This is a genomic window from Bacteroides sp. 519 (assembly GCF_010500955.1).
In the GTDB taxonomy this organism is placed as follows: domain Bacteria; phylum Bacteroidota; class Bacteroidia; order Bacteroidales; family Bacteroidaceae; genus Bacteroides.
The window spans coordinates 1-53,202 of the sequence record NZ_QVMJ01000020.1 but is presented as its reverse complement, the minus strand read 5'-3'; the positions used below and the strand labels follow the sequence as shown (position 1 = coordinate 53,202).

General features: G+C 38.1%; 39 protein-coding genes. 21 read left to right on the top strand and 18 right to left on the bottom strand.

The annotated features are described in order from the left end of the window. Positions 1–211 precede the first annotated feature (211 nt). On the bottom strand, positions 212–1,486 hold the full coding sequence (locus D0T85_RS15700) for a PAS domain-containing sensor histidine kinase (RefSeq protein WP_163214477.1): 1,275 nt from the start codon (positions 1,484–1,486) through the stop codon (positions 212–214). Then, positions 1,483–2,847, bottom strand: coding sequence for a sigma-54 dependent transcriptional regulator (locus D0T85_RS15695; RefSeq protein ID WP_163214476.1), 1,365 nt, complete (start codon positions 2,845–2,847; stop codon positions 1,483–1,485). The genes D0T85_RS15700 and D0T85_RS15695 overlap by 4 nt, the downstream gene beginning before the upstream one ends. Positions 2,848–3,039: 192 nt before the next feature. On the opposite strand from D0T85_RS15695, the gene D0T85_RS15690 reads away from it, so the two are divergent. The 15 genes from D0T85_RS15690 (at position 3,040) to D0T85_RS15620 (ending at position 28,388) form a co-directional block, all read left to right on the top strand. Further along, positions 3,040–4,509 carry a TolC family protein gene (locus tag D0T85_RS15690; RefSeq protein WP_163214475.1) on the top strand — a complete coding sequence of 490 codons (1,470 nt, stop codon included), beginning with the start codon at positions 3,040–3,042 and terminating at the stop codon, positions 4,507–4,509. 127 nt (positions 4,510–4,636) lie between these two features. Beyond that, positions 4,637–5,887 (top strand): efflux RND transporter periplasmic adaptor subunit, encoded by a 1,251-nt coding sequence (locus D0T85_RS15685; protein ID WP_163214474.1) that lies wholly within the window; start codon positions 4,637–4,639, stop codon positions 5,885–5,887. Between the two features lie 30 nt (positions 5,888–5,917). Next, positions 5,918–8,311, top strand: a complete 2,394-nt coding sequence (locus D0T85_RS15680) for an ABC transporter permease (protein WP_163214473.1) — start codon at positions 5,918–5,920, stop codon at positions 8,309–8,311. Between the two features lie 215 nt (positions 8,312–8,526). After that, positions 8,527–10,782 (top strand): ABC transporter permease, encoded by a 2,256-nt coding sequence (locus tag D0T85_RS15675; protein WP_163214472.1) that lies wholly within the window; start codon positions 8,527–8,529, stop codon positions 10,780–10,782. Between the two features lie 21 nt (positions 10,783–10,803). Further along, a complete protein-coding gene (locus tag D0T85_RS15670) occupies positions 10,804–11,478 on the top strand; it encodes an ABC transporter ATP-binding protein (RefSeq protein WP_163214471.1) in 675 nt (224 codons plus the stop codon). A gap of 1,041 nt (positions 11,479–12,519) precedes the next feature. Then, a complete protein-coding gene (locus tag D0T85_RS15665; RefSeq protein WP_163214470.1) occupies positions 12,520–12,852 on the top strand; it encodes a hypothetical protein in 333 nt (110 codons plus the stop codon). 21 nt (positions 12,853–12,873) lie between these two features. Continuing rightward, on the top strand, positions 12,874–13,470 hold the full coding sequence (locus tag D0T85_RS15660) for a DUF3575 domain-containing protein (RefSeq protein WP_163214469.1): 597 nt from the start codon (positions 12,874–12,876) through the stop codon (positions 13,468–13,470). A 129-nt stretch (positions 13,471–13,599) separates the two neighbouring features. Beyond that, complete coding sequence (locus D0T85_RS15655) at positions 13,600–15,111, top strand: DUF3868 domain-containing protein (RefSeq protein WP_163214468.1); 1,512 nt, start codon at positions 13,600–13,602, stop codon at positions 15,109–15,111. 146 nt (positions 15,112–15,257) lie between these two features. Then, the gene (locus D0T85_RS15650) at positions 15,258–16,910 is read left to right on the top strand and encodes a hypothetical protein (RefSeq protein ID WP_163214467.1); all 1,653 of its coding nucleotides are present in this window, start codon (positions 15,258–15,260) and stop codon (positions 16,908–16,910) included. Positions 16,911–17,014: 104 nt separating this feature from the next. Next, a complete protein-coding gene (locus D0T85_RS15645) occupies positions 17,015–18,721 on the top strand; it encodes an Mfa1 family fimbria major subunit (protein WP_163214466.1) in 1,707 nt (568 codons plus the stop codon). 146 nt (positions 18,722–18,867) lie between these two features. Further along, complete coding sequence (locus tag D0T85_RS15640; RefSeq protein ID WP_163214465.1) at positions 18,868–19,929, top strand: FimB/Mfa2 family fimbrial subunit; 1,062 nt, start codon at positions 18,868–18,870, stop codon at positions 19,927–19,929. 24 nt (positions 19,930–19,953) lie between these two features. Continuing rightward, positions 19,954–21,378: a hypothetical protein gene (locus D0T85_RS15635; protein ID WP_163214464.1), complete on the top strand. Its 1,425-nt coding sequence runs from the start codon at positions 19,954–19,956 to the stop codon at positions 21,376–21,378. 29 nt (positions 21,379–21,407) lie between these two features. After that, positions 21,408–22,604: a hypothetical protein gene (locus D0T85_RS15630; protein WP_163214463.1), complete on the top strand. Its 1,197-nt coding sequence runs from the start codon at positions 21,408–21,410 to the stop codon at positions 22,602–22,604. A gap of 28 nt (positions 22,605–22,632) precedes the next feature. Then, positions 22,633–25,605, top strand: coding sequence for a hypothetical protein (locus D0T85_RS15625; protein WP_163214462.1), 2,973 nt, complete (start codon positions 22,633–22,635; stop codon positions 25,603–25,605). Between the two features lie 26 nt (positions 25,606–25,631). Beyond that, on the top strand, positions 25,632–28,388 hold the full coding sequence (locus D0T85_RS15620; protein WP_163214461.1) for a BACON domain-containing protein: 2,757 nt from the start codon (positions 25,632–25,634) through the stop codon (positions 28,386–28,388). 105 nt (positions 28,389–28,493) lie between these two features. On the opposite strand, the gene trpA is transcribed toward D0T85_RS15620, so the two are convergent. From trpA to trmD, 8 genes are all read right to left on the bottom strand, one after another. Further along, the gene (gene trpA / locus D0T85_RS15615) at positions 28,494–29,285 is read right to left on the bottom strand and encodes a tryptophan synthase subunit alpha (RefSeq protein ID WP_163214460.1); all 792 of its coding nucleotides are present in this window, start codon (positions 29,283–29,285) and stop codon (positions 28,494–28,496) included. A gap of 24 nt (positions 29,286–29,309) precedes the next feature. Continuing rightward, positions 29,310–29,936: a phosphoribosylanthranilate isomerase gene (locus tag D0T85_RS15610; protein ID WP_163214459.1), complete on the bottom strand. Its 627-nt coding sequence runs from the start codon at positions 29,934–29,936 to the stop codon at positions 29,310–29,312. A gap of 18 nt (positions 29,937–29,954) precedes the next feature. After that, positions 29,955–30,746 carry an indole-3-glycerol phosphate synthase TrpC gene (trpC, locus tag D0T85_RS15605; RefSeq protein ID WP_163214458.1) on the bottom strand — a complete coding sequence of 264 codons (792 nt, stop codon included), beginning with the start codon at positions 30,744–30,746 and terminating at the stop codon, positions 29,955–29,957. A gap of 2 nt (positions 30,747–30,748) precedes the next feature. Further along, a complete protein-coding gene (gene trpD / locus D0T85_RS15600; RefSeq protein ID WP_163214457.1) occupies positions 30,749–31,744 on the bottom strand; it encodes an anthranilate phosphoribosyltransferase in 996 nt (331 codons plus the stop codon). A 92-nt stretch (positions 31,745–31,836) separates the two neighbouring features. Then, complete coding sequence (locus D0T85_RS15595) at positions 31,837–32,457, bottom strand: aminodeoxychorismate/anthranilate synthase component II (RefSeq protein ID WP_163214456.1); 621 nt, start codon at positions 32,455–32,457, stop codon at positions 31,837–31,839. Positions 32,458–32,463: 6 nt separating this feature from the next. Then, a complete protein-coding gene (locus tag D0T85_RS15590; protein WP_163214455.1) occupies positions 32,464–33,873 on the bottom strand; it encodes an anthranilate synthase component I family protein in 1,410 nt (469 codons plus the stop codon). Further along, the gene (gene trpB / locus D0T85_RS15585) at positions 33,870–35,066 is read right to left on the bottom strand and encodes a tryptophan synthase subunit beta (RefSeq protein ID WP_163214454.1); all 1,197 of its coding nucleotides are present in this window, start codon (positions 35,064–35,066) and stop codon (positions 33,870–33,872) included. Before trpB ends, D0T85_RS15590 begins: the two co-directional genes overlap by 4 nt. Before the next feature lie 538 nt (positions 35,067–35,604). Then, positions 35,605–36,285 carry a tRNA (guanosine(37)-N1)-methyltransferase TrmD gene (gene trmD, locus D0T85_RS15580; RefSeq protein ID WP_163214453.1) on the bottom strand — a complete coding sequence of 227 codons (681 nt, stop codon included), beginning with the start codon at positions 36,283–36,285 and terminating at the stop codon, positions 35,605–35,607. A gap of 73 nt (positions 36,286–36,358) precedes the next feature. Between trmD and ligA the strand changes: the two genes are divergently transcribed. Then, the gene (gene ligA, locus D0T85_RS15575) at positions 36,359–38,359 is read left to right on the top strand and encodes an NAD-dependent DNA ligase LigA (protein ID WP_163214452.1); all 2,001 of its coding nucleotides are present in this window, start codon (positions 36,359–36,361) and stop codon (positions 38,357–38,359) included. Between the two features lie 101 nt (positions 38,360–38,460). Continuing rightward, entirely contained in the window at positions 38,461–39,357 is an 897-nt protein-coding gene (dapA, locus tag D0T85_RS15570) for a 4-hydroxy-tetrahydrodipicolinate synthase (RefSeq protein WP_163214451.1), read from the top strand. Between the two features lie 106 nt (positions 39,358–39,463). Here the strand turns inward: dapA and D0T85_RS15565 are convergent, their stop codons facing one another. Genes D0T85_RS15565 through D0T85_RS15550 form a run of 4 tightly spaced genes read right to left on the bottom strand, consistent with a single transcriptional unit; the run spans position 39,464 to position 42,497 of the window. Further along, positions 39,464–40,348 (bottom strand): carbon-nitrogen hydrolase, encoded by an 885-nt coding sequence (locus tag D0T85_RS15565; protein WP_163214450.1) that lies wholly within the window; start codon positions 40,346–40,348, stop codon positions 39,464–39,466. 3 nt (positions 40,349–40,351) lie between these two features. Further along, positions 40,352–41,401, bottom strand: coding sequence for an agmatine deiminase family protein (locus tag D0T85_RS15560; RefSeq protein WP_163214449.1), 1,050 nt, complete (start codon positions 41,399–41,401; stop codon positions 40,352–40,354). Next, on the bottom strand, positions 41,391–41,936 hold the full coding sequence (locus tag D0T85_RS15555; RefSeq protein WP_163214448.1) for a ferredoxin domain-containing protein: 546 nt from the start codon (positions 41,934–41,936) through the stop codon (positions 41,391–41,393). The genes D0T85_RS15560 and D0T85_RS15555 overlap by 11 nt, the downstream gene beginning before the upstream one ends. 33 nt (positions 41,937–41,969) lie before the next feature. After that, positions 41,970–42,497, bottom strand: coding sequence for a DUF4269 domain-containing protein (locus D0T85_RS15550; protein WP_163214447.1), 528 nt, complete (start codon positions 42,495–42,497; stop codon positions 41,970–41,972). A 116-nt stretch (positions 42,498–42,613) separates the two neighbouring features. On the opposite strand from D0T85_RS15550, the gene D0T85_RS15545 reads away from it, so the two are divergent. The 3 genes from D0T85_RS15545 (at position 42,614) to D0T85_RS15535 (ending at position 46,755) form a co-directional block, all read left to right on the top strand. Then, entirely contained in the window at positions 42,614–44,128 is a 1,515-nt protein-coding gene (locus D0T85_RS15545) for a sulfatase-like hydrolase/transferase (protein WP_163214446.1), read from the top strand. After that, the gene (locus D0T85_RS15540) at positions 44,125–46,386 is read left to right on the top strand and encodes a family 20 glycosylhydrolase (RefSeq protein ID WP_163214445.1); all 2,262 of its coding nucleotides are present in this window, start codon (positions 44,125–44,127) and stop codon (positions 46,384–46,386) included. Before D0T85_RS15545 ends, D0T85_RS15540 begins: the two co-directional genes overlap by 4 nt. A 102-nt stretch (positions 46,387–46,488) precedes the next feature. Then, positions 46,489–46,755, top strand: a complete 267-nt coding sequence (locus D0T85_RS15535; protein ID WP_163214444.1) for a hypothetical protein — start codon at positions 46,489–46,491, stop codon at positions 46,753–46,755. A 4-nt stretch (positions 46,756–46,759) separates the two neighbouring features. Here D0T85_RS15535 and D0T85_RS15530 read toward each other — a convergent pair whose 3' ends face one another. From D0T85_RS15530 to wecB, 3 genes are all read right to left on the bottom strand, one after another. Continuing rightward, on the bottom strand, positions 46,760–48,037 hold the full coding sequence (locus tag D0T85_RS15530) for a replication-associated recombination protein A (RefSeq protein ID WP_163214443.1): 1,278 nt from the start codon (positions 48,035–48,037) through the stop codon (positions 46,760–46,762). Positions 48,038–48,045: 8 nt separating this feature from the next. Next, positions 48,046–50,607 (bottom strand): DUF5686 and carboxypeptidase-like regulatory domain-containing protein, encoded by a 2,562-nt coding sequence (locus D0T85_RS15525; RefSeq protein ID WP_163214442.1) that lies wholly within the window; start codon positions 50,605–50,607, stop codon positions 48,046–48,048. 97 nt (positions 50,608–50,704) lie between these two features. Next, entirely contained in the window at positions 50,705–51,790 is a 1,086-nt protein-coding gene (gene wecB / locus D0T85_RS15520; protein ID WP_163214441.1) for a non-hydrolyzing UDP-N-acetylglucosamine 2-epimerase, read from the bottom strand. A gap of 84 nt (positions 51,791–51,874) precedes the next feature. On the opposite strand from wecB, the gene D0T85_RS15515 reads away from it, so the two are divergent. Next, entirely contained in the window at positions 51,875–52,483 is a 609-nt protein-coding gene (locus tag D0T85_RS15515; RefSeq protein WP_163214440.1) for a trimeric intracellular cation channel family protein, read from the top strand. 11 nt (positions 52,484–52,494) lie between these two features. Here the strand turns inward: D0T85_RS15515 and D0T85_RS15510 are convergent, their stop codons facing one another. Further along, positions 52,495–52,983, bottom strand: coding sequence for a DUF4251 domain-containing protein (locus tag D0T85_RS15510; RefSeq protein ID WP_163214439.1), 489 nt, complete (start codon positions 52,981–52,983; stop codon positions 52,495–52,497). Positions 52,984–53,202: the final 219 nt, after the last annotated feature.

The following is a 53,202-nucleotide window of genomic DNA, read 5'->3' as shown; positions in this document are numbered from 1 at the left end:
ATAGTTCTGAGGCTTGCATAAAATATTATATAAAAATTAAATGCAAAGATACAGAACAAGGAAAAGACAATATAGGCGACAAAGCGGAGACGCTTACACAAAAGTGCCACAGGTAAGATACAAAAGTGCCACAGGGAAGATACAAAAGTATCACAGGGAAGATACAAAAGTATCTTAGGGAAGAGTAAATAGTAAATAATGCAACTGCATGTTAGAGCGGTAGCCCCAGTATAAAACAACTCCCTTCCCCAGATTTTGAAATAACAGAAATCGTTCCTTTATGTAAATTCATTATCTGTTTACATAAACTTAACCCAATCCCCGATCCTGTTTTCTTGGTGGTGAAGAAAGGAACAAATACCTTATCCAGTACATCAGGAAGAATTCCCTCGCCATTATCCTTAATAGAAATAACTGTTTTATTTTCTACCGTTTTGGTTTCGCTTTCAATAATAATAGAGGCTGTTTGTTTTCCCTCGACAGCTTCCCGGGCATTCTTTATTAAATTAATAAGCACCTGCTCTATCTGCGAACGATCAACAACCAATGTTGTTTCCGGATTCTTAATATTAAACACAATAGCATGATCTGGGAATAATTTCCGGATATCCGAAAATAACTCTTTTACTACAACCTTTTTTAAAACAGGAGCCGGCAAACGGGTTAACCTGCGGTAGTTTTCTACAAAATCCAAGAGTCCTCTACTGCGGCGATGTATGGTTTGCATTGCCTGGTGCATTATTTTATAATCCTTCTCCTGAACAGGAAACTGTATATCGCGTTCGCTCAATGTTTCAGCCAGAGAAATAATGGGAGTAATTGAATTCATAATCTCGTGCGTTAAAACCCGGATTAGCTTTTGCCATGCTTCCATTTCGTTTTTTTCTAATACAGCATGAATATCTTTCAGACTGATAAGCATCTGTTCCTTTCCCTGTGCCAAAAATACAGTAGAAGAAACTGCCATCTCTTGTACCTGTCCATTCTTTTCCAGGTTAATGGTTTGCGTGTCCGATAAATTATTCAGAATAGTTTCCGGAACATTCAAACGGTTTGGTAAGAGCATACTTGCAGACTTATTCATCCATTCAATTCGTCCGGAAGCATCGGCCACTAACACTGCTGTATCTACTTTATTGAGCAGGTTTTCATAATATTGATGCTTAATTTCTTCTTCCAGAACCCGCTGTTTAAGATTTCGCATGGCTCCTGATAATTCAGTAGCAAGTTCGCGCATCATCTTATTCTTTATTGAAACAGGAAACGACTGGGTTAAGTCATTGAAACGTATACTTTCAATAAGCCGCTGCATCATATAAATATGTCTTCTTTGCATTACATACAGATTGATTCCCGTAACTATTAAAAGTAAAATAAGAACAAGGGTACTAAACCATAATTCCTTTTCTATCAGTATGTAAATACCTATAGATAAGATTGAAATCAATAGGATATGTATAAATATGCTGATTGAATAATATTTCATAAGCCTAGTTTTTCTAGTTTCCTATATAAAGCAAAGCGGGTAATACCCAGGTAACTGGCAGCCTTCGAAACATTCCCTTCGCTCAATCGCATAGCACGTTCAATAGCCTGCTTCTCCAATTGTTCAAGGTTCAGAACCTCATCTTTCGACTTTTGTTGTTGGGTAGTTTGGAAAACAAAGTTTTCCGGACGTATCGTCAGGTTGTCACTCAATATCACAGTACGTTCAATGGTGTGTTGAAGTTCGCGTACATTACCCGGCCATCCATACTTTAATAATTTGTTCTTAGCTTCCCGGGTAAAGCCATGTATTTCCTTTTTATACTTATTGGTAAATCGTTTCAGGAAGTATTCTGCCAGCAATATAATATCGTTTCCTCTTTCGCGAAGCGGAGGGATATGTATTTCAATCGTATTTATACGATACAATAAATCCTGCCTGAACATCCCTGTATCTACCATCTGATGAATATTACCATTCGTAGCACTAATTAAGCGTACATCAATTGGTTGCATATACGTACTACCCAATCTGCTGATTTGTTGTTTCTCGATGGCAGTAAGAAGTTTAGCCTGCATTGGCAATGAAAGATTTCCTATTTCGTCCAGAAAGAGGGTTCCTCCTGTGGCTATTTCCATTCTTCCCGGCTTGGGCTTTTTTGCATCTGTAAATGCGCCCTTTTCATATCCAAAAAGTTCACTTTCAAATAGTTGCTCAGGAATACTTCCCAAATCAATTGTAATAAAAGGTTTGTTATTACGAGGCGAATATTGGCAGAGCAATCGTGCAATAACATCCTTTCCCGTTCCATTCTCACCTAAAATAAGGATATTAGCATCTGTGTCACTTAATTTTTCAACAGTATTGAAAACCTCGCGCATAGCAGATGATTCGCCGATAATCTCCGTATCAAGACTACCCGTTCCGGCTAATATCTCTACTTTTTCCTTTAAAGTTGAAACTTCCCGGCGAGACAAACGCAATTTTAAGCCGGAAGATAAGGTAGCAAGTAATTTCTCCTTTTCCCACGGTTTTGAAATAAAATCTGTAGCTCCTGCCTTGATAGCTTTGACTGCTTTTTCTGTATCGGCATAAGCTGTCATAAATATCACAACAGCATGAGGGTCAATTTCCAAAATCTTTTCCAGACTTTGTAATCCTTCCTGCCCACTGATGGCATCTCTACCGAAGTTCATGTCAAGGAGTATTATATCCGGATCGAAAGTAGACATGAAATGGGGGATCTTATCAGGAGTTACTGCAACCTTAATCTTTTCAAAATAGGGTTCCAGTAACAAGTTTAGAGCAAAAAGAACATCTTCATTATCATCAACAATTAATATTTTACCTTCTTTATTCATAACCTTTTTATATATGTATCGGAATGCTACAAAGATAAGTATTATAACAACGTGTTGTATGTGCGTATACGCACGCAATTCGTGCATAATCGCACGCGGTACACTGTCTTATCTTTATGTTAAGTTGTTGATATTTAATTTATTATGTGTTTGGTATGGCGTTTGATACAATAGTTGTATAAAATTAATTATATGACAATCAAACAGCTGATATATTTTATTTTGTTTCCTGTTGTGGTTAATCCTCTTTGGGCTCAGTCTTCGGTTATGAACCTTTCATTAAAAGAAACGATAGAGCGCGCACAACAGCACTCGCCCGATGCACAAACGGCACGGCATGGTTTTCGTTCCGAATATTGGAACTACAAATCATATAAGGCAAACTATCTGCCGTTTCTTACCTTAACTTCAAATCCATATCTTAACCGGGCCATAAATAAAATTACTATGGCAGATGGAACTATAAAGTTTGTGGAACAGAATGTACTTTCGGCGGATTTATCTCTAACACTCACACAAAACGTAGCATGGACAGGTGGGAGTTTTTTCGTTGAAACAAATGCCCAACGGCTGGATATGCGTTCGGATAAAACAACCTCATGGCAAACTTCTCCTTTTATATTCGGTTATAGTCAAACTTTATTTGGTTATAATGCACTAAAGTGGGATAAGAAAATAGAGCCGGTTCGCTATGTGGAAGCACAAAAAACATATCTGGAAACTTTAGAACTGGTAGCAGTACGGGCTACCGACCGTTTTTTTGCTTTGGCAACAGCTCAAAGTAATTTTGAAACAGCTTCTACAAATTACGCCAATGCAGATACTCTTTATCAATATGCACAAGGCAGATACAGCATAGGTACCATTACCGAGAACGAAATGTTACAACTTGAATTAAACAGACTTACCGAAGAGACAAACCGGATGAATGCCCAGATTGAAGTGGAGAATGCCATGCAAAGTTTACGTTCATATTTAGGGATGCAGGAAGATGTGGAATTACAGGTAGCAATAGATCAGCATGTTCCGCAGTTTTGGATTCCTTTGGACGAAGCCATTATGAAGGCACAGACAAACAGCCCTGAAATTCAGAATATGATACGGCGAAAGTTTGAAAGCGAGAGTGCTGTGGCACAGGCAAAAGCATCGGCAGGGTTCAAAGCTGATATTTATATTCGTTTTGGCCTTACCCAAACAGGAGATAAACTGCGGGATGCATATAAGGACCCATTAGATCAGCAATTGATAAGTCTTGGTCTTACATTGCCCATACTTGACTGGGGACGGGGAAAAGGCAAAGTGAGAGTCGCCAAATCACGCCGTGACCTGGTATATACGCAAGTAGACCAGGACAGGATGGACTTTGATTTAAATGTCCGGAAACTGGTGAAACAATTCAATCTACAGGCACAAAGGGTACAAATTGCAGAAAGAACAAACCAAACAGCTCAACGCAGGCATGATGTGGCACGCAGGCTCTATATTCTGGGAAAATCAACCATTCTTGATTTGAATGCATCTATAACCGAAAAAGATTCAGCCCGAAGGAATTATGTTACTTCCCTGTATAAGTACTGGAGTTTGTATTATACACTTCGTAGCATTACGCTTTACGATTTTGAGCATAACCATGAATTAAAAGCTGATTTGGAGAATTTATAAATTAAAAATAGCCGCAGATAACGCAGATTGCACGGATTTATAAACACGGATTATTTTAATCTGAATTTATCCGTGCATTTAAAATCCGTGCAATCCTACGTTATCTGTGGCTAAATTAAAAATGAATATGGATATAAAGATTGAAAAGAAGCCGTGGTACATACGATATAAATATTATCTCGCCGGCGGCATTATATTTATTGCTTTCCTTATCTATGTAATATCCCTTTCGGTAGGACCACGTAAACTGCGTATTGATTCAGATAAAATACAAATAGTCGAAGTTGCTAATAACAAATTTATGGAATATGTAGATGTAGAAGGTATTGTACAGCCTATACTCACCATAAAAATAAACAGCAGGGAGGCCGGAAGTGTTGATCGGATTGTAGGAGAGGAGGGAAGCCTGCTAAAGAAAGGAGATACTATACTGGTACTCTCTAATCCGGATTTACTGCGAACCATTGAGGACCAGCGCGACGATTGGGAAAAGCAACTCATTTCGTACCGTGAAAAAGAAATTGAGATGGAACAAAAAAGCCTGAACCTCAAGCAACAAGCCATGCAAACCGATTATGAACTGGCACGCTTAAAAAAAAGCTTTGAACTTGATAAAGAAGAGTTTCAAATGGGTATTAAAAGCAAGGCTCAACTGGCTGTATCCGAAGATGAATATAACTTTAAACTAAAAAATGCGGAGCTTCAACGCGAAAGTTTGCAACACGATTCTGTAATGACCATAATCCGTAAAGATCTTCTGTTAAACGACAGAGAACGAGAAAGAAAAAAATATGAACGGATTAAAGATCGTTTGGACGACTTGATAATTAAAGCCCCCATAAACGGTCAGCTTAGCTTTGTTAAGGTTACTCCTGGTCAATTAGTTGGTACCAATGAGAGTATTGCCGAAATAAAAGTACTCGATCAATTTAAAATTAGTACTTCGTTAAGCGAATACTACATAGACCGTATTATTACTGGTTTGCCTGCAACTGTAAGCTATCAGGGAAAAAGATTTCCTTTAAAAATAACCAAAGTAGTGCCCGAGATTAAAGATCGCACTTTTGCTGTAGATTTGGTTTTTACAGATGAAATGCCCGAGAATGTACGCGTAGGCAAAAGTTTCCGTGTACAAATAGAATTAGGGCAGCCGGAAGATGCATTAGTTATGCCCCGTGGAAATTTTTATCAGTCAACCGGAGGGCAATGGATATATAAAGTGGATAAAACCCGTACGAAGGCAGTGCGCGTACCGATTTCAATTGGTCGGCAAAATCCGCAGCAATACGAAATTGCTGATGGTTTACAACCAGGCGATTTGGTCATTGTTTCGGGATATGATAACTTTGGAGAAGCACAGGAGTTGATATTGAAATAAAATACGATAAACTTATACAACTGAAATATTATGTTACTACATTACATCAAAAATGCGTTTCGCAATATAGTAAAGTATAAACTTCAAAGTATAATCAATATTATAGGAATTTCTATTGGATTGATTAGTTTTATATTTGGTTATCAGTGGTTTAAATATGAAACATCTTACGATAGTTTTTTTCCACGGTCGACCGATATATACGAAATAATTGGTATTGAAACTCAAACCGGAAAAAAAACTGATAGGTTACCTTTTGTACTAATTGAGGCACTTAAAAGAGATTTTCCTGAGGTAGAACAAATTATTCCACTTTATGAAAGATTTGGAAGCAATTTCAAGGTAGATGAGAGGTTATTGAGCGAAGCTGAAGAGGAATTTATCGATGAATCTTTTTTTGAATATTTTCCACCCAATGTAATTTGTGGACAACAAACTGGATTGGGGGCGAAGGATGAAGATCTTATCATAACCAGATCATATGCAATAAAGAACTTCGGTTCGCCCGAAGAAGCTTTAAATGTAAAAATAACAGGTGGATATACTGATTATTTAGAGGTAGTTAGTGTAATAGATGATTACCCGGAAAACTCAATGTTTCATCATGTAGAAGCTTTCCATACAGATGTAATGACCCGCAAACATGCTCATCATATTCCCGAAAATCTAAGGTGGAAGCAAAATGAGGTAAAGCTATATGTATGTTTGAATACCAAAAGTGATAAGACCAAATTTAAAGATAAATTAGTGAATTATCTTGTGGACAATAATTACAATACAGGTCTTCAATTGGAAGCAGTTACGCTAACTGCTGTACGACACACATTAGGTACTGACCACTCCTTTAATATCAACTACATCCGTATTTTTGTTGTTGCTACATTTATTTTATTGGTTTGCGTCCTATTTAATTTCATTAATTTATGGGTCAATAACATTTATAACAGAATAAAAGAAATGAGGCTTCGACACTCGATAGGTGCAGGAAGAATTTCTCTGGTATTTCAACTACTCATGGAAGTTGTAATTCAGTTCGTTTTCATATTAATTCTGTCTTGTTGCCTTATCGAACTCTTGCTACCACTCTTTATTAAAGTGTTTGATATAAAAGTAGAAACGAACTATTTATGGAGTAATTTTCTTATCACATATTTCATAAGTTTATTAATAATTATTCTTATCTCGCTTCCTTCGTTGTTAGCTTTTATTCGGAGATCAGCCTTGCAACTGTCTGGTGGTGTACAAGCTCATCAAATTGGTTTTGTTCGCAATGTAGGAATGATTTTTCAGATGGGTATTTGTGTGGCATTTATGTTCTGTGCACTTTGTATCAGTCATCAAGTATATTACATGATGAATAAAGATCTAGGATTTAAGAAAAATGGACTAATCTATTTTATCATGACAAATAGAGATCGTGAGGCCACTGTTCGCGAGTTTGAATCCATTCCATTAATCACAAATTTTACCGGAGCCGGAATACTTAGATACAGTCATGAACCTTATGTTACCAATTTGGTAAATTGGGAGGGGAAACCAGAAGATTATAAACCTAATTTTCAAATAATAGATGCCGACAGTGAGTTTGTTCGCACATTTGAACTGGATATTGTAGAGGGAGAGATGTTTGGAACTTTGGAACTATCAAAAGACAGGTATGCCAATGGTAAACAGGTTTTGATTAATGAGGAAGCTGCCCGCATAATAGGGATTGATAATATTGTAGGAGGCACCATACAGCGTTGGAACGGAATGATGCAAAACGGAACGTTTTTAATGAAGGACATTACAGTGGTAGGTATTATAAAAAACTTCCAGTCGGCAAGTTTTCGTAATCCCATACTTCCTCAAATAATAGAACAAGTGTCTAACCGTTATGGTAGTTATACCTACTTTGTTAGAGTTCCTGAGGATAAAGAAAATGAAGGTATTAAACAAATTCGTGCTGCATTTAAAAAGCAAGCTTTGGATGTTGATCCTGAACCTGAGATATATACCATGAATGAAATTTTCAGTCAATTACATAAATCAGAAGAAGGTAGCCTGCGGCTGTTTGTATTATTAGCCATACTTTCTGTAATAATTTCACTTTTCGGGATATATTCCATATCCTATTCAACCATGCAACGCCGCCGTAAAGAAGTTGCTGTACGTAAGGTAATGGGTGGAAGTACCAGAAATATCATCCGGATGTTTATCTGTGAATATCTGCGTATTGTAGTGGTGGCTAATATACTCTTTATCCCTTTCTCATGGTATTTTATACATAAGTGGATTCAGCAATTTTCTTATCGGGCACCAATAGGCTGGGGCGAGTTGATAATAGTAATTGCATTGTCTACATTATTTGTACTGCTCACGATATTGGGGCATATTTTAAAAGTATCTTCAGAGAATCCGGCAGAGGTAGTTAAATCTGAATAATAATAACCATGATAAAACACTACCTGAAAATAACAATCCGAAACCTGGTTAGAAACCTATGTGCGCCAAACAGATATTAATGTATGGTTATACCTGTTTATTTTTATAGGAATTTCGTTAGTTGTTTTCTTAAGTGTACTTCATCCTGTTTTGAAAGCAGTGCAACAAAATCCAGCCAAAGTTTTAAAAGGAGAATAAATTAAAATCAATATATTATGATTCTACATTATGTTAAAATAGCTCTTCGCAATTTGCTAAAACATAAATCGCAAACAATAGTAAGTGTTTTAGGTATTACTGCTGGTATTCTTTGTTTCTCTATCTGTACATATTTTATGCGTGCATTATATAGAAGCGATAGCGACTTCCCTCGCTATAAAGAGATGGCAGTTCTGCGTATGCAATATCCGGATACAGAAGAGTACAGTTACCCGCGACAGAATGTTGTTAAAATGTTTGCAGAACAGTTTCACAGTGATATGGAACTCATTATTGGAATGGAATATTCAACAAAACCATATAATGTAACCATAGATGATACAGACTCCAAAAGAACTGTCCGGATTATATCACAAGCAGTAAATGCCGATTTTGTGCAAGCATATCCACCTGAATTAATTGCAGGTTCACTTAATGAATTCAGTGCACAACCGGATAGAGTATTTATAACAGAACAGTTGGCAAATAAACTTTTTGGAAAAGAATCGCCCATTGGTAAAACGTTCTCTTCCGAATCTGTTTCTTATAAAAAACTAGATACTCCTATTATTTTTACAGTAGTAGGAGTAATGAAACCTTATCCGAGCTATGCATTTGACAATCCTTTATCATTTGAGATGTTGCATCATGCAGAGATTGAAAAGCATGCAGGTTACTTCTATACTTATATTCTTAAACCCGAAATCAATATAAATGATTTGAATGAGAGATTAGGAAAGATAGAATTTAATGGTGCTAAGGCTAAATTAGTGTATAAACATGAGCTGCGCGAAATGAATCCTGCTGCTTTATTTGTTGCAATTATTGGACTTTTGGTGCTGTTGGCAGGCTTGTTGAACTTCTTAAATATAGCCATTAGTGCATTTGCAAATCGCATAAAGGAGTTAAGTATCCGAAAAACATTGGGGGCTTTACTTCGCCATCAGTTCTTTATCTTGTTTACAGAATTATTATTTATTCTGATTCTCTCGTTTCTTTTTTGTATGATGCTTACAGAAACGCTAATACCCTATTTGCTTAATCAACTACCACACATGATAGCTCGTGAACTTGAGATAGATTTACATGAATTGGTTAGGCAACAAGTTTTCTATTTTGTTTATATCCTATTGTTTTGTTCGTTAATAGCATGGGTTGGTGTGTTTCGTATAAAAGTAAAGCAAAAATACTCCAAACATTATGTAAGAAACGTTTTACTGGGTGTTCAATTCTTTATTTGTATAGTGTTTGTTTTGGCTACAGGTGCAACCTACTTGGTATCTAAAAATACATTGAAAATAAAAACTCCTTATCTTACTGAAAACGAAACAACTAATATAGCATGTATTCGTTTGGGGAATGAAAGAGTTATTTTGAAGAAACATATCCCGGAGATAGTAGATTATATTCACTCATCACCTTTATTTGAAGGATATACTTTTGTTAATGAATCATCCTATAACATTAGTAATTCGGACGAACAGCACGATATTTTAGTACGACATATTTCTCCTGAATATATGAATATAATGGGAGTACCTATTGAACGAAAACCAAAAGAAGGAGAACCTTGCTGCTATGTGAATGAAGCATTGTTTGAAAAATTAAACAAAGATTCAGTCGATTATATCCGAATTAATAATAAAACATATCCTGTAGCACAAACAATAGAAGCTGTTGAATTAGGATGGTATCTAAAAGAGGTAGCGTTTATTCCGGATGCAGATATTTCAAATCCAGACTATATTTATGTTCAAATGAAAAAAGGAAAATCTCAAGAAGGTTTATTTGCTTTACAGGAAAAAATTCAAGCTTTTTTGCCTGAATATAACACATTTGAGATCTATACTTTAAAAACTGACCATTTATCAGGTGGACAAAGTTTATTACAGGGACTGTTTACAGCTTGTAGCATAATTTCGATACTGATTACAATCCTGGGATTATATGGAGCTATAACAACAGATACACAACGAAGACAAAAAGAGATTGCAATACGGAAAATAAATGGCGCCGAGATGAGAAATATATATTATATTTTTGGCAAACTGTATGTTTGTTTATTTATTATTGCTGGTATTGCAGTTTGCAGCATAGGTTTCTTTATCTTTAATTTGCTGTCTTCCAATTTCAATGTCTTTTTCGACTACAAAGATCCACTATACTGGATAGCTTCTTTCCTATTTGTTATATTGATAATTTTTTGTACAATATCCTATCGTATATATAAAATATCAAGAATAAATCCGGCCGATATTATAAGAAATGATTAGTAATATAAAACTAGAATAGTTATGATTAAAACAATTAGTTTACAGAAAATCTTCCGTACAGAGGAAGTAGAGACATGGGCTTTAAACAATGTAAGCATCCATATTCAGGCAGGTGAGTTTGTGGCTGTTATGGGGCCTTCGGGTTGTGGTAAATCTACTCTTTTAAATATTCTTGGTTTACTTGATAACCCTACAGGGGGCGAATACTACCTTAATGGCATCGAAGTCTCTAAGTATTCAGAAAGTCAGCGAACAAACTTAAGAAAAGGAGTAATCGGTTTTGTTTTCCAGAGTTTTAACCTCATTGACGAATTGAATGTTTACGAAAACATTGAGCTCCCACTGTTGTATATGGGTATATCGGCAACCGAACGTAAGAAACGGGTTAACATAGCTATGGAACGGATGGGAATAACCCACCGTAGCAAACATTTTCCCCAGCAGCTATCAGGCGGACAGCAGCAGCGCGTAGCCATAGCTCGTGCCGTAGTTGCTAATCCTAAACTAATTCTTGCGGATGAGCCAACCGGTAATCTTGACTCTAAGAATGGTAAAGAAGTGATGGAACTTCTAACTGAACTAAATAAAGAAGGAACAACCATTGTTATGGTGACTCACTCACAGCACGATGCAGGTTATGCAGGAAGAATTATTAATTTGTTTGATGGGCAGGTGGTTACTGAGGTTAGTTTATAATTCATTTAAACAAATGAATGTTGTAGATTTTAGTCGTCGAGATTGTATTTCCCATTCGTGTATTTTCTATTCATGCAATCTTATGTACTTTGTACTTACTGAACCTTCATTATTGTGTTAAATATAAAATAGTACTCTATAAACTCCTCTACACAGAAGTTTAAAAGTCGAAAATTGCCGTCACACCAGCACTCACCCATTTATCTATTTGATTAATAACTGGTTAAAGCGTGCTGGCAAAGTGTGCTGGCAATTATAATTACAATTTGCCAGCACGCGATATTGCGTATAAAACAAACAGTTTCATTTTTGTTTCGTCCATTGAAACAGGTAGTTTCCTATATAGGAAACCAACAGTTTCATATATAGAAAACAAGTGGTTTCATCCATAGGAAACTAGTCGTTTCATACCGTGAAACAGTTGGTATCCTACTGAGAAACAGTTGGTATTCTACCGTGAAACCGTTGGAGTTCTTTGTTAGTTTCCAAAGCATACGTATTATACTTCTGGCCTGAGGGCTATGCATTGGGGCATATCACCCTGAAGGGGCATCAAAATCGGAAGTTATAAAGAATTGTATTTTTTGTCAGGATAGTGCAGTTTGAAGTATATGTTGATATATTTTAGAGTATCTTATATATCACTATAATGTCCGTCTTACCAAAGGAGACGGACACCATTTCTGATGCAAATGTATAACTTTTGATTTTATTATGCAAGAATATGCCTGTTTCCTTGCTGATATCAATGTGTGTCATAATTTGAAAATAACAAATAAAACAGTCATTTTTCTATATATTATGTGTGATAATTAAATAATATATTACATAAATAAATTTCTCGCTTTTATTTAATTAACCTTTATTAAGCATCTGTCGTGCCATTATTGCATCCTTTTACGCTGCATAATCTATTTCTTTTTACCTTTCTCTAATTATATTCAGTTGGTATTTTTTTTTGCATCTTGATAAGATTGTTAATATCCGTCAATGTCCGTCTCCTTTGGTGAGACAGACGAATAACGACTGATAAAAAAAACAATGTTAGACAAGAAGACTTTATATGTAGTTTACTTGCTTCACAAAGCAAGTACTATCTGCTTTGAAACCCCTCGTGGTAAGAATGGCCAAATGTCCCTTTCATTAGACGAATCCCGTCTTTTGAGTTATCTGTATGGTCCAGGGCGTATCACTCGCAGTCTTGATACTCACACTCTGGTAAGTCTCTTGAACGAAGTTGGCAAAGTTGTTGACCCCTTATTGAGTAGCGTCGATCGCCGTGCCGAATTTCCGCGTACCCTACGCCAGTTCAACCGGAATTTTAAAGTTTGGCTTTCCGGCATCGAAGCTTCTCATGAAAATCGTAAATCGTAAATCGTTAAATCGTAAATTATCATGCGTACCCGAATTATACTAATATTCATCCTTGTTTTCACACTGGTACCGAGGGTTATCCGTTCGCAGGAAACCACTCACCGTCTTTACGATCCCATTCCACGTTTAGCCGTGAAGAGCAACTTGCTTTACGACATAACTTTGGGGTTAAATCTAGGCATTGAGGCTAAGCTTAGTAAACGTTTCACCCTCGATGTACCGGTAATCTACAATCCTATCACTTTTGGTGATAATACCAAATGGAAGAATCTTACTGTTCAACCCGAAGTTCGTTATTGGCTTTGCGAAAGCTTTGTGGGTCATTTCTTTGGCCTTCATGGACACTATTCCGATTTTAATGTAGGCGATATTGGTTTTATTTCGGGTTTGAAAGATCATCGATACCGTGGTTGGTTGGCCGGCGGTGGCGTATCTTGGGGCTATCACTGGTTGTTATCACCCCGTTGGTCTCTTGAAGCCACCGTTGGTTTCGGCTACGCCTATATAGACTATAGCAAATTCGAAGCACCTAAGTGTGGTTTAAAACTCGAAGAGGGTACCCAACACTATGTGGGTCCAACTAAAATAGGTATTAATCTGATATACATAATTAAGTAATAAAACTGACCAAAACAGTAACTAAAATAGCATTGTGTTAAACAAGTGTTATTGTAGTGGTTATTTTATACAACTATTGGATTGCATTTGTAGTATATGGAGTAAAAAACAGATAAAGTTTATAAAGAAATGAAGATAATACGTAAAGATAAGAATTATAAGGTAGAAGGTAATTTTAGATACTCCATGAGTTTTATAGCTTTTATGGTCTTCTTTATAATTTCTTTGCCCCTTTCTGCTCAAGATTACAAAGGAGCCGTTGCTGTTGATATTGTTGATTTTGCCGAACGTAACGACAGCCTTTTTATCAGCTTTGATATCAAAGTTGAATCTAACGCTGTTCCCAATTGTTCAGGCATGTACTTTACACCTGAACTTCGTAATGGTAAGCATACAGTTGATTTACCTTACGTTCAATTAAATGGCAAAACACGTGCCAAAATCAACAGCCGTTGGTTTATGGTAGCCAGCGACGAGTGGCTATCTCGCTATGATGCTCCTGAGATAATAGTGAATGCAAACAAGTTTACCGACGAGTTTATGCGTTATCAGGTTTACTTGCCTTATGAAAATTGGATGGATAATGCACGCCTCTATCTTCGTCAGGAATTAGTTGGCTGTCGTGGACAAGTAAATATGTACACTTATAAATTGAGCGACCGTGTTAAACTTGCTCCCCGTGCTCCTTACGAAGTACAATCGTTGGTTGCTTTAGTAGCACCACAGGCAGAGGTTAAAACCCGTAACCGCCAAGGTAGTGCTTTTCTTGACTTTCAGGTTGGCCGTTCGGCCATTCTTCCCGATTTCCGTCGTAATCCTGTTGAGTTAGGTAAGATCAATGATGCTTTCCTTGAAGTAATGGGGGATCAGGATGCGCAGATAACCGGACTGTTTATTGAAGGTTATGCTTCGCCCGAAGGTAAATATGCCAGCAACGAAAAATTAGCTCGCGACCGTGCTGTGGCTTTAAAGGAATATATCAAAAATCACTATCTGTTAGCCGAAAATCTGTTTACCGTACGCTCGGTAGGTGAAGATTGGGTAGGCTTAAAAACAAAAATAGAAGAAAGCACAATAGCCCAGAAAGATCAGATTCTAGCTATTATTGACAGTAGTGCCGAACCCGATGCCAAGGAAGCCCGCCTGAAAGGTCTTTCGAGTTATAGCTCCTTGTTACGCGATGTTTTCCCTGAACTTCGTCGTGTAGAATATCAGATCGATTACTCTGTACGTAGTTATAGTACAACCGAAGCCCGTCAGCTAATGAGTACTAACCCCGAGAATCTGTCGCACTTGGAACTCTATAGTGTAGCTTTGGAATATGGCAAAGAAAGTCCTGAATATAAAAAGATTATCATAGAAACCATTCCAAAATACTTCGACAGTGATCCTGTTGCTCTAAACAACGCTGCTGCCCTGTTAATAGAGAATGGCGAAGAAAACACCGCTCTTCGGTTATTAGAAAAAGCTCCTGCTTTACCCGAAGTCTGGAATAACCTGGGTATAGTGTATATGATTCGTGGTGAACTGGATAAAGCCGAAGACTTGTTGAACCAAGCCTCTATTGGTGGCGTAGCCGAAGCTGCGCACAATCTGACAGAACTAGCTAAGAAGAAAGAAGACGAATTAAAACGAAGATGATAATAATGTGCCAATGTGCTAATATGCCAATGTGCCAATTGGCTGCGCATAATTAATAAATTTGTTAATTCTATCAGCACATTTTTAGATTAGCATATTTTCACATTGGCATATTGGCACATTATCCACATTGGCATATTAGATTTATGAGAGAGAGAACCCTATACCTATACCTGTTTTGCTTGTTATTTATGTTTGTTTCCTGCAACACCAATAACACCCGTAAACGCCACCTTACGGAACGCTTGTTTCTTGAACGTAGCCGTATTACTGTTACTCACCCTGGCGATAGACCTGGTGGTCAAAGTAATGGTAGTGCTATGGTGCTAAATGAACAGGTAAATTACACTCACCAGCCACAATCAACAAACATTGAAGATAATAACCCAGACGAAGCCCGTTTGGACACCAATAAAGTATACACTCTGTCTCAGGTCACCGTCACTTCCCGTGCACGTTTTGCCCCTGTACGGGAAGGACAGGTGAACATTGACTTTATTGTTCATGTTCCTGAAGCTTACCTTTCGGATGATTTTCAGGTGACGCTTACTCCGGAGTTAATTCATGATTCAGTTGTAAAATTAGAAGATGTAGTATTACGTGGTAAGAACTTTATAGAATTACAAAAGCAGGATTACGAGCGTTACCAAAACTATTTAGGCGGCATCATTGACCCCTCTGCCTACGACTCTGCTTTTGTAGACCATCGTGGTGTAAACCGTGAGTTGGGTCGGCGACGTAAAACCAATCTGGACCAATACTACAACAAGTGGGTGTTGATGCAAGAATATCGTGACTGGCGTAATACAGAACAAGCTAAATACGATGCTTACAACATTAAACATGGCGAGGAACTTCGTCAGAAACTCATTGCACACGATATTAAATACCGTCATGCTTTAAAACGTCAGTTAGCCATGCGCAGTGATACTTCCAAACTAAGCAGTAAATACCGTGCCGACCGCAAGAAACTAATTGAGTCCTCGCCGGTTAAAAGGCAGATAACTTTGGATGCCGTTCCGGCTCAATACCGTGAGTTTTATATTAAAGGTATTGGTCCCGAAGATCTTCAACCTTTGTTGCCCCGCGACCGCGACTCTATTGCTTTGGCACACGAGCATCTTTTGCACGAAAAGATAGCTGCTAACGAAGCAAAAGGTTCTCGCCAACAGGAAGTATTCAAGTATATGGTACCTGCTCCTTACCGTCCGGATGCTCATTACAGCGCTACCATTATACCAGGTAAAACATACAGTTATCGGTACACCCGTACCTACCCTGTAACTGCCGGTTTAAAGAACCTGAAACTAACCATTGGAGGAAATATCACGGCTACCGACCGTAGCTATTACAAAATTCAAGGTGTAGATACATTGAGCTATGTAATATCCTCGATGGACGAACTGGCCGATGGAAGCTTACTGGGTAACCCCAAATTCACAGCCGACCAGCGTACAGAATACATGCACGCCTTAAAATTATTACGGAACCGTGAGTATCAACGTGCCTTGAATGTATTGAGTGACTATAACGATTACAACACAGCCGTAGCCTTAACGTGTTTGGGATATGATGGTAGAGCTTACAATATGCTTGCTACACTTCCACAAACGGCCAACACACATTATCTGGCTGCTATTCTGTGTAGCAGGTTAAAAGAAATGCAGGCCGCTGTTGATCACCTGATGGAAGCTTGTAGGCTCGATCCGGGCAAGATAAACCGTGCACAGCGCGATCCGGAGATTAGTAAAATGATACGTGATTACAAATTACAGGAACATTTAGACGCCCTCCTGTAGAGACGCAATGCATTGCGTCTACATAAAACGATGTTATAAACGAAAACAATAACAATCGGGGAAACCCATAATTATTTATTAACCAATAAACAAAAAAGATGAAAATGAAAATGAATTTTAAGTATGCAATGATGGCTTTTGCTACTATCTCTATGATGGGATTAGCAAGCTGTTCAGATGATCCTAATGTGGATACAGTAGTTCCGGATGAAGAAGGACTACCCACACTAATGAAAATCACTTTGGTAGACTCTTCAGATAGAAGTGCTACTCGTGCTTACAGTGATTATCCTGCCATGGACGAGGAAAAACATATCAACAACGCAATTGTGTATATGTTTAACTCTACTCGTTCGTTTGTGAAAGCTATTGACTTGGAGTTAGGAAAAGTTACTGTAGTTGAGAACAACACACCAGTACAAAAAGATGTGTGGACAGCTACTTTCGAAGCTTCTTCTGGTTTGCACTATTTTATCGCAACTGCCAATGCACCAGCTTTGGAGGTGAAAAAAGGAACTGGATTAGACAATCTGGCTATGCGTATTGATGACATCAAAACTCAATTTGGCGCTTTGACTAATCTGGGTGTTAAGGACAATACAGGAGCTTTTACAATAAATCCTAACTTCTTTATGACTACTACAGTAAATGTAGAGAATGTGATTAGTTCCGAAAACTACAAACAGATGAATTATGTGCCTGCCACATTGGTTGCTTCAACTAAAGAAGAAATAGAGAATGCGATTGTTCCTTCAAAGAATCTGATTCAAATTCCTATTGGTCGTGCAATGTCTAAAGTAAATCTTTCAATACCTAATTCGGTGAAAGTAGGTACACCATATACAAAAGTTACTCAAGAAGTAAAAAGTGATAAATATGGTGTGATTGGTGAAGTAGATATTTTGAATTCAAAATACTATGTTGCCAATAATCCAACTAAAATGTATCACTTCCCTTACTTTGGTACAACTCAAATGTTCCAAACACCACTTTTTGATCAGTTCCCAATTGGAACAACTGCTGTAGGTTATTGGCCTAAATTGCATTTAGAAGCAGAAGCTGGTAAAACTGTACACGATGCATTTGATGCAGAAGCAACTAAAACTCCTGCATTTGAAGCCACTACTGATAAAGCTGATATCAGTGCTACTGCATTCTATGCTGTTGAGAACTCAAATCTTGAAAACACATGGAGTAATACTACTATTTTGCAATTGAAAACCGTATTTACTCCTGCTGATATTCAAGTTGAAGTTGAACCAGGTGTAAAACATCATATAATTGTTTCTGGAGTTACTGCAGAATGGAAAAGTACTACTGATGGAAAAGGTGTTACAACTTGGGCTACTAATGTAACAGCAGCTACTCATGGAGCGTTGACTGATAATAATTTTTATCGTGTTTGGGATCCTAATTTAAAAGCATTCTGGCCATACTTCTTTGCTGATAAAGCATCTGCTCAAGCTTTAGCTGCAAAAATCGGAGACCCTGCAACAGGTACTACCTATCCGGAAGCAGATCTTCTTGTTGAATATAATAAAGGTATCTGTTACTACATGATTCCTATCCGCGACAAGAGCAGAGGTGTTCCCGAATGTCATGATGCAACTCGTAACCACTTCTATGATATTCAGATTGGTGCATTTACTGATTGTGGATATAATAAGCCTGGTGGTGGTGATGGTCCTGGTGACGAAACTGATCCAACAGATCCATTGTATCCAAACGATTACTTTGTGAAAGTATACATCCAAGTTATGGACTGGACACATGTAAAAACTACTGAAGATACCGGTATCGGTTACAAGTAAGTAGTTGAAGGGAGGTAAAGCAGTTGAGGAGGTAGAGAGATCCTACCTTTCTCTACCTCCTTAATCTCTTTACCTTTTTTACTAATCTTACACTGGCTGGTTTACATTACTCAATCGTAAATCGTCTAATCGTAAATAATTCAGGTATGCAAACCTTACGAAAAATAAAACATTTAGTACTCCTTTTTTCGCTCTTCCTTTTTACAGGATGTCTTGGCGAAGGAGACCTCGATTGTGATGCAATCGCTGCCGAAGGGCTTACCATTCAGTTTCTTTATAACATCAACCCCGAATTTACCAATAAAATATCAGAGGTTGTAGAATACATAGACCTATATATTTACAAAGAAACCGGCGAGTTGTACCGCGAAGTGCGTCTCACCAAAGAACAACTGGAAGCAACCAACTACAAATATTCAGCCAGCCTTCCCAATGGCACCTATAAACTGGCTACCTGGATGAATAATGGTGACTGCTACTATCGGGAAGATACAGAGAATTTCTCTGACGCAGGCGTGCGTATAAAATGCAATGGTAATCAGGAGATATCCGAAAATACCGCCCCTCTTTATTATGGTTATATAGACCGTCAATATGCCTACGAGTATGAAGAAGAAGACGCCATTGTTGAAATAGGTAAAAATCCGGTACGGTTAAATATTAATTTTGCTAGAAACACCAACCACATTCGTGTAGACGCTCAGTTCGACCGAATACCTCATATAGACGATAAAATAAATATAAAACTGGAAGGTAAAAACGGAATATGTAACTTTTACAACCGTATACCTCCGTATACAGGTAGCATTCGTAACGACGAAGAGATGGACGAAGAAATGAACAGTCATTTGCCTACCTATATATACTATCCTTACGAAACATCAGAAGCCTTTAACGATCTGGGCTATTATTATAACTATACATCACGGCTTACCACACAACGCTTGTGGGAGAACGATGGTATGAACATACAGATTGCTTATCACGAAAACGGATTAAGCGAAAAAGTATTGATAAATGATAAACTAACAGACCTTATCATGCAGAACCCTTTGTTTAGCAACAGTTTTCATCTGGAAAGATATGCAAATTACCATATTATCTTTCAATTTGATAAAGAAGGAGATGCATGGGTTATTGCCGACATAATTGTTAACGACTGGCATTTAATTAAGCAAGACGAAAACCCTGGCATAGGGTACGAATAAATCGCTTAAAAACTCTATTGTGAAATGAAACAACTTAAAAATTACATATTACTCCGTAGCCTGATTCTACCCTTGACGTCTTTGTTCATGGTGGTAGCAATGGTGAGTTGCGACAACAAAGATCCGGATAATACTGAACCTAACCCTGATTATAACATTGAGGTAGAAATAACAACCCGTGCCTACGAGTCGAATGTAATTGGCGAGCTAACCTTTACAAATCTTTGGCTACTGGTATACAACCACGATGGATTTACCTCCGAACTGGAATATTGTGCCAATTTGATGGAGGATGGAAGAACTACCGATCTGGGCGACGTAACACGTGTTACCCGAATGCTAACCAATGACATTAAACCGGGTACAAAATCATTCTATGCTATTGGCAATGTGATGGATCTAGGACTTTCGAGTACCGAAGCCGACCGCGATTGGATACAGCATTTAATACAAGCTAACAAAGATTTAGCTGCGAAAAAAACATCTACACTTACAGAAGCAAAGCTAACAACATTCCGTTGGACAACAATACCCAGACTTGTAACCAATCCCGATGGCACTTATCGGAGGATTAACAAGTATGACGATAAAGACCACAATCCCAACGGTAAGTATTTTCAGGTTACAAATATGCCTATGAGTGGGTATGCAAAAGATGTGGTTATCAAAGAGCGTATATACAACCGTGTTTATATTCCGGTTCTTCGGGCAGTAGGTAAATTGGAGTTCGAATTGTTACCTAATTGGCAAGATGAATGGGAAGGAAACCCAGCACCAACCAGTATTACATTATCCGGATTAGAGATACAGATACAAAATCAGGCCACAGAAAGTATGTTGTTTGAAATGGTAGAATCTAACAATACTGTTAAAGACCCCGTTGATGCTTATAGTATTGGAATAAACAACACAATGCAACCCGCTATTGTGGCCAATCCTTATCACAACGATGATACCGATTACCTAACGTTGATTAAAACACCTGTGGCACCAGCTACAAAACAAAAAACAATTGAAACCGTACCAATGTATTTCTTCGAGAACCATCCGAAAATTACATTTGATACAGAAGGAAGAATAACCGGTTGGGCCGATGGGAGACCAACCGATCCGCCTTACATTACTACCCGGTATCCTCATTTTGTAGTAAGCAGCGAAACGGTGATTCCTGGAGAAAGCAATGTTCCTTATCAAGATAGCCCAATACCGATATATGGTAAACACGAATTTGAACCAGGCAGGTTTAAAATATTGCCTGAGGATGACGAAGCTACCAAGAATAAGAAAACGTATGAAAATGTATGGGGTATAATGCGTAACCATTATTACCAAATTACATTGAATGTGGAATTGAAAGAACAGAAGAATGGATTGTTCCTGATACTTAGTGTTAGAGACTGGACAGAAGTTCCGGAGCTGCCAACTAATCCGGTTGAATCTCCTAATTAATACAAACAATAATATAAAAACCAACTAATATGAAACAGTTTATTTATTCATTTATATTTGTAGTATTTGCCGTTTTTTTGAATGCTTGCCAAAACGACGAACCGGTTAATGTTCCGGATGCACCAAGCTTGTATTTGTCTATATCAGCAAAAGATGACAATGTTAGCACCCGGGCAGGTCAAACTCTCCCGGCAAGTGTGTATGTTCTTTACTTTAAAGCAGCACCCGACGGCGACTATTATTTAATGGATGTAGAACAAACAGGAGGAAATGTTTCCGGTAAAGGATATCGTTTAGTACGTCCATTTGAGAAATGGAGAAAAGGGAATAGTAATTATAGCGATATGAAATTAGCTGTATTTACCGGAGTTACATTACCAACTGATATTACTACTAGTAAGTTTGCTTCTTTTGATGGTAAAACGCATGAAACTATTGCCAACATTGATCAAGAAACACCAAATACTGCAGGCCAACTTGAAATGACTGCTGCATTGAAGCTTATAAAAACAGGAACAACAGGTGTTCATACAGGTGATATTCCCAAATATGTTTTAGCAGAAGGTAGCAGTGGAGCTGGATTAAGTGTTGATGTAGGCCCTTACAACGCAGGTGATGTGTTTATATCTTCCTCCTCTACTACTTATTACCTGTTACGATCGGTGGCTAAAGTTACTGTAAATAATACCAATAAAAGTGGAACCGGTCTTACGGGTAACTACAAAGGTTTTACCATGACAAATATTACATTTAAAGGAGCAAAAGCAGGAGGATATGTTTATCATCCTACTGGAAATCTTACAACCGACGGAACACGTGTGTTTCAACCTTTTATAACCGACCTTACTGATAACAGTGCAGGTACAATTACATTTGATGACGATGCCAATAATGATAATGGACAAATAGGTAGCGCTTACTTGTACGAAGCTGCAAACACTTGTTATTTAGAAATAAAAGGATATAGAAGCGACGAAAGTTCCAGTAATATAAGAACATACAAAATCCAATTCCCATACTTAGGTGATAATACAGTTGAAAGTGCTGCTGTTGAAAGTGCAAATAAAAGTACTTTCACTTACCCCGGTCCTGTTTTACGCAACCACCAATATACCTTTAAGATTCAAGGAGTTACTGATAACGGCTTATATATAGTATTAGCAGTGCGCAATTGGACTACTGTTACTGAAATTGATGCTGACCCTACAGAGATAACAACACCCTAAACTTTTACTCCTAAACTTTATCCCCAAAATGATGAAACATACTTATATATACATACTTTTACTGGCTTTAGTATTTGCCTGTCAGGATGATGTACATACCCTGGACAATGACAAGGGGTTATACATAACCCGTTCCTATCCAGAGGGTGTAAACAATATGTGCATCATTTACTTTGGTCGGAATAAAGATGATGCTGATATTGATGATAATTATTTATACATAGCCAAGGAATCCATTAACTCAACTGACGGTACAAAGTTCCGGTTAAACAAAACAGGAACTTTACCTATTGGTAGTAATGCTATTGATGAGAATGATGATGATGATGATGGTAAAGACAGAAAAGTGGTGGTTCTGGCCAATATTGAAAATACTAATCTGAATGATTTAACCCTATCCGGAATTTCATTGTCAAGTTTTCGCAAATCAGTACTCATGAAAAGTACTGCTGAAAGTGTATTGTCCGAATCGGATGCAAATATACCAATGTATGTTTGCAGTGAGGCTGTTAATATTCCAAATGAATTTCCCTATCGAAAGAATTATTATATAAATCCGGAAAACAATGAAGAGTCCAAAACATATCAGCTGCTCCGTATGATGGCCAAATTCAGTATATTGAATTATAAAGTTAAAAGCAATGCTGTATCTAATTATGAAATAGATGGGGTAAGTTTGATAAATGGATATAAGAATGGATTGGTATGTCATACCGCAACCATTTCCGATACAAGGGTTACCACTCCTTCAATACCCGATTCTGCACCAGGCAAAGACAATCAGGCTGTAACTACTGTTCCTGAGTGGGATGCTGATGGTGATGCAACAGAGATAGGTGATTCGGATACCCCAGATATAGAAAAAGACAAAGCTGCTCAGGTGATTACGTTTTATACGTTCGAAAAAGATAATCCGGATGGTGATGATGAAGAGTGTTATATCCGTTTGGATGGTAAGATCGACGGAACTACTGCTAAAGCTTTTAAACTACCGATTTATGCTATTAACAATGAACAGAAATTTGACAAAACAACAACAGGTCCTATATTACGTAACCATCATTACCAGTATGTTATTACCGGAATAAATAGTAAAAAACTGCTTTTCGAAGCCACTGTTGAGCCTTGGGGAGATGCTCCACAGGGTATCATTTTCGACGGGCAATATAACCTGACTGTAGACCGTAAAAGTATAATTTGGGATCTAGACCCAGGAACAATAACTGTTAAAGCAACTACAGATAATCCCAATGGCATACAGATTAAAGACATTACCCAAACAGGTAATTGGCTCACTGTTACTGCTGATGGTACTGATGCCAATACCGAACGGAATATAACTATTTCCGTTGAAACCAATATCACAGGAGAAGGCCGTGATGGTAGCTTCTACATTGTATCGGGTAACATGCATTATCTGTTCAAGGTAAAACAATTAAGTGATTTGTGGTTGTTATTCAAATCGTATGGTTACCCTATGGATGGTGCTCAGGATGATTGTATAAAAGTGTGTGCTACTGATGCTTTGGGCGAGTATATACCTGATAAACCGGAATGGACTGTAGAACTAGACGAAAGCACCAACATGCTCACGGGCGACCGGATGATAACTGCTTTACATACTATCGAAGGGGGAGGAGATTTAACAAGCAATGAAATCAGTACCGAATACTACCGTTATACAAATGAGGTGCGTCCCGCAAAAGAAGTTTCATTCGAGAAGGTAAAATTCAGTGTATTTGATGATTGGGATAATATTATAAACTCCCGTCCGGGAAAGACTCATAAGTTTGTAACTTTGATTATTTCTCCAAAAAAGTACAAAGAATTTGCCCACTTGGCAAAACGCATAGAGGTACTAATAACTTCGGTTGACAAGGAAAACCGCGAAGCAAATTCATATATGATGGATTTAGCGCATAGTAATGGACTATCAGATTTTGTTCGGGCTAAGATGTTTACGGTTAGCAGAGCCAATAATAGCCGGCTTAAAATGTCGAGAGCTGCCTCATTAGCAAGTATTACTCCTTCTTCACGGATTGGTGCTACTTTTGAAGCTGATGAATTGTGGACAGATTCTAAGTATGGTAAAGAATTGCGTGGTGCAGTAAGTTATGTAAAAGCAATAACCGGCATACCAAATGGAACCGATAATGCTGGTTATATTCTTGTAGTTCCAGGTGCCAATGCTAATGGCTTTAATAACAACATGGGTGGGAATACTGGAGTAGCAGCAAAAGTTAATAACGTAATACGATGGAGCTGGCAAATTTGGATAGTTGATGGTATGGGAGAAAATTCGGTTGCTAATATTTATAAAGGCTACGGTGGCTACAGTAACTACATGGATAGGAATATAGGAGCAATAGTTAATAGACAGGATACAAAATTATCTCACCACTCATATTACAAGGGGTATGTTTATCAATTTGGCCGTAAGGATCCACTGGGAGCTCCTGTCGCTGGCTATACTAGCATGTATCATACCTTCAATAATGAAGGGAAGACAATTGATTATCTCCCAGTGAATATGCTTAGGGATGGGACAATAACCATAATGCAGAGTATTGAAGAACCGAATTTAAAAACACTTGGCCTAACAGACTATTTTAACGGTTCTTCTCTTCATCCTGGACTCTGGACTAAAGAGTTCTTTGAAGAGCCTGATGTACATGGGGAAAAATATCTTTGGGCCGACCAAAGTGTTGTTTTGGCAAACCAAGAAAGTAATATTACTGCCCAAACTGCACATAATGGTAAAAGTATTTTCGATCCATGTCCATTTGGCTGGCGAATCCCTGTAAAGGCAGAACTTCCTCAAATTAGGTCGCTTCCCAAAGAGTTTGTTTTTACAACAATAAATTCTTCAATGTATTACGTCGAATTAAAAAAGGACGGTTTTTATGCAGAAACTCATCTTACAGATTATTTAAATTTTATAAACGCAGGATTTGTTAGTGCCGCTTTAAATATCCGTTGTATAAAATCAACTGAAAATTAATAAACTGTTTAGAAAAACGGAAAAATATGATTCGAAAAATAAGGTATTATATTGTTTTTTTTCTATCTATTATATTGATAGGATGTATGGATGAGCCCATTCAAACAATGACACCCGCTTCTTTGCCAATTCATTTCCTATTAGATGTTCCAGGCCATCAGATCCCTGTTGTCCGTGCAGCAGAAACAGATGGTGCTATTGCTAAACTGGAATTATTGGCTTTTAATAATGAAAAGTTTATTGATCGTATCTCGGGTATCGTTCCGGGTGCTTTAGATGAAAATAATCAGGTAACTTTCAGTACATCGCTTCCAGATGGAACCACCTCTGTAATAGGTGTTGCAAATTTTGATTTGAATACTATTGCAGGAGACAAGAATGCCAATTTTAAGGAAAAAAGCTGTACTGAGATACTTGCGCTTACCACTTTAATTTACAGTAATGATACAAAAATGGTGTGGGATGGCGATTTCAAGATTCCAATGCTTGGTGTTACTAATGAAATAGATATGACCAATCTTACTGCAAACTTAACCCTTTATCGTATGCTTGCTCGGATTGATGTAGAAGTAACTGCTGCTAATTTTGACATAGAAAAAGTTTATTTGTTTAATAACAACACCCAAGGATATGTTGCGCCGGCTCTTAATGGTTCGGAACTTGCTGTTGACAACACGCATATACCTACAGGCACAACATTTACTGCGCCAACATTCAATTTGGATGGCTCTTTTACTGAAGATTATGAAGATTATGAGTATGATCCAGCATCTTCTATATACGTTTTCGAATCGACCAAAGCAGCCGATACAAACGGAAATACAAATGAAGATAACCCAAGTAGTCGTACAACAGATGCTACTTGTATAGTTGTAAAAGGTAAATACAATAACAATACATATTATTACCGAATAGACTTTACAAAAAAAGAAGAAGATATAGAAGGCCCTAATGTGAATTATCTGGATTTAATTCGTAACCATATTTATAATGTGGATATTACTGAAGTAAGTGGCCCCGGTTATGATACTCCCAGAGATGCATTTAATTCATATACGGTTAAATCTAATATGAAGTATCGACTACTTTATTATAATCTGGGCAAAGTAGGTAATATAGTTTACGATGGTCAGTATTATTTAGGAGTGAATGATTTGGATGTAGATTATATGGGGGGTAATGTTTCAACCAAAGTTATTACTAATTATAATAGTTGGAGCTTGGATGGAGATGATAATCTTAAATATATTGATGGTGATGGATGGATTACCAAGGTTGATAAATCTGGAGATGAACTGACTGTAACTGTTGCTGCTGATGCTACACTTGCTACTGCTCGTACAGCCGAGGTATGCATCAAAGCAGGGCGTTTGCGGCACGCAATTAAGATAACTCAAAACCCCATTCGGTTTGTAGCAGAAAAATTATATATAGATGCCACTGCTGGCACACTTATGTTACCGGTAACAGCTGGTTCAACTTGGACACTGGAACCTTTTTCCAGTTCTTGGCTTACAGTTTCAACTCTGGAACAAACCGGATTACTTATCACTGCAGCCATAAATTATGGAGATAACCGTACTGAAACAATAACTTTAAAACAGGGATCATTAACAAACACAGTAGAAGTTATACAAAAAAAATGGGATGGCAAGGCCCGTGGCGAAGCCAATTCGTATGTGGTAGATACCACCAACCCTGTTCCCTTTATGATTCCGGTTTCACAAGTGCAGAATGCCATGGGTGATGCCCCACTTCTTTCTTCAGATTGGTTTGATCCCGCTTCTTCCGATTTAAGGGTTAAAGTATATTGGAGTGATGTGAATCATTTCAACAGTGTTAATGCAGTTATTCGTGGAGTGAACTATCTGCCAGATGCCACCAAGCCCTATATTCAGGTTGTTCCAGGGGCAAGTCAGGGTAATGCTTTGATTGTATTGTACAATTCGGCCGACAGTGATAAGATAATATGGAGCTGGCATATCTGGAATTCGGATTATTATCCTTATGATGCATCGGGTAATCCGGTTGGAGTAGGGCAAGGTAGTAACAATTATTTTATGGATCGTAACCTGGGGGCAATGGCTTCGCATCCTCTAAATGCAGATTATGCATCTACTGTGGGGCTTTATTATCAATGGGGTCGAAAAGACCCAGTGAGGCCATCGTGGGCTGCAGCTACTACATTTCAGCCAATATATAAAGACGATGGTTCCGAATGGATTTTTGATTCAGAACCTTATTACAATAAGACTTATGATTTTAACGATGCAGATGTTGGTGGTGGTGCATTAGCAATGATTGATAGACAACGATTGCTACGTGCCATTATGACTCAAAATCCACTTACTACTTATGATGGAGTTATATTTACTGCAACAAATCAAAATAGGAATGGTGCTCCGGAAGCAAATTCATGGAAAACAACAGCAGGTAAAAAAGGTGTTTACGACCCTTGTCCGGAAGGATGGAGAGTACCCATTAATGCTGCCAGTTGGACAACTGCCTATAGCAATAACGCAGCTGATTGGAGATTGTATACATATTCTAGCTTGACTGGTATGAACATTCTTTATTCCTATTACTATCCTTTTCCGAGTAGGGTTGTCGCAGGGAAATTAAACGCAGGTGTTGGTGGGGGTGCTAATGAGCCCGCCAATAGTTATTATTGTACATCTTCACAAAGTTCGGTTAATAATGGAACTGTTTTTCAAGTTTTAAAGAGAACTGTTACAGGTACCCCCAAAGAGGATGCTCATAATATCCGCTGTATGAAAGAATAACAAAAGTGTCATCAAGTTTTTAAGCTTGAGAAAAAAGTATCACGCTTGTGGTACAAAAGTATCACAACTAAGATATTTTTGTATCACAAGCGTGGTACTTTTGTATCATAGGCTTGATACAAAATTCTTGAATATAGTTATTTTAAGTTGTTCTATCGCCTTTTCAGAACTTTCCAACTCCTCCAACAATTTCACAAATAAACTACCTATAATTGCGCCACACGAATACTCGCATGCTGTATCAAATGTATTTTTATTGCTAATACCAAAACCAACCATACGTGGATTCTTTAATTCCATCTTTTGGATTCGTTGAAAGTAGCTTTGCTTTTGTTTTTCAAAATCTTTCTGAGTTCCGGTAGTTGCAGCCGACGATACCATATATATAAATCCATCTGTATGAGTATCTATCTCTACAATACGCTCTTCACTAGTTTCGGGTGTAATAAGCATAATTATTTTCAGGTTGTACTTTTCGGCAATGTCTTTATAATACATCTGATAGTCCCGGAAAGGTAAGTCGGGAATTATCATGCCGTCAATACCACATTCATTACAGCTTTTACAAAAGTCTTCAAATCCAAACTGCATTATCGGGTTCAGGTATCCCATAAATAACAAAGGAATATGTACCGTTTTACGGATATCTTTTAGCTGTTCAAACAAAAGCTTTACCGACATTCCGTTTTGTAGTGCTTTGGTTGCTGCATTTTGTATTACAACGCCATCGGCCATAGGATCACTGAATGGTATACCTATTTCAATCATATCTACCCCATTGTTCTGCAATGTCTGAATTGTATTTACTGTATCGTTTAGTGACGGATGACCTGCACAAAAATAAATTGATAAGATATTGTTCTTCTTATCATTGAAAAGTTGATTAATTCTGTTCATATTTGAGTTTTTAAGTTTTTAAGTTTATGAGTTTTTAAGCAATGCCGTATGGAATTTCCTTATTCGTTCTACATCTTTAAATCCCGGAATTGTTTCAAAACGACTATTTATATCGTATCCCACTAATTGAGGATGTTTTAATTGATTCAAACTATTTGCACTATATTCGTTAATACCACCACTCAATAGGAAAGGTGTTTTGCCTTTGTAGTTTTTTAATATCTCCCAGTCGAATTGATTACCTGAACCGCCATGTTGCTTGCATTTGGTATCGAATAGGAAATAGTTGCATATATCTTCGTAATTGCCTGTAATACTGAGATCGTTAGCATGTTTAAGTGAGAATGCCTTTATAACTTTTATTCCTTCTTTCTGAATGTTATTACAGAATTCCGGCGATTCGTTTCCATGAAGTTGAACATAGTTTAATGAAAACCGATCAACTGTAATACAGATGCTTTCCCTGCTTTCATTTACGAAAACACCAACCCGTTTAGCCCTGTTGGGCAAATACTGCGGGATCTCAGCAAGATAGCGGGGAGACTTTGGATAAAAGATAAATCCCAACCAATCGACTCCTAAATCTTCTACTGCGCGAATATTATCAGCATCCTGCATGCCACATACTTTCAGTATTTTGTTATTTGTCATTTATATTGTTTTTTGTTTTTAAACTATATCCGGATTTGTCATTTCTTTTAATGCATTCCCCGGTTTAGCCGTCTTCATAAATGTTTCGCCAATCAGAAAACCTTTAAAACCGGATGCCTGAAGTTGCTGTATTGTTTTATAATCCGATATTCCACTTTCGGATACCAGTACACTGTTCTTGGGCAGTAGTTCAGCCAAGCGGAAAGAGTTCTGCACATCCGTATAAAAGCTACCCAGGTTTCTGTTATTAACCCCAATCATATCAGTTTCGGGTAGAATATAATCCAACTCGTCTTCGCTGTGTATTTCAAGTAAAACTTCCAATCCCAATTCGTGGGCTTTTTGTGTAAGTGCTGTACATGTTTCTTTACTTAATGCCGCAGCAATAAGAAGCACAGCATCAGCACCAATAATTTTAGCCTGATACAACTGGTATTCATTTACAATAAAATCTTTTCTGATTATAGGAAGATCTGTTAATGATCTTGCCTTTCTTATATCCGACAGGTTTCCACCAAAAAACTTTTCATCTGTAAGAATAGACAATGCAGCTGCTCCTGCGGCCTGATAGGCTGGTATAATGGTATCGATCTCTGCATCTTCTTTTATCCATCCTTTAGAAGGAGAGCGCCGTTTGAATTCTGCAATTATAGCCGGTTGGACTTTGGATAATGCAGCACGCATGGAACGTTTCTTTTCTATATCGGTCAATGTATTTTGTAACTGCTCTAATGAGATACTTTGTTTTTGCAAATCAATTTCAAATCGTTTGTTTGCTATAATTTCCTGTAGTATATCTTGCTTTTTCATTGTTATGAATTTATTTCAATAAACCTGTTAAAAGTCTTTTTAGCTTTTCCACTCTCTAAAGATTCGCGCGCAATGGCAATACATTCATCAAGAGATTTATCCGGGCAGATAACATGTATAGCAAACGCGGCATTTATCACCACAACATCCTTTTGGGCCGATGTGGATTTATTATCCAATACATTATCGAATATGCGGGAGGCTTCTTCGGGTGTTTCTCCGCCGTCGAGTTCTTTTTCGCTGTATCGTTTAAAGCCAATACTTTCGGGAGTATATATCTTTTCGTTCGTGTTGGATGCGATTTTGAACTCACTGGTTAGAGAAACCTCGTCAAAGCCATCCAGACTATGAACTACGGAAAAACTACTTTTTGTTTCCTGAAACGTATAACAGTACAACCGGAGCAAGGGGAGGTTATAAACTCCCAATAACTGATATTTTGGAATCACCGGATTAACAAGCGGCCCGAGCATATTGAAGAAAGTACGAACACCCAATTGCTTTCGTACCGGAGCCACCGCCTTCATTGCCGGACTGAATAGCGGTGCATGTAGAAAAGCTATATTTGACTTCTCAATGCTTTTCCGTAATTTACTAACATCCGATGTGAATTTGACCCCATGCTGTTCCATTACATTACTTGCTCCGCTAACCGAAGTGGCACCGTAATTTCCATGTTTAACCACTTTGTATCCAGCACCAGCTACAGTAAAGCAGGCCGCTGTGGATATATTGAATGTGTTTTTACCGTCTCCGCCGGTTCCAACAATATCAATAGGTTCGTACTCCTCCAAATCAATGGGAACACGCACTTCGAGTAAAGCATCGCGAAATCCGCAAAGTTCATTTACACTAATGTTTCTCATTAAAAAAACTGTAATGAGTGATGCTACTTGTGCATCATTATATTTACCGAGAGAGATGTTTTGAAGTACTTCTCGTGCTTCCTCGCGTCCCAGATATTGATGATCGAAAAGTTTATATAATAGTTGTTTCATAATTTTGTTTTGATAAATTTAGACACGGATGACGCAGGATTACACGGATTAAAAACACGGATAAAGCCTGAAAGATTGAATCTATTTATAATTTAAAATCCGTGTTTAAAATCCGTGTAATCAGCGTCATCCGTGTCTAAAAAATAATTTCTTAAAAAATTCTCAATAATAGTTTTTCCTTGTGGAGTTAATATAGACTCCGGATGAAACTGAATGCCGTGAACATCATATTCTTTATGGCAGATAGCCATGATCTGATCTTCTTTACTTACGGCAGTTACAGTTAGTTCTTTTGGAAATCCATCCGAACTTATAACCCATGAGTGATATCTTCCTGCCAATATCTGTTTTCCCAGCCTATCGAATATATAATCCTCTTCAATAATATCGACTGGCGTTTGAATTCCATGATATACATCCTTAAGATTAGTAAGCGTGGCTCCAAATGCTTCACCAATGGCTTGATGACCTAAACAAACTCCCAAAATACTCTTGGTTGGGGCGTATTGTTTTATTATCGGTAATAAAAGTCCGGCTTCTTCTGGTATTCCCGGACCTGGAGAAAGAACAATCTTATCGAATGCTGCTACATCATCCAGAGTAAGTTTATCATTTCGGATCACTTCTATATTTCTGTAACCTACTTCTTTAATCAGATGATAAAGATTATAGGTAAAGGAATCGTAGTTATCAAGTATCAGTATTTTTTTCATCCTACTTTAATTTATGAGTGAAACAGCCATATCAATTGCTTTCTTCAATGCACCGAGTTTATTGTTTACTTCCTGTAGCTCGTATTCATCCTTACTTCCGGCAACAATGCCACCACCGGCCTGATACCATAATTCATTGTTACGGCTAACAAAAGTACGAATGGTGATTGCCTGATTAATTTCTCCGTTTAATCCTATAAACCCAATACAACCACCATAGGCGCCTCGGTTGTGAGGTTCAATCTGCGAAATAAGCTGCATGGCTTTCACTTTGGGAGCTCCACTAAGGGTGCCGGCCGGAAAGGTATCTATGAAGGTTTTCATCGTATCAGCATCATCATTCATCACTCCGCAAACGCGTGATACCAAATGAATTACATGGCTGTAATATTGGGGTTCTTTGTAGAAAACAACTTTCACATCGTGGCAATTGCGGCTCAGGTCGTTCCGTGCCAGATCTACAAGCATTACATGCTCGGCATTTTCTTTAGGATCACTTAAAAGTATATCGGTTAATTCTTTGTCTTTCTGTATATTACCAGTACGACGGGTAGTTCCTGCAATAGGGTCGATATAGGCTTTTCGGTTTTCTATTTTACAATGGGTTTCGGGCGAAGAACCAAAAATACGATAACCGCCGAAATCAAAATAGAATAAGTAAGGAGAAGGATTGATACTTCTTAAAGCGCGATATACTTTGAAATCATCACCTGAATAAGGCTGGATAAAGCGTCGGGAAAGTACAATCTGAAAAACATCTCCTCGCAAACAGTGCGAAATGCCTTTGCGCACATTGGCTTTATGTTCTTCGTCGGAAATAGGGCTACTTACCGAACCGGTTACAGCAAAGTTATAAGAAGCAAAATTCCTGTTTTCTATGGCTGCTTCCAGTTGATTGAGTTTGCTTGTTTCGCCTTCGTCAAGCATTTCAACAAGAGTAAGTTCGTTCTTAAAGTGATTGAATATAATCACATATCTATATAAAATATATAGAATGTCCGGAGCGTCATTCATTTCGTCGTGACTTTCCTTTATCGGAATATTCTCGAAATACTTTACTGCATTGAATGTTGTGTATCCATATAAACCGCATACATTCGCATTGTCTCCGGTAACCTTGAATTGCGATAAAAAGCTGTTCATTGCTCTCTCTACCGTAAAGTTACTGTTTAGCGGAGTCTCATTCTTTAAATTATCGGGATAGTTTGTACTTACAACATCGTTATTGATTCCTATACTTGCCAGCGGACAAAGGGCTATAAACGATAAACTATTTTCTCCGGCATGATAGTCCGAACTTTCCATTAGTACGGATTGTGGATATAAGTCGCGTACTTTCAGGTAAATACTAACAGGAGTATGTAAATCTCCAAGTACCTGTTTACTATTGGTTTTGAAATAATAAGTATTGTTCATAGGTTTATTGTTTGTGAGTTATCCCCCAAATAGGTATGAATATCCTTATCTCCCCGTCCCGATACAGTAAGCACAACCAACGAATTGGGCGGGAAAGAGAATTTATTTAATGCTCCAAGTGCATGTGCCGATTCCAATGCTGGGATAATTCCTTCCAGACGTGTTAATTCGAAAGCTGCCTTAATAGCTTCATCGTCATTTACAGCAATTACACTGGCTCTGTTTTTGGCTGCCAGATTTGCATGAATAGGGCCAATACCAGGATAATCCAGTCCGGCAGAAATAGAGTAAGGTTCTTCAATCTGGCCATCTTCGTTTTGAATAACATACGTACGGGCACCATGAATAATACCGGTTTTACCCAATTGAATTGTGGCAGCGGTCATTCCTGTTGTTACTCCTAAACCACCAGCTTCGGCCAAAACTATTTTTGTGCGCATGTCGTCTACATAATGATAGACTGTTCCGGCAGCGTTGCTTCCACCGCCTACACAAGCAATCAGATAATCGGGATAATCGCGGTCTTCCTTTTCCATCAGTTGTCTTTTTATTTCCTTGCTGATAACCGATTGTAACCTTGAAACCATATCAGGATAAGGGTGGGGGCCTACTACCGAACCTATAATATAGAAAGTATTGGCCGGATCGCAACACCAGTCGCGTATAGCTTCGTTTGTAGCATCTTTTAAAGTCATGTTACCCGATGTAACAGGAATAACAGTAGCCCCAAGCATTTTCATCTTTTCTACATTAATGTGTTGCCGTTCAATATCGGTTTTACCCATATAAACAACACATTCCATATCCATCAGTGCACATACGGTTGCTGTAGCCACACCATGTTGTCCGGCACCGGTTTCGGCAATGATACGCTTTTTACCCATGTGGCGTGCAACCAGAATTTGTCCGATGGTGTTGTTTATCTTATGTGAGCCTGTATGGTTCAGGTCTTCGCGTTTCAGGTATATTTTGCAACCATACTTTGCCGATAGGCGTTTGGCGTGGTAGAGTGGGGAAGGGCGGCCCACATAATCGCGTAAAAGAGAGAGGTATTCGTCCTGAAACTTTTTACTTTCCAACACTTTCAGATAGGTGTTTTTTAAATCTTCCACACATTGGTGAAGTATCTCGGGGATATAAGCTCCACCAAATTCACCGTAATAACCGTCTTTGTCTGCTAAAAAAGTTTTCATATTATTTAAGTTTTTAAGTTGATGAGTTTTTAAGTTTGCGAGGTTTGGTTTAAACACACAAAAAGAGCCCTGTCGCAGGTGCGACAGGGCTCTTTTACTGATTATATCTTACTTAGTATATATACACGAGACTGCTACCTTACGACTTTTCGAAGTGTAAGTAGCGCCACCAACATGTATTTACTAATTGCTTTTTCATATCTTTTTTTCTCAATTCGGGAGCAAATATAAACACTCTGTTTGAAATGCCAAAATATTTATTGCTTTTTTTTCTGATTAGAACACAGAGATCTCCATATTCTTCTTTGCCTTACTACAGCGCACTCTTTTTCTTCCTTTATACTTTTGGTTTTGGGAGACGTGCATCTCCCTGCATCCGAGATGCACATCTCCCTATACCCGAGATGCACGTCTCCCCTATACCGAGATGTGCATCTCCCAAAACCAAAACACCAGCCTTTCACAAACCAAAAACCGGAGTTTGATCAGGAAGAATTTGTAGAAAAGGATGGCACTAAACCGCTAAGAGGTCGGTGGATCAACTGTTTTCCAGTAAATCCGGTCGTAGCTGTTTGGTTCTTTCAAGCGATTGTTGCAATTCCCATTCTTTGATTTTCGCTTCGTGTCCTGAAAGTAGAATATCGGGAACTTTCCATCCGTTATATTCTGCGGGGCGGGTATAAACCGGAGCAGCAAGCAAATTATCCTGAAAAGAATCGGATAAAGCCGATTGCTCGTCGGAAATAACTCCGGGAATAATACGTACAATGGCGTCGGCCATAACTGCGGCAGCTAACTCACCACCGGTTAGAACATAATCGCCAATACTGATTTCTTTAGTAATAAAGTGCTCCCTGATGCGGTAATCAATTCCTTTGAAATGGCCACAAAGAATAATCAAATTTCCGGCCAACGATAATGTATTTGCCATTTTCTGATCAAATTGCTCGCCATCGGGTGTAGTAAAGATAACTTCGTCGTAATCTCTTTCAGCTTTTAAGCTGTTAATACAACGTTCAATTGGCTCTATCTTCATTACCATTCCGGCAAATCCACCAAAAGGATAATCATCTACCCGGCGGTATTTATCGGTTGTATAATCCCTGAGGTTGTGTATTTGTATTTCTGCCAGTCCTTTATTTTGAGCACGTTTCATGATTGAACAATTAAAAAATCCCTCAATCATTTCGGGCAAAACAGTGATAATGTCGATACGCATAACTTTTAATTTTCGGCAAAAATACAAATATTCAAAGAGAAAGTGTATTTTTGCCTGAAACAATTATCAAAGTATGACACCTAAAGAACGAATTGAGAAATTACGCGAAGAGCTTCATCAGCACAATTATAATTATTATGTATTAAATGCTCCTGTTATTTCGGATATGGAATTTGATTTCCAGTTGCGCGAACTACAAGATCTTGAACAACAGTATCCGGAGTACAAAGATGAAAATTCGCCTACAATGAGAGTAGGTAGTGATCTGAATAAGAATTTTACTCAGGTTGCTCATAAATATCCGATGTTATCCCTGGGTAATACATATTCGGAAGCAGAAATTACCGATTTCTATGATCGAACCAAACGGGCATTGAACAATGATTTCGAAATATGCTGTGAACTTAAATACGATGGAACCTCCATTGCACTGACTTACGAAAATGGTAAACTAATAAGGGCCGTAACCCGTGGCGATGGTGAAAAGGGAGACGATGTAACAGATAATGTGAAAACAATACGGAGCATTCCATTGGTGTTACATGGAGATAATTATCCGCAATCTTTTGAAATTCGTGGGGAGATATTATTGCCATGGAATGTTTTTGAAGAATTAAATAAGGAAAGAGAAGCCCGCGAGGAACCGCTATTTGCCAATCCGCGAAATGCAGCTTCGGGTACCTTGAAATTACAAAATTCGGCAGTGGTAGCTTCGCGCAAGCTAGATGCTTATTTATATTACTTGTTGGGAGATAATCTTCCATGCGAAGGTCATTTTGAGAATCTGCAAGAAGCCAGAAAATGGGGCTTTAAGGTACCCGATACCATGCGAAAATGTTCGTCGCCTGCCGAAATATTTGAATACATAAACTATTGGGATGTAGAACGGAAAAATCTTCCGGTTGCTACCGATGGTATTGTATTGAAAGTAAATAACCTGTTACAACAAAAGAACCTTGGGTTTACAGCTAAATCGCCCCGGTGGGCTATTGCATACAAGTTTCAGGCAGAACGAGCGTTAACCCGCCTTAACAAAGTTACCTATCAGGTAGGGCGTACCGGTGCTGTTACTCCTGTAGCCAACCTTGAGCCTGTTCAGTTATCGGGAACCGTAGTAAAACGAGCTTCGTTGCATAATGCCGATATTATTGAAAACCTTGATTTACATATTGGTGATATGGTATATGTAGAAAAAGGTGGGGAGATTATTCCTAAAATAACAGGGGTAGATATGGATGCACGTGGTTTTATGTTGGGCGAGAAGGTGAAATTTATGACTCACTGTCCCGAATGTGCTACAGAATTGATCCGTTATCCCGGAGAAGCCGCCCATTATTGTCCGAATGAAACTGGATGTCCGCCACAGATCAAGGCAAAAATGGAACATTTCATCAGTCGTAGGGCTATGAATATAGATGGAATGGGGCCCGAAACAATTGATATGTTTTATCGTTTGGGAATGGTTAAGAACAGTGCAGACCTATACGAATTGACAGCCAGTGATATTAAAGGACTTGATAGGATGGGAGAGAGGTCGGCCGAGAACATTATTAATGGAATAAACGGAAGCAAAGAGGTTCCTTTTGAGCGTGTTATTTTTGCTTTGGGGATACGTTTTGTTGGAGAAACGGTGGCTAAAAAACTTGCCCGGTCGTTTGCTAACATTGATGAACTTGCCCAAGCTAACCTGGAACGGTTAACCAGTGTTGATGAGATAGGAGATAAGATTGCCCAAAGTATTATAACCTACTTCTCGAACAAGATGAATTGCGAACTTGTTGAGAGATTAAAAGCTGCTGGTTTGCAAATGCAACGTTCGCAGGAAGAGGAAGACTCTTATTCTGATAAACTTGCAGGTATGTCGGTTGTTATTAGTGGAGTATTTACACAACACTCGCGCGATGAATATAAAACAATGATTGAAAAACATGGCGGAAAAAATGTAGGTAGTATTTCTTCCAAAACCAGTTTTATTCTTGCAGGTGATAATATGGGGCCATCTAAATTAGAGAAAGCACAAAAACTTGGAGTTCGCATAATGAACGAAGAGGAGTTTCTGGCCCTTCTTGCCTGACATTTTTATAGCTTATGAACATTTTATAGATACATAGTGCATAGAAAATAGAAAATATTCGTACTTTTGCGGCAAAATAGATTCGAGATCATAATAAACTCATGATACAAACAACTAGATTGAAAGGAATGGGAGTAGCATTGATTACTCCATTCAAGACGGACGAAAGCGTTGATTATGACGCACTAATCCGCGTGGTGGATTATTTGTTACAAAATAATGCCGATTTTCTTTGTGTGCTGGGAACAACAGCCGAAACTCCTACATTGAGCGAAGACGAAAAAAAGAAAATAAAAGAAGTAGTTGTAGAAAGAGTGAATGGTAAAATTCCAATTGTACTGGGAGTTGGTGGTAATAATACACGTGCCATTGTTGAGCAACTTAAGAACGATGATTTTACAGGTGTAGATGCTATTCTTTCTGTAGCACCATACTATAACAAACCTTCGCAGGAAGGAATATACCAACACTATAAAGCTATTTCCGAAGCTACCGAACTTCCTATTATATTGTATAATGTACCCGGACGTACAGGAGTTAACATGACTGCTGATACTACCTTGCGCATTGCCCGCGAATTTAAAAATGTAATTGCAATAAAAGAGGCTTCCGGTAATATTACCCAGATGGATGATATCATTAAAAACAAGCCGGAAAACTTTGAAGTTATCTCTGGTGATGATGGTATTACTTTTCCATTAATAACATTGGGGGCTATAGGAGTTATTTCTGTTATAGGAAATGCTTTCCCAAAAGAGTTTAGCCGCATGACACGCCTGGCCCTACAAGGAGATTATGCCAATGCACTAAAGATACATCACAGATTTACAGAATTGTTTGATTTGTTGTTTGTAGATGGTAACCCCGCAGGCGTGAAGTCTATGTTGAATGCAATGGGAATGATTGAAAATAAATTGCGTTTACCATTGGTACCAACCCGCATTACTACCTTCGAGGCAATCAGGAGGGTATTGAATGAATTGAATATAAAATGTTGATCCATACCGTAGGGGCTCCCCTGCGTGGGTGCCCTGATGTGTGCCGCATGGAATAATACATTGCAAACCATCATCAGGGCACCCACGCAGGGGAGCCCCTACAGTATTAATCAATAAACCGTTTCGTTAATCCCCCATACTCATCAATACGCCTATCTCTAAGAAACGGCCACCAGCGACGAACATTCTCTGAGCGTTCCATATCAATATCCACAACCAAATTTGCTTCTTTATCGTTTCCTGCCTGAGCCAGAAACTCTCCCTGTGGACCTGCTACAAAACTATTTCCCCAAAAACTGATACCATTGGTTTGTCCGGATGGATCGGGTTCGTGTCCAACTCTGTTTACTGAAACAACAGGCAGTCCGTTGGCAACAGCATGCCCCCTTTGTGAAATAATCCAGGCATTAAGCTGTCGGTCTTTCTCATCCTGGGAGTCGGTACTTTCCCAACCTATTGCTGTAGGGTATATAAGCAGTTCGGCTCCTTTCAATGCCATTAATCTGGCAGCTTCGGGATACCACTGATCCCAACATACCAATACCCCAAGCTTACCAATAGAAGTTTGAATAGGTTCAAATCCAATGTCGCCGGGAGTAAAATAAAACTTTTCATAATATGCCGGATCATCAGGAATATGCATTTTGCGATACTTCCCGGCAATACTTCCATCTTTATCGAACACAACAGCGGTATTGTGATACAGTCCGGGAGCTCTTTTCTCAAATAAAGATGTAACAAGCACAATCTTTAATTCGGCTGCCAACTTGGAATAAATCTGCGTAGAATTACCAGGAATGCTTTCTGCAAGATCAAATAAATCAGTAGTTTCTGTCTGGCAGAAATACAATGAGTTGTGTAATTCCTGAAGAACAACCAATTCGGCTCCTTCATCTGCACATTTCTTTATATTAGCTATCAGTTTATTGATATTGTTTTGAATATCCTTCTCATTGGATTGCTGAATGAGACCCACTTTAATATTCTTCATTGTTTAAAGTTTTAATATAACATTTTCCGGATATTGCATTGTAACACAGTGCAAAGATCCATGTTGCTTAATCAGTACACGGCAATCAATTCCTATAATTTCTCTATCAGGAAAGGCTTCGCTAAGGATGTTTTTTGCTTTCTCATCATTTGCCGGTTGATTGTAGGTAGGATAAAGAACGGCTCCGTTAATAATAAGGAAGTTTGCATAGGTAGCAGGTAATCTTTCACTGTCTTCTACTATTTTATCTGCCATTGGAAGAGGATACAACCGGTAAGGCTCACCATTCAGTTTGCGAAAACCTTTCAATTGTTCTTCCATTCTTAATAGTGCATCGTAATGTTCATCGTTCGGATCATCGCATTTAACGTATGCAATTGAATCGGGAGAACAAAAACGAGCCAAGGTATCTATATGGCTGTCGGTATCATCTCCTGCCAGATATCCATCATCCAGCCACAATACCTGTTGCAAATTGAATACGGATTTTAAATACACCTCAATTTGTTTTTTATCGAGCCAGGCATTGCGGTTAGGAGAGAGTAAACACTCGGAAGTTGTTAGTAATGTTCCCATTCCATCACTTTCCAAAGAACCACCCTCCAGTACAAAGTCCAGGTGATTTTTATATTCACCACATAACACTTTGTCTGCCATTAGTTTGCGGGTAATCTGGTTATCCAGGTTTGAAGCAAATTTTAACCCCCAGCCATTAAAAGTAAAATCAAGAATAGATGTTTGGGTGCCATTAAGCATAGTAATCCCTCCATGATCTCTAGCCCACGTATCGTTCGAATCGCATTTAAACAGGCGCACATTTTCCATGTTTACACAAGCAGACAGTTGGTTGTATACCTCATCCGGATTGGGAGTTACAATCAATAACAACTCTCTTTTTGCAATCTCTTGCGCAATCTGTATAAAACATTCCTGCACTTCCGATAAAACATAATTCCAGTCGCTATCAGCATGGGGCCACGTTAATTGTACTCCGCTTTGTGCATGCCATTCGGCTGGTAAAAACAAAGTATGCATTTCAGGGTTACTTCCCATTGATTTGTTCTTTAGGTTTCCGGTCGAAAAAAGGATTCTTAGATGATGCACTGATAGGAATTGCTATAACCATTTTGCATCCTTCAAGCCAGTTAAGACGTTGTGCTGCTAATCCTGCCGAGAACATAACACGGGTATCCAGTCTTAAATCGGCTGCGGTTGCACAGGCAGAACCTATTGCAATGCCTACATCAATAGAATTTAAGGTGCAAGGTACACCTTCTGGTCTTGAGGCACAAGTTGAAAAGCCACAATGCGCACAGTTTAACCCCTGTTCTTTTTCGCGGGTACCAATTAGCATCACACATTCGGCATTTAAAATGTTATCTGCATCACGTAGAAAGAACTTAAATCCGTTCTCTTTTTGTATTTCCAACATGGTTTCCGACAATATCCGGATTTCGTCACCTGTAACTATAGCTGTTTCCAACAAATCAACTCCTTTGCCTTTCGGCGCAGTACGGGCAGCAATCATCATTTGTTTAGCTGCATTTATTACCTGTTCATTACGGCAATTACGTTCATTTAGTATCATTACAATTTCTTCTAAAATATGAAACAAATATAGTTATAAAATATCATTAATATTCAGCATAGCCTTATATGGATCACCTTTTAATTCTAAAAGATGCGCAAAGGCAGGCTCGGTTTTCATACCATTTTGCTTAAGCAAGATAATTTTTGCTTTGAAATCAGCACCAAACTTATTCAGTAACTTATATTCGTTAATCATGTGTATATAAGCATTTTGTTCCTTTACAGGTACGTTTGTGGCATAAATCTCAAATTCGGTATCCATGAAAATAAAATTTGCTATTACAATATTATTGTCTTTGAAAGATAAACAGAACTGTTTGTTCGAAGCGAAATTGGCTTGTACAATTTCGATAAACTTTTCTTTATCCGAAAAGCAACATACAATGTCAAGATCACTACCGGATACATTAATATCTAATGGAAAAGTACCTGTAAGAATAGGAGTGAAGGGGTGAAGTATATCCATAATCCGGCTTTGCTGTAAAACCTCATATACCCTTTGTTGATTGTTGTTTCCTGTTCTTAAATAATCAATTGTATCGAAAAAGGAATAGTTCATGATGCCATAATTATCAATATGCCGCAAAGATACTTCTATTTATTGTTCGCATAAAATTAAATTCTGTATTATCTTTACGGCAGATTCAAAGAAAACGATCTCTAATTTATCCTTAAATGAAAAAAACGGTATTGACTTTTATCTTTCTTGTATGTGTAATACAAGCATTTTGGGCGAAGAGTAAAAACAAACCCAATTTTCTTGTTATCATAACAGACGATCAGACCTATGAGTCGATCAATAGTTTAAACACAACCGAAGTTCATACACCCAATATGGATCGGTTAGTTAAAAATGGTACTACCTTTACCCATGCTTTTAATCAGGGATCATGGAGCGGTGCGGTTTCGGTTGCCAGCAGAACCATGCTCATTACAGGAGCCAATGTTGTAAATGCCCAAAAAGCAAATCATTGTATTGTTGAGTGGGCAAGAACAGTTCCCAACGATGAGAGTATACAAGCAAAATATTGGGGAACAACTTTGCAGGAAGCCGGATATGAAACATTCATCACCGGAAAATGGCACAACACAGACGAGTCTTTACTTGATTGTTTTGATACTGGTAACGCTGTTGCCGCCGGATTTTACGAAACAACCGACGAAAACAACAATAAAGATTTTGCCTATTCGCGTCCAAACGGCAGTAAATGGACTCCCTGGAATACAGATTACAAAGGACACTGGAGTCCTAGAGTGAGAAATTTGACAACTGACAACGGAACAAAGCAGATTTCGAAACCTCTCCGGATAGATAAACACACTTCCGAATTATTTGCTGATGAAGCAATATCCTATCTGGATAAAAAGCATGATAGTCCCTTCTTTATGTATGTGTCGTTCAATGCTCCTCACGATCCAAGGCAATCGCCCAAAGAGTTTGTAGACATGTATCCGCAGAATGAAATAAAAATTCCGGCAAACTTTCTTCCCAACCATCCCTTTGATATTGGCATTACAAACGAACGCGATGAACTATTAGCTCCTTATCCACGTACCAAAGAAGCAGTTCAGTTGCATCGTCAGGAGTATTATGCCATAATTTCTCATTTTGATAGAGAGCTGGGACGAATACTCGATAAACTGGACGAATCCGGTTATTCGGAAAATACCTATATTCTTTTCACTTCCGATCATGGTTTAGCAGTAGGTATGCATGGCTTAATGGGAAAACAAAATCTGTACGATCATTCCATTCGTGTTCCCTTGATTATAACAGGTCCGGGAATTAAAAAGAATTATAAGGTAGATAAAATGGTGTATATGCAAAGCTTGTTTGCAACCACATGTGATATTGCTGGTATAAAAATACCCGATACGGTAGATTTTGGAAGCCTGTGTTCCTTGTTAAAGAACAAAAACAAGGGTGGCGAGCAATATATTTTTGGTTACTTCCGTCATTTGCAACGTATGATACGTTCAAACAAATACAAATTAATAGTATATCCGGAAATAAATGAGATACAGTTATTTGATTTATCTGTAGATCCTTATGAAACTACAAACAAAGCGAATGATCCGGAATATCAATCTATAAAAGAGGAACTGGTAGAAGCATTAAAAAACAAACAAAAAGAAATAGGGGATTTTCCCATTATTAATTTAAAAACAAAACCATCTAAAGCTTTATGAGAAAAGAATTAATTTTACTACTACTTATCTTTATGGTAAGTTGTGCAGACAATGAAAAAACCGAGGTCAACATTATTCCTCATCCGGTTGAACTTACAGTAAATCAAGGAGGTTTTAAGTTAACCAAGCAAACGCAGCTTAGTTACTCCGATCCGGCTTTAAAAAGTGCGGCAGAATACCTGAACATAGTATTAAAATCGGTTACCGGTCAGGAATATACTGTTTCGCAGCAATCAAAGGAAGGTATTTCACTTCATGTTGATGCTTCATTAAGTACAGAAGATGCTTATACACTGAATGTAACAAATACAGGTATCCAGATTACCGGTTCGAATCCGCAATCAGTGATGTTGGGTATTCAAACTCTTCGTCAACTGATACCGGTTAAAACGGATAATACCATCCGTGTTCAAAACGTAAGTATCACAGACTCACCCAAATGGAAATGGCGTGGAATGATGCTTGATGTTTCCCGTCATTTCTTTGATAAGAATGAGGTAAAAAGATTCCTGGATATTATGGCGCAGTATAAGTTCAACAAATTTCACTGGCATCTTACTGATGATCAGGGATGGCGTGTTGAAATTAAAAAATATCCTTTGTTAACAGAAAAAGGTGCTTGGCGCACAGCTAATAACCATGATAGAGGATGTATAGACTTAGCCGAAAAGCAATCGAATACAGATTATTTGTTGCAGGAAGATAAATTAAGGAACAATGGCACTGAATATGGAGGGTATTATACTCAGGAAGAAATACGTGAGGTGGTAGCTTATGCAGCTATGCTTGGTATTGATGTTATTCCGGAAATAGACATGCCGGGACACTTCTCGGCTGCCATTAGTCAATATTCTAATCTGGCTTGTTTTGAGAAAGCAGGATGGGGAAAAGTATTTTCGGCACCAATATGCCCAGGGAAAGATGCCACTTTGGAGTTTTGCAAAGACATATTTAAAGAAATATTTGAGTTGTTCCCAAATGAGTATGTACACATGGGTGCAGACGAAGTAGATAAAACAAACTGGATTAAATGTCCACACTGTCAGGCACGTATTAAGAACAATAAACTGAAAGATGAAAAAGAATTGCAATCCTGGTTTGTGCATCAGATGGAAGATTTCCTGAACGAGAACGGTAAGAAGCTGATAGGTTGGGATGAAATACTGGAAGGTGGCATGTCTAAAAGTGCTACCATGATGTGGTGGAGAACCTGGGCAAAGAAAGCAGTACACGAAGCTACAGCACAAGGCAATGAAGTTATTTTAACGCCCAACAGTCACTACTATTTTGATTATCAGCAAGATTACAGCACTTTGCGTAAACTATATGAGTTCCAGCCATTACCCAAAGGCCTATCGGCCGAAGAAACCAAATTAGTAAAAGGATTACAGGCAAATGTATGGGCCGAATGGATTCCATCGCGCAAAAGACAAGATTATATGACCATGCCTCGCATGTTTGCACTCAGCGAAGTAGCATGGAGTCAGGATAAAGATTTGAATTGGGACAATTTTTATCAACGTTTACTTGCACACTATCCCCGAATGGATGCTATGGGTATTAATTACCGTCCTCTGGATTTAAATGGGGTGCACGTAAGTAACTCATTTGTAGGCGAAACTACAGTTACATGGGATTACCCATTATCCACTATCTCTATTCGTTATACAACTGATGGAACAACACCCAATGAAAATTCATCACTTTATACTGCGCCGTTTACTATTAATGAAACCACGGATTTCACTATCCGTCTTTTCCGTCCCGATGGTAGTGCTGCCGATATAATTAAAACATCGTACAGAAAAGAAGAATACATAATAGGAGAGGAGCAAGGCAACAAAATACCTGGTCTGAAATGCGAGTGGCACGAAGCTGTGGTAAATAAAAGTGCTGAAATAGAAACAATTCCTGTTAAAGCCGAATTTGTTGTAAATGAAGTAGTTATACCTGAAGGTGTTACCAATCATAAACAAGCCATGAAATACATTGGATACCTGAAAATAGATAAAGAAGATATCTATACTTTCTCTTTAGGTTCGGACGATGGAAGCATGTTATATATTAACAATGAAGTAGTTGTAGATAACGATGGCCCCCATGGACCGAGAACACTAAGAGGACAAAAAGCTCTTGGCAAAGGATATCATCCTATTGTAGTGTATTATTTCGATATGAATAATGGAGGGTTTGTTGAACTCAACATTACCGACAGCGATAATAACGAGATTAAGAATGGATTCTTTTATATTCCATAAAAATTAGACACGGATTGCACAGATTGACACGGATTTAATAACATTGATTTTATCCGTGTTTTAAAATCCGTGCAATCCGCGTAATCTGTGTCTAAAAGAAATATGTATAACACTATACTTGAACAAGCTAGCAAAATAAAAACTCCCGGCTTTTTTATCACTGTTGAATGCTCAAAAGAAACAGATAAAATGCCGGAAGCTATTGAAGATTTTATTTTCGCAAAACTGGAACTTATAAAACAAGGTACATCTGCCCGCAAATTTGTGTACCAACAAGATGGTTGGAGGCTTATATTCACTTTCTTTCCAACCAATGAAGTTGTTGATGAACGGTACGCTTTAAAAAATAAAGTTTATAAGCGGTTGTAGAAACTTATTTAGTGTATTTATCTCCCCATAGTTGTTTCATACGTTCAGCCAGATTTTTTTCGGCCGCACTACTTTCTTGTGGATGCCAGAAACGGGCATCTTTTATATCATCCGGAAGATACTGTTGGCTTACAAAATTGCCTTTATAGTTATGAGCATACTTATAACCATCTCCATATCCTAGTTGTTTCATCAGTTTGGTTGGTGAATTTCTTAAGTGTAACGGCACAGGTTGATTTCCGGATTCTCTCACTTTGGCAACGGCATTATCAATAGCCATATATGCCGAGTTGCTTTTGGGGCTTGTTGCCAGATAGAGTGTAGTTTCGGCTAAAACTATCCGTCCCTCCGGCCAACCTATTTTCATTAAAGTATCAAAACAGGCATTAGCCAATAGTAAAGCATTGGGGTTTGCCAAACCAATATCCTCCGCTGCCGAAATAACCAGGCGACGGGCAATGAAAGCAGGATCTTCTCCTCCCTCTACCATGCGGGCAAGCCAATAAATGGCTCCATCGGGATCACTCCCACGAATAGATTTGATAAATGCCGAAATAATATCATAGTGCATTTCACCATCTTTATCGTAAGCTAAAGGGTTTTGTTGGAGTCTTTCTGTTACTAATTTGTCTGTTATTATTACTGGGTCTTCGGTTTCAGATTCAACAACCAGCTCCAATATGTTAAGAAGCTTTCGGGCATCTCCCCCAGAGTAGCGAAGGATAGCTTTGGCTTCTTCCACGTTTATCGTTCGCTTATTGAGGATTGTGTCGGAAGTAATGGCTCTATCCAGTAATTCAAGCAAATCTTCCTGTTCCAGTGATTTTAGAACATATAATTGACTGCGAGATAAAAGTGGGCGAATTACTTCGAAAGATGGGTTCTCGGTAGTAGCACCAATAAGGGTTACTGTGCCATGTTCAACAGCCCCAAGTAGGGAGTCTTGTTGAGATTTACTAAAACGATGAATTTCATCAATAAACAGTATCGGGCTGTTTTGCGAAAAGAACCGATTGCTCTTTGCGCGTTCAATTACTTCTCTAACATCTTTTACTCCGGATGTAACTGCACTTAATGTATAGAACGGAGTTTCCAGTTTATTAGCGATTATTTGTGCCAGTGTGGTTTTTCCAACTCCCGGAGGCCCCCAAAGAATAAAAGAAGAGATTCTGCCCGAGTCGATCATTTTTCTTAATACAGCACCCGGACCAACAAGATGCTTCTGACCTATATAATCATCCAACGTTTTTGGACGCATTCTTTCTGCTAGTGGTTGTGCCATAATAGAAATTAAAATTTCATTAAAATCATAAACCGGATACCGTCTTTATTAATTCCGGGATTATCCAGATAGGTAAGACGGCGTACATATTCAATATGAATCAATTTAAATATATTATGAATACCTACTGCAAACTCCATATAAGGAATTTTAGTGTCCATTACAAAACTTGTAGGACGTCCGTTACGGGTAGGGAATAGAAACAGATCGGTATCATTTGTATTGAGATAAGGGTTATTCTTGTCGGTAAGGTTACCTACAAGTGCCCGGAAGCGGAATGCTTCGCGCCATTTAAGTTTCTTAATCAAAGGAATCCTGTTAAACAACTTACCATTCATATCATACGTAAGGGCTATTGAGGCGTAACGGTCGTTCAGGAACTCCATATTATTAATTAAAGTAAACGTTTCTTGTTGTGTTATGTACGACAAGTTGGCAGCCGGCAGAATAAGCAGCGGGAAAGGAACTTTATTCCACTGTGCTCCGGCTTTAAGCGTAACATCCATTTTTCCCCACGATGATAGCCAAATGCGTTTCCACAAACTGGCTTCGGTGAGATTAAATTTATATTCTCCTCCCAATGCCTTAAGTCCCATAGTGTGCGACAGCGTATATACAGGTGCATCCAGTGATACCGGAAGTCGTCTTTGCTTTGTATTTACATACGTTTCTCCCGGAGCATATCTGAGTGTTATACCTGCTTCGGCTGTAGTTATATCATGCACAAGAGTTTTTTCCGGATTATTACGAAAATAGTGTAGGTTTCCTGCAGGTTCGTCATTGCGATGCCGGCCTGTAACTACTACCGAGAAGCCAGAGTTGGTTTCGATCTCGTATTTCAAGGATGTTTCTCTTACATACGACATTTGATCTACAGTAGTTGTTTTCCACGAAACAAATACGTTATCTTTATCTGTGGTTAAAAACTTATCCATTGGCGACATTACATCGTAACGATGAGATAGTGCTATGTTATGACGTGGAAACTCCCAAGGAAAGAATTCACGTTTAGTAAACGAATATGTAACAGCACCTTCGTATTTCCACTTTTTGTCGCGCAAGCCATACGCACCATAACCACTGAGAAACCAATTCGGATTTAATTTGGCAGTGGTTCTTCCACTTAACCTGAAACGGGTTCCATCAACGTAATTGCTTGTAATAATGGTGTTTATCGGTCCAAAGTCGAATTTACTCGGAGTATCTTTTGTACCGGTTTCAACATGGTTTTCAATAAACGCTTTAGCTACGAATATTATATATTTAAATCCGGGAATTTGTTCTAACTGATTAACCAACAAGTCCATCGAACTTTCTGTTTTGGTTATAGGCACCTGACGCATTTCTGCCCAGAATTCATCACTTCTGTTAAGCATATCCGCATCTTTGATAACAGAACCTTTGAGCCTGAATAGGCGGGGCTCAATATCTTCGAAAGAATAATTCGTATTTTTCGTTGTTCGCCTAACCTGCAAACCTTGTAAAAAACTGTATAACGAGAGGTCAACTACCATATCATCATCGGTTAATACCCACTGTCCGTTAGGCAGTTGCGCATATTCCTGAATAATATCCAGATTTTCAACAAAGTTTACCCCTGTTTTTTTTGGAAGATTCATTGTACATCGTTTCACAGCGTAAGTTGAATCGTTCAATACATAAAGATGTCCTGTAAATCCAAAATCCTGTGAATTGCCGGGCACGAAAGTTAAATGTACACATTCATGGCGATCAACCATGATGGTATCCATTAAATAAAACTGGTAAAATGATATAGCTGAGTTTGAAATAGGACTTACAAAATGTTGTTGTAGTAAACGAATGTCATTATCATAAATATTAATATTCGAAAACACATCTTCCAGAACTGTGCCTATCATATCTCCGGTAGCAAATAAATCCTGTATACCTCCGGAGTTCATCCCTTTGATAATTGTTTTTTCGCTCTTGGGATTTTTCCGATAAATAATCTGTGCGGCAGTTTCTTCAACCGATATGGGTAAAATGAGTTTATTACTTTCGGGAGATACTTCCAGCTGATCGACCAGTAAGGGCATGTTTTTGAATATTCCCTCTTTCATCTTTTCCGGAGTCATATCATTTAACGACGTTTTCATCTTTTGATACCTGTCGTATTGATAATAATCATGTTCTTCCAGTTTTTGCTCCGATTTATGAGCAATAACCTTTCGCATAAATTCAACCGCCGGATTGTTTTTACGTGAATATCTTTCCCTTTTGGGTTTAACTATCACCTCACTCAGCATTATATCCGATTGAGATAACTTAACGTTTAATGTTTGAGTTCCCGGAGTTATTTTTACAACTTTAGTGTTGTATCCTATAGCAGAAAATGTAATTTCATTCCATCCTCTTTTTACTTCCAAAGAGTATTCTCCGTTTACATTAGAAACAGTACCAACCCCTTTACCCTCGTAATATACCGAAATATACATTAAAGGTTCGTTGGATATTGAATCTGTTATTACCCCTCTTATTTGTGCGAATGTTAAGCCTGGGAGAGGAGCTAATAACAATAATAATACAATTTTTATATACAGGTTGCGCATATTCCCCTATTTATGAAAGGGCAAAGGTAGTAATTTTTGTTATATACTGTTTGCTAATATATTCTAAGAAATAAGAGGAATGTTTAACTAACCAGCATTACTTTTCACTATCCAGTAGTATTTGAATAATACGTTCGGCTGTTCGTCCATCCCAACGTTCCGGCATTTCGCCGGTTTTCCATTGTTTATTCAACAACAGCTGCATGGCTCTATCCAAAGCTTCCGGATCTTCGCCAACTAATTCGTTGGTACCCATACGGTAGGTTTCCGGATGTTCGGCATAATTATTTAAAGTTATACATGGAATTCCCAAAAAAGTAGCTTCTTCGGCAACGTTTCCCGAATCGGTTATTATTGCTTTAGCATTGTTTAAAAGATATCCAAACGAAAGATACCCCTGGGGAGGCAATATATGAAGATTGGTTGTATCAATTTGCAGTTTCTTTAGGGTATCCTGTACATAAGGATGCAATGGGGCTATTATCGGCAAATTACTTTTACATATAACCGATATTAAATTTTGCAGATTCTTTTTATTATCCAAAAGCGCCCGTCGGTTGAGAGTTAAAAGTATGTATTCTTGTTTTTCGGGTAATAAAGTAGAGAGCCATACAGGTTTTATTAACTTACTGCGGCTGTATCTGATAGAATCTATCAGGATATTACCCACATAATATATGTTTTTATTGTCTGTTCCGGTTTGACTTAGTGTGCGATTCGCAATCATTCCGGCAGTAAAAAGGTAATCAGCAAGACCATCGGTTATCATCCGGTTTACTTCTTTTGGCATATCCATATCGAAAGAACGTGTGCCGGCAACCAGATGAGCTACTTTGGCACCATGTTTTTTGGCAACAATGGCACAACTCATGGTAGGAGTAAGATCATCAACAACCAAGACCACATCTGCCGGATTATTGGTTAGCTCTTTATCGAATGCCATCAAAATCAAGGCTGCCAGTTCAATGGAATTTTTACTTTGTATTTCTAAATACGCATCCGGAGCTGCTATATCTAAATCAATAAATAATGAGGGATCTAAATCCGTATCATTTTTTAAACCAGTATATATCAATCGGTATGTGATGTTCTTTCCCACTTTTGCGGCAGCATTAATAGCGCGGATTATAGGTGCTATTTTCATAAAATTAGGGCGTGCACCTGCTATAATTGTAATCTTCATATACTACAAATTTAAGGTTTTGATAAACAAATGTACTGTTTTTTTAGAATAAATTCGTTCCTTTGCCGGATAAAATAATAATGTATGCTCACTTTTGTAGAAATTATTGAATTTATTGGAACATTTGCATTTGCAATTAGTGGTATCCGACTGGCTTCGGCTAAAGAATTCGATTGGTTTGGTGCCTATGTCGTAGGCTTGGTAACTGCCATTGGTGGCGGTACTGTACGCGATGTATTACTGGATGTTACTCCTTTTTGGATGACAGCACCTATGTATTTAATTTGTTCGGGGTTTGCCTTAATCTGGGTAATTTTATTTGGAAAATATTTGATACATCTTAATAATACTTTCTTCATATTCGACAGTATTGGTTTGGCATTGTTTACAGTAGTTGGAGTAGAAAAAACCTTGGCATTGGAGTATCCGTTTTGGGTAGCCATCATAATGGGAGGTATCACCGGATCTGTTGGAGGTGTTATACGTGATATTGCAATCAATGAAATTCCATTGATTTTCCGTAAAGATATTTATGCTATGGCTTGTGTGCTTGGAGGATTTATTTTCTGGGTATGCACAAAAATAGGATTGGGATTAGTGTTAACCCAAATAATAAGTGGCTGTAGTGTATTTTTAATACGTATACTAGCTGTTAAATTCCATATACGTTTGCCAATCTTAAAGGGTGAATAAACCCTTTAAGATTATTGGTCTAATCTTCCCGAATAGCGCATAGATTCTCGCTGTTGCATTATAACATCAATGTTTGAGCTTCCATTTGGATATATATTTATTGTGTACTTATATGTGTCTTCGGATGTTTTAGCATTGAAGTTAATTGTTGCATCTCCTTTTTTATTATATTTTACCAAATAATTTTCTACCGGAGCCGTAAAATTTAAGCCATTTCCACCTCCATATGGAATATTATAAGCCCGTCCATAGAATGGTAAATACGAAAAAACAGAATCATTTTTTATTTTCAGAGAATAACTCGAGGTAAGAGATATACTTTTTCCTCTTCTTGGATATGCCATTGTGGCTTCGATACTGTATTCTCCCTTATCTATCAGTTCTTTTAAAAGAAGTTTGGCTTCTTCATTATTACCGTTTTTTTGTGAAGTAGCACAACTTATTCCTGTTAATGTTATTATAACAAGAAAAATAAGGAGTATTGCATGATTTTTTTTCATAACCAAATTTTTATTAAATTGAATGCATTCAATAAGTATAACAATATTATTCAGTGAATTGTTTTGACTTAGCCTGAATTATTCATACTCGTTTGGTTCAGTTAGAGGCTGATTTGAACCAAAATTAAAACACAGAGGTACTGTGTTGAATTCCAAATTAAATTAAATATTTTTTCTATCTTTGTCTCCGCCAAAGGAAGGCTTCATGCGATACTTTGT

Bases quoted from the DNA above. Each gene is read 5' to 3' on its own strand.
- D0T85_RS15700 (WP_163214477.1), bottom strand. From the start codon at position 1,486: ATGAAATATTATTCAATCAGCATATTTATACATATCCTATTGATTTCA.
- D0T85_RS15695 (WP_163214476.1), bottom strand. From the start codon at position 2,847: ATGAATAAAGAAGGTAAAATATTAATTGTTGATGATAATGAAGATGTT.
- D0T85_RS15690 (WP_163214475.1), top strand. From the start codon at position 3,040: ATGACAATCAAACAGCTGATATATTTTATTTTGTTTCCTGTTGTGGTT.
- D0T85_RS15685 (WP_163214474.1), top strand. From the start codon at position 4,637: ATGGATATAAAGATTGAAAAGAAGCCGTGGTACATACGATATAAATAT.
- D0T85_RS15680 (WP_163214473.1), top strand. From the start codon at position 5,918: ATGTTACTACATTACATCAAAAATGCGTTTCGCAATATAGTAAAGTAT.
- D0T85_RS15675 (WP_163214472.1), top strand. From the start codon at position 8,527: ATGATTCTACATTATGTTAAAATAGCTCTTCGCAATTTGCTAAAACAT.
- D0T85_RS15670 (WP_163214471.1), top strand. From the start codon at position 10,804: ATGATTAAAACAATTAGTTTACAGAAAATCTTCCGTACAGAGGAAGTA.
- D0T85_RS15665 (WP_163214470.1), top strand. From the start codon at position 12,520: ATGTTAGACAAGAAGACTTTATATGTAGTTTACTTGCTTCACAAAGCA.
- D0T85_RS15660 (WP_163214469.1), top strand. From the start codon at position 12,874: ATGCGTACCCGAATTATACTAATATTCATCCTTGTTTTCACACTGGTA.
- D0T85_RS15655 (WP_163214468.1), top strand. From the start codon at position 13,600: ATGAAGATAATACGTAAAGATAAGAATTATAAGGTAGAAGGTAATTTT.
- D0T85_RS15650 (WP_163214467.1), top strand. From the start codon at position 15,258: ATGAGAGAGAGAACCCTATACCTATACCTGTTTTGCTTGTTATTTATG.
- D0T85_RS15645 (WP_163214466.1), top strand. From the start codon at position 17,015: ATGAAAATGAATTTTAAGTATGCAATGATGGCTTTTGCTACTATCTCT.
- D0T85_RS15640 (WP_163214465.1), top strand. From the start codon at position 18,868: ATGCAAACCTTACGAAAAATAAAACATTTAGTACTCCTTTTTTCGCTC.
- D0T85_RS15635 (WP_163214464.1), top strand. From the start codon at position 19,954: ATGAAACAACTTAAAAATTACATATTACTCCGTAGCCTGATTCTACCC.
- D0T85_RS15630 (WP_163214463.1), top strand. From the start codon at position 21,408: ATGAAACAGTTTATTTATTCATTTATATTTGTAGTATTTGCCGTTTTT.
- D0T85_RS15625 (WP_163214462.1), top strand. From the start codon at position 22,633: ATGATGAAACATACTTATATATACATACTTTTACTGGCTTTAGTATTT.
- D0T85_RS15620 (WP_163214461.1), top strand. From the start codon at position 25,632: ATGATTCGAAAAATAAGGTATTATATTGTTTTTTTTCTATCTATTATA.
- trpA (WP_163214460.1), bottom strand. From the start codon at position 29,285: ATGAACAGAATTAATCAACTTTTCAATGATAAGAAGAACAATATCTTA.
- D0T85_RS15610 (WP_163214459.1), bottom strand. From the start codon at position 29,936: ATGACAAATAACAAAATACTGAAAGTATGTGGCATGCAGGATGCTGAT.
- trpC (WP_163214458.1), bottom strand. From the start codon at position 30,746: ATGAAAAAGCAAGATATACTACAGGAAATTATAGCAAACAAACGATTT.
- trpD (WP_163214457.1), bottom strand. From the start codon at position 31,744: ATGAAACAACTATTATATAAACTTTTCGATCATCAATATCTGGGACGC.
- D0T85_RS15595 (WP_163214456.1), bottom strand. From the start codon at position 32,457: ATGAAAAAAATACTGATACTTGATAACTACGATTCCTTTACCTATAAT.
- D0T85_RS15590 (WP_163214455.1), bottom strand. From the start codon at position 33,873: ATGAACAATACTTATTATTTCAAAACCAATAGTAAACAGGTACTTGGA.
- trpB (WP_163214454.1), bottom strand. From the start codon at position 35,066: ATGAAAACTTTTTTAGCAGACAAAGACGGTTATTACGGTGAATTTGGT.
- trmD (WP_163214453.1), bottom strand. From the start codon at position 36,285: ATGCGTATCGACATTATCACTGTTTTGCCCGAAATGATTGAGGGATTT.
- ligA (WP_163214452.1), top strand. From the start codon at position 36,359: ATGACACCTAAAGAACGAATTGAGAAATTACGCGAAGAGCTTCATCAG.
- dapA (WP_163214451.1), top strand. From the start codon at position 38,461: ATGATACAAACAACTAGATTGAAAGGAATGGGAGTAGCATTGATTACT.
- D0T85_RS15565 (WP_163214450.1), bottom strand. From the start codon at position 40,348: ATGAAGAATATTAAAGTGGGTCTCATTCAGCAATCCAATGAGAAGGAT.
- D0T85_RS15560 (WP_163214449.1), bottom strand. From the start codon at position 41,401: ATGGGAAGTAACCCTGAAATGCATACTTTGTTTTTACCAGCCGAATGG.
- D0T85_RS15555 (WP_163214448.1), bottom strand. From the start codon at position 41,936: ATGATACTAAATGAACGTAATTGCCGTAATGAACAGGTAATAAATGCA.
- D0T85_RS15550 (WP_163214447.1), bottom strand. From the start codon at position 42,497: ATGAACTATTCCTTTTTCGATACAATTGATTATTTAAGAACAGGAAAC.
- D0T85_RS15545 (WP_163214446.1), top strand. From the start codon at position 42,614: ATGAAAAAAACGGTATTGACTTTTATCTTTCTTGTATGTGTAATACAA.
- D0T85_RS15540 (WP_163214445.1), top strand. From the start codon at position 44,125: ATGAGAAAAGAATTAATTTTACTACTACTTATCTTTATGGTAAGTTGT.
- D0T85_RS15535 (WP_163214444.1), top strand. From the start codon at position 46,489: ATGTATAACACTATACTTGAACAAGCTAGCAAAATAAAAACTCCCGGC.
- D0T85_RS15530 (WP_163214443.1), bottom strand. From the start codon at position 48,037: ATGGCACAACCACTAGCAGAAAGAATGCGTCCAAAAACGTTGGATGAT.
- D0T85_RS15525 (WP_163214442.1), bottom strand. From the start codon at position 50,607: ATGCGCAACCTGTATATAAAAATTGTATTATTATTGTTATTAGCTCCT.
- wecB (WP_163214441.1), bottom strand. From the start codon at position 51,790: ATGAAGATTACAATTATAGCAGGTGCACGCCCTAATTTTATGAAAATA.
- D0T85_RS15515 (WP_163214440.1), top strand. From the start codon at position 51,875: ATGCTCACTTTTGTAGAAATTATTGAATTTATTGGAACATTTGCATTT.
- D0T85_RS15510 (WP_163214439.1), bottom strand. From the start codon at position 52,983: ATGAAAAAAAATCATGCAATACTCCTTATTTTTCTTGTTATAATAACA.